The sequence below is a fragment of the Achromobacter sp. SD115 genome, assembly GCF_017355315.1.
In the GTDB taxonomy this organism is placed as follows: domain Bacteria; phylum Pseudomonadota; class Gammaproteobacteria; order Burkholderiales; family Burkholderiaceae_B; genus Achromobacter; species Achromobacter xylosoxidans_B.
The window spans coordinates 1-53,692 of sequence record NZ_JADIJM010000034.1 but is presented as its reverse complement, the minus strand read 5'-3'; the positions used below and the strand labels follow the sequence as shown (position 1 = coordinate 53,692).

The window sequence follows — 53,692 nt, the reverse complement described above, 5'->3', positions numbered from 1 at the left end:
CCCAAGGCCGACGACGCCGCGCCCGCCGCCAAGCCCGTCGCGCCCTCCGGAACACCGACGTGACCCAGGACGCCACCCAAGAAGAAGGCCAGCAGGAGACTTTCATCTCCCACCTGGTCGAATTGCGCACTCGCCTGCTGCGCGCCGTTGGCGCCGTGGTCGTCGTGTTCATCGTGCTGTTCATCTACCCCGGCGCGTCGGCCATCTATGACGTGCTGGCCCAGCCCATGCTAGCTTCGCTGCCGGAAGGCACCCGCATGATCGCCACCGGCGTCATCACGCCGTTCATGGTGCCGGTCAAGGTCACGATGATGGCCGCGTTCATCGTGGCGCTGCCCGTGGTGCTGTACCAGGCCTGGGCCTTCGTGGCGCCCGGCCTGTATCGGCACGAAAAGCGCCTGGCGCTGCCGCTCATCATTTCCAGCACCTTCCTGTTCATCGCGGGCATGGCATTCTGCTATTTCGTGGTGTTCCGCACGGTCTTCCACTTCATCGCCACCTTCGCGCCGCAGTCCATCACGCCGGCGCCGGACATCGAGGCCTACCTGAGCTTCGTCATGACGATGTTCATGGCCTTCGGCATCACCTTCGAAGTACCCGTGGCCGTGGTGCTGCTGGTGAAGATGGGCGTGGTCGAACTGTCCAAGCTGAAGGCCGCCCGCGGCTACGTGGTGGTGGGGGCCTTCATCATCGCCGCCGTGGTCACGCCGCCCGACGTGGTGAGCCAGTTCATGCTGGCCGTGCCGCTCTGCCTGCTGTACGAGGTCGGACTGATCTGCGCCCGCATGGTCACGCCAAAACCAGGAACGGAGAGCGAAGCCAGCTCGGATTCGCTGACCGAACGCCACTGATCTTCCTCTGGACGGTCCTGCCCACAAAGCAGGACCGTTTCACCTTGTGGGCGACACGCGGCAACTCTACATTGCCCTCATGTCACTCGCCCAAAGACTGCACACCCTGATGCGATGGCGCGGCATCAAAAGCCAGAACCAGCTGGCGCGCATTTCCGGCGTGCCGCAATCCTGCATCCATCGCATCCTCATGCGCGAAGACTGCTATTCGCCGTCTCGCGCCACCCTGCTGCGGCTGGCGCGCGCACTGGACACCAGCGTACCCTGGCTGACCGATGGCGTGGGGCCGGGCGGGGATGCGCCGCCAGGCAGCGTCGGCCCGCCGGACGGCGCCCCGGATGGCTATTGCACGGAAATCTGGGCGCTGCTGCGCAATCAATCCGAAAGCACCAAGAAGGCCATCGTATCGGCGGTGCGCCTGATGGCCAAAGACCCCGCCGCGACCTGACTTCCAGCCGCGCCCCGTGCCGAGTCCCAGCCCGTTCCTAGCGCGGCTTGCCCGGGCGCGTACCCACCACCACCGCCAGCTCGGCCGGCTTGCCGCCGCGCAGTATGCCCAGCTTGGCGCTCTGGCCCGGCGGCAGCTGCGCAATCTCCGACAGCAGGCTGGTAGTGTCCGCCATGCGCTTGCCGTTGACCGACTGCACGATATCGCCCACCTTCAAGCCACCACGCGCGGCAGGTCCATCGCGCATCACCCCGGCGATGATCACGCCGCGGGTGTCACGGTCCAGCCCGAACGCCCGCGCCAGTTCCGGCGTCACGTCCTGCGGCTCCACGCCCAGCCAGCCGCGCTTGACCCCGCCGGTCCTGACGATCTCGTCCATGACCTTGCGCGCGATCTCGATCGGGGTGGCAAAGCCTATGCCCATGGACCCGCCCGATTCGGAATAGATGGCGGTATTGATACCGACCAGATTGCCTGCGGCGTCGATCAGCGCGCCGCCCGAATTGCCGGGGTTGATCGCGGCGTCGGTCTGGATGAAATTCTCGTAGGTGTTCAGGCCCAGCCCGTTGCGGCCCAGCGCCGACACGATGCCCAGCGTCGTGGTCTGCCCCACGCCGAACGGATTGCCGATCGCCAGCACTACGTCGCCCACCCGCAAGCCCCGGTCCGGCGCCAGGGTGGCCGCGGGCAGGGCGCGCAAGGTGGCCAGCTTCAGCACGGCCAGATCGGTGTCCGGATCCGCGCCCACCACCTTGGCGGCATCGCGGCGGCCATCCGCCAGCGCGACCTCGATCGCGTCCGCGGCCTGCACCACGTGGTAGTTGGTCAGCACATAGCCGTCCTGGTTCACGATCACGCCGGACCCCAGGCTGGTCGAGGCCTGGCGCCGTGTCACGCCCGGCACCTGGCCGAAGAACTGGCGCAGCACCGGATCGTCGGGCAGCGGAATCAGCGGCACGTTCACGTGCTTGGTGGTGTAGACGTTGACCACGGATGGCGCGGCGCGGGCCACGCCATCCGCATAGGACACCGTGGCCGCAGCACGCTCGGTCGGCGGTCTGGCCGCCGCTGCGGCGGGTTGAGGCCCCGCCGCCGGCCCGGCCAGCCGCAGCAGGTCAGGCCGCAAAGTCGTCACCACGAATAGAATACCCAGGCAGACCGTGACGGCCTGAGCAAAGATCAGCCAATATCGGCGCATGATTCTGATAGGACTAGCTATGAGTAAAGTGGACTCCCACGTCCTGGCCAACTGGCTGGACGACACCCTGCAGGCGGCGCGCTTCAAGGACTATTGCCCCAACGGGCTGCAGGTGGAAGGCCGATCCGAAATCGCACACATTATCGCCGGAGTCACGGCCAGCGAAGCCCTGCTGCGCGTGGCGGTCGAACGCGGCGCCGATGGGGTGCTGGTACACCACGGCTGGATGTGGCGCAACGAAGACCGCCGCGTGATCGGCACGCGCCGCGCGCGCATGGCCCTGGCCCTGAAAAACGACCTGAACCTGTACGCCTACCACCTGCCGCTGGACGCGCATCCCACGCTGGGCAACAACGCGCAGCTGGCGCGCGTGCTGGGCCTGACGCCCGCGCTGCGCGATGACGGCGCGCCGCAAACCTGTGGCCCCGACAATCTGGTCTGGCTGGGCGCCGCCGAAGGCGTGGCGACGCTGGGCCAGTTGGGCGCGCGCGTGGCCGAGCGCCTGGGCCGCCAGCCGCTGGTAGTGGGCGATCCGGACCTGCCGCTGGCGCGCGTGGCCTGGTGCACGGGCGGCGCCCAAGGCATGCTGGGCGACGCCGTGGACGCCGGCGCCAGCGCCTACATCACCGGCGAAGTCTCCGAATCCACGGTGCACCTGGCGCGCGAGACCGGCGTGGGCTTCATCGCCGCCGGCCACCACGCCACCGAACGCTACGGCGCGCAGGCGCTGGGGCAGGCGGTCGCGGATCGCTTCGGCATCAAGGTCGAATTCGTCGACATCGACAACCCGGCATAGCAGGCGCCGCGCCCCACCCAACGCCCCCGCAAAGGGGCGTTTTCATTTCATGGCGCGGCAACGGCAGCCGCGCACGCCGCCAGCGTCCGAATCGGCCGGACTTGCCTAGGGGAAAACCAGAGGGCGCGATCAAGGCGGCGCCTGTGCGTCGCATCTGGTCAATCGCGGTTCTCTCCCTGTCAATTCCGGGCGCAGTCCACAGCCCTAGCATTCCATCCAATCGCCCGCGGCCGGGCCTTTTCCGGCTGGGCCTCCTACACACGGAGCCATGGAATGCTGACCCTCTACGACCACCCGCGCTCCGGCAACTGCTACAAGGTCCGCCTCTTTCTTGCGCTCATCGGCCGGGACTACCAAAGCGCATTCATCGACGTACTGGCCCGCAAGAACCAGACCGCGGAGTTCGAGCAAATCAGCGCCTTCCAGCAGATCCCCGCGCTGACCGATGGCGACACCGCCATCTGGGACAGCCACGCCATCCTGCTGCACCTCGCGCACCACTATGCCCCCGAATGGCTGGCGCCACTGGCGCGCATCGGCGCCATGCACGCCTGGATATCGGTATCCGCCAATGAGATCGCCAACAGCCTGCAGCCGCTGCGCTTGACGCGTGTCGTGAGCAACGCCGAAGCCGCGCACCACCTGGGCGTGAGCGAGGCGCTGCTCGACGTGCCCGGCATGCAAGCCCGCACGGACCGCGTGCTGCAACGCCTGGACAAGCGCCTTGCGGAAAACACATGGCTGGCAGGCGGCGATGCGCCGAGCGTGGCCGACATTGCCTGCTACGGCTACCTGGCGCTGGCCGAGGAAGCCGCCATCGACATCACCGCCTATCCCGCCATCGCGGCTTGGCGCAAGCGCATACAACAGTTGCCGGGATACGTGCCGCCGGGCCCCTGAGCCCGCGCGCGACCACAAACACAAAAACTATTACTACAAGACAAGAGGGAACCACATGGACGCCATACAGGCCGCGCAGCCTATTACCCAATCACACAAGAAACCGAACCTGTTCCGGGTCGCCGTCGCGACCGTCATCGGCACCGCCGTGGAAGCCTTCGACTTCCTCGCCTACGGCACCGCCGCGGCGTTGGTATTCAACAAGATATTCTTCCCGCAATTCGATCCGGTAACCGGCACGCTGGCGGCCTTCGGCGCGTTCGCCAGCGGCATGCTGGCGCGGCCCATCGGCGGCATCCTGTTCGGTCATTTCGGCGACCGCATCGGCCGCAAGTCCATGCTGACGCTGAGCCTGCTGCTGATGGGCATATGCACCGTGCTCATCGGACTGCTGCCGACCTATGAACAGATCGGCATCTCGGCGGCGGTGCTGCTGGTGGTGCTGCGCATCGGCCAGGGGCTGTCGTTCGGCGGCGAGATGGGCGGCGCCATGCTGATGGCGGTCGAGCACGCGCCACCGAAGTGGAAGGCGTTCTTCGGCAGCCTGCCGCTGGTGGGCGCACCCCTGGGCATCCTGCTGTCGGTGGGCTCCTTCGCGCTGGTGACACGGCTGCCGGAAGCGGATTTCCTGTCCTGGGGCTGGCGCCTGCCGTTCCTGGCCAGCGCCGTGCTCATCGTCGTCGGCCTGTTCATCCGCCACGGTATCGACGAGTCGCCGGAGTTCGAACAGGTCAAGCGCGAAAAAGCGCTGGCCAGACAGCCCCTGGAAGACAAGATGCCCCTGGGCGAGCTGCTGCGCAAGCACGGCAAGTCGCTGCTGCTCTGCATAGGCTGCAAGATCGCCGAGGTCACCCTGATCTATACCTTCCTGGTGTTCTCGGTGTCCTATGCCGTATCGAAGCTGGGCTTCAGCCGGGCCGACGCGTTGCACGCCTTGCTCTACGGCGCAGGCCTGCTGATGTTCACCATCCCGCTGTTCGGCATGCTGGCCGACCGCATCGGCGCGCGCCGCGTCTGTGGCTGGGGCGGCATGTTCCTGGGACTCATGGCCATCCCGATCTTTCTCGCGGTGGGCAGCGGCTCGCTGATGGCATACAGCCTCGCCGTCTTCGTCGCCATGGCCTTCAACTACGCGATCATGATCGCGCCCCAATCCAGCCTCTACAGCGCCCAGTTCCCTGCGGAGCTGCGCTATTCCGGGCTGTCCATCGGGGTCCAGTTTTCGGCGGCCATCGGCGGCGGCCTGGCGCCGCTGATCTCGGCCACGCTGGTACAGAAGTTCGACAGCATTCTTCCGGTCGGCGTCTACCTGGCCTTCCTCGGCATCGTCGCGGGCACCTCGGCGTTTCTCATGAAGCCCACGCCGCAGGACTTGCGGCGCGGCTGACACGCCGAAACCAGCCACGAGCAGGCGGCACGCACCTATGCGCCGTCGCCGCTTCTGGCCGTCTTGCGGTACAGGGCCGGCGACATGCCGAAGCGTTCATGGAAGCGGCGGATGAAATGGCTGGCATGCTGAAAACCGCAAGACGCCGCAATCTCCTTGACCTCGACGTGCGCGCGCCGCGGATCCTCCAGCGCCTCCCTGGCCAATTGCAAACGGCGTTCGCGCACATAACTGGTGTATTGCAGCGAGCGCATCTTGAACAGCCGGTGCACCCAGCGCGTCGTCACGCGCAGCACGTCCGCCACCGCCTGCACCGACAACTCCGGATCGGTGATGTGGGCATCGATGTAGCTCGCCAGCACCTGCCAGTTGTCGGCGGGCGCCCGCGCATCGCCCGGTATCTTCTCCAAGGCCTGGCTGGTGTAGATCGAGGCCAGCAGCGCAAGCAGCGCCTGCTCCGCAAAAAGCGACGACGTGGGATTGGATTCCGCCTTGTCGAAGAACACGTGATGCAGGCAGCGATGCGCGGTCTGCACCATCGGCAAGGCGGCCACGCCGCGCTGCGCCGTGAACTGCGACATCGCCAGGCTGTGCGCGCCCAGCAGCCGCGACAGCGGCCCCTTGACCACCACGATGCGCGAATCCGTGTACATCCGGATCTCGGAAGGCAGCGCGGTGGTGCGGAAGATGATGTCGCCGGGTTCCAGCGGCAGCGTGGCCTCGTTCTGCACGATGACGCCGTGTCCCGCGATCACGAAGCTCGCCAGGAACTCCGCATGTTCCAGGTCGGCCGCGTGCTCCGCGCGATGGTGGACGCTGATCGGCGTGGATTCCAGGCTCACCACCAGTCCGCCTGCCCGCAACCTACAGGCCTGCAATTGCAGCCTGGGCTGTTCGGTCAAGGCCCGGAACTCCCCTGGCAGGACCAACTTGTCCAGCTCTCGCTCGTAGCCCGCGATCTCCTGCGCATAAAACGGGCGGAACTGCGGCGCGAAGTTGAGATCCGCCTCGGAACAGGCGGGCCGGGCGGATGGATTCACTGTCTGGCTGGCGCGTGGCATGCTGGGAACACTCTGTCGGGCCGGCCAACACTGGCCGAAAAGCGCCTGCCTTCCTGTCGCATTGAGTCAACCCTCGTTCGTGATCGGTCAATCGCTGGCGGCAGAGGCGGGCGTGTAATTGAGCCATTATCCCAAGGAGACCCCATGCTGGAAAAACAAGCCCATGCCGACGCCTTCTTTGCGCGCTCCGCGAACAAGCTCGACTTCGGGAACTGGGGCGAGAAGGAAAAGGTGGCCCTGAGCTGCCGCATTCTCGCCAGCGAAGGCCATTCGGAAACCCTGGCGGGCCAGATCACCGTGCGCCAGGAAGACGGCACGTTCCTGACCACGCCCATGGCCCAGGCCTTCGACGAAATCGTCCCGGCCTCGGTCATCCGCATCAACGACAACATGGAGGTGCTCGACGGCCCGGGCACGCCCAACCCGGCCGTGCGCTTCCACTTCTGGGTCTATCGCCAGCGTCCTGACGTGCAATGCATCATCCACACGCACCCGCCCCACGTCTCGACGCTGTCCATGACGGGCCAGCCGCTGGTCGTCGCGCACATGGACGCAACGCCGTTCCACAACGACTGCGCCCACCTGAAGGAATGGCCTGGCCTGCCCATCGCCGACCAGGAAGGCGAGATCATTTCAGCGGCGCTGGGCGACAAGCGCTGCATCCTGCTGGCCAATCACGGTTTTCTGGCCGCGGGCTCGTGCGTCGAAGAAGCGCTGTACCTGTCGGTACTGATCGAACGCGCGGCCCGCAATCAGCTGCAGGCCGCGGCCGCATACGGCGAAGTGACACCGGTGAATGACGCGCTGGCGGCCGAATCGCACGACTTTCTGTTGAAGCCCAGCATCGTGCGCGCGAGTTTCGCCATGTTTGCGCGGCGGGTCGAACGGCAAATGGCTGCGGAATAGGGCTATCGGGGGAGAGAACAAGCAGCGGATCGTTCAGCGGAGGCCGGCATGCGCCGGCGGGAACTTCCGCCAGCCGCGGCCCGCGATCCGCCGGTGCGCGGATCCCGGACCTGCGGCAGTATCGGATCAGGGCTTCTTGAGCAGATCGCGGATTTCGCGCAGCAGCGCCACGTCTTCGGGCGTCGCGGCGGGTGCGGCCGGCGCTTCCTCGGCCTTGGCGCGGGCCTTGTAGATGGCCTTGACCATCCAGAAGATCACGAAGGCCAGCAACACGAAGTTGATGATGATCGTGACGAAGTTGCCCCACGCAAAAACGTTGGCGCCAGCCTTGGTCAGGTCGGCGTAGGTCATGGGGCCGTTGTAGCCGGCCGGCATCGACAAAACCAGGAACTTGTTCGAAAAATCGACCGAGCCGCCGAGTATGAAGTTGACCAGCGGCATGACGATGTCCTTGACCAGCGAATCGACGATCTTGCCGAACGCCGCGCCGATGATGACACCGACTGCCAGGTCCACTGCGTTGCCTTTGACAGCGAAATCTCGGAATTCTTTGACGAAACCAGTCGCTTTGCTCATAAAAGCACTCCCTTCGTGATACGCCCGTGAGTGGGCTGGCGCTATAATACGCGGTTGCTATGTTGTTACAAATTCCCGCGAAGCCGATGCCGCAGAAGTGATGCTACTCGTAGAGCGGGCGCATCAACAAGGATAGGAAGATGAGTCAGGATACGCTGGTGCACGATGATGACGGTGCGGTTGATCCCAACCTGCCACCTGATCCTTCGCGACGTTTCTGGGTTACCACCGCCTGTGCTGTGGGTGGCGTAGCAGGTGTCGCAACGGCAGTGCCGCTTGTGAGCACGTTTTCTCCCTCCGAAAAAGCCCGCGCGGCCGGAGCTCCCGTAGAAGTGGACGTCGGCGACATTCCCGTCGGCACCATGAAGACGGTTGAATGGCGCGGAAAGCCGGTCTGGATCATCCACCGGTCTCCTGAACAACTCGCCGGTCTGAAGACCCAGGACGCCTTGCTGGCCGATCCTGACTCCAAACGCCCCGGCTTCACGCCCAAATACGCCGAAAACGAAGGCCGCTCGCGCAAGCCCGAGCTCTTCGTCTGCGTCGGCATCTGTACCCATCTGGGCTGCTCGCCTACCTCGCACTTCGAAACAGGCGGCGGCGGTGGCTTGGGCGCCGACTGGCAAGGCGGTTTCCTCTGTCCTTGCCACGGCTCCACGTTCGATCTGGCTGGCCGTGTCTACAAGAACAAGCCCGCGCCCGACAACCTCGAAGTCCCGCCGTACCAATATCTCACCGACACCCGCATCATCGTGGGCGTCGATGAAGACAACAAGGCCTGACGCTCGCGTCGCGCTTTTTTCCCGAATTACGTAAGTAAAACAAATACGCCACGTATTAGAGAAGGAGCCGTTACATGGCTGGCGAGAAAACCGTCGAGACGACAGGCCTGTTGGGCTGGCTGGACCGGCGCTTCCCGGTGACCTCCACCTGGAAAGCCCATCTGTCCGAGTACTACGCACCGAAGAACTTCAACTTCTGGTACTTCTTTGGCTCACTGGCCCTGCTGGTGCTGGTGCTGCAGATCGTGACCGGCATCTTCCTGGTCATGCACTACAAGCCGGACGCCGAACGCGCGTTCCAGTCCGTCGAATACATCATGCGCGAAGTCCCATGGGGCTGGCTGGTGCGCTACATGCACTCCACCGGCGCGTCGATGTTCTTCGTCGTCGTGTACCTGCACATGCTGCGCGGGCTGCTTTACGGTTCCTACCGCAAGCCGCGCGAACTGGTATGGATCTTCGGCGTCGCGATCTTCCTCTGTCTGATGGCGGAAGCCTTCTTCGGCTACCTGCTGCCCTGGGGCCAGATGTCCTACTGGGGTGCGCAGGTGATCGTGAACCTGTTCGCGGCCATTCCCTTCATCGGTCCTGAGTTGTCCATCTGGATCCGCGGCGACTACGTCGTGTCGGACGCCACGCTGAACCGCTTCTTCGCCTTCCATGTCATCGCCATCCCGCTGGTGCTGGTGGGCCTGGTCGCGGCCCACCTGGTGGCGCTGCACGAAGTCGGCTCGAACAACCCGGACGGCATCGAGATCAAGCAAGGCCCGAAGGACAAGTACGGCCGCCCGAAGGACGGCATCCCGTTCCACCCGTTCTACTCCGTGCATGACCTGATGGGCGTGGCCGGCTTCCTGCTGGTGTTCGCGTTCATCGTGTTCTTCGCGCCGGAAATGGGCGGCTACTTCCTCGAGTTCAACAACTTCATCCCTGCTGACTCGTTGAAGACGCCTCCGCACATCGCCCCGGTCTGGTACTTCACGCCGTTCTACTCGATGTTGCGCGCCACCACCGACGAATTCACCTGGGTGCTGGCGGGCGCTTCCGTGCTGGGCGCCATCGCGCTGCTCGTCAAGAGCAACCTGAAGGGCTTCATGCGCATCGCCGTCCCCGGCATCCTGATCGTCGTGGCCGTGCTGCTGCGCGTGATCGACGCCAAGTTCTGGGGCGTGGTCGCCATGGGCGGCACGGTCGTCATCCTGTTCTTCCTGCCGTGGCTGGACCATTCCCCGGTCAAGTCGATCCGCTACCGCCCGACCTGGCACAAGTGGATCTACGGCATCTTCATGGTCAACTTCCTGGTGCTCGGCTACATCGGTACGCAGCCGCCCAGTCCGCCGTTGAACATCACGTCGCAAATCGGCACGCTGCTGTACCTGGCATTCTTCTTCCTGATGCCGGTCTGGAGCCGCCTTGGCACTTTCAAGCAAGTGCCCGAGCGCGTTACGTTCCACGCCCACTGAGCCCACCAGATAACGGATTAACCATGATCAAGAAGCTGATTGGTGCCGTGGCCTTGATGCTCACGTGTACCGTTACCCTCGCCGCCGGAGGCGGCTATCCCCTGGACAAGGCCCCGTACCGCGTCAACGACATGTCGTCGCTGCAGAACGGAGCCAAGCTGTTCGTCAACTACTGCCTGAACTGCCATAGCGCGTCCTCGATGCGCTACAACAAGCTCAAGGACATCGGGCTGACCGACCAGCAGATCAAGGAAAGCCTGCTGTTCACCGGCGAAAAGGTCGGCGACATGATGAACGTCGCCATGACCCCGAAGGATGCCAAGCAGTGGTTCGGCACGACGCCCCCGGACTTGTCCGTGATCGCGCGCGCCAAATCCGTGAACGCCGGCCCCTCGGGCGCCGACTACATCTACACCTACCTGCGCACCTTCTACCGCGACACGTCGCGCGCCACGGGCTGGAACAACCTGGTCTTCCCGGCCGTGGGCATGCCCCACGCCCTCTGGGAAGTGCAGGGTCCGCGCGAGCTCACGACCGTCGCCATGCACGAGGTCGAAAGCAAGGGCGACGCCCCCAAAACCTGGGAACGCGTCACCACGGTGTACGATGCACAGGGTTTTTCCACGGTCAAGGCCGAACCGGTAGCCAACTACCACGGCCATGCCACCTTCGATGCCAAATTTAAGGCCGCCAACCCGGCCCAAGTCGCAACATACGACAACGACGTCGCCGACCTGACTGCGTTCATGTCCTGGATGGCCGAACCCGTCCAGACATTCCGCGTCCGTCTCGGCGTCGGTGTCATGTTGTTCCTGCTGCTGTTCTTCCTGGTTACCTGGCGCCTCAATGCCTCGTACTGGAAACACGTGCGCTAACCGCAACGCCCCGCCAGGTTTTTATCCGTCCCTGATTGCAAATGGGGACGGAATCGGCGGATAGGGCTGTACGCCTATCCCGCCTGGCAATTGGGGCCAGCGCCTGCTAGATTAAGGCGCTGGCCTTTCGTTTTTCAATAAAGGACTTACCGCCATGATGGTGCTCTATTCCGGAACCACGTGTCCGTTTTCGCAACGCTGCCGCTTCGTGTTGTTCGAGAAAGGCATGGATTTCGAGATCCGCGACATCGACCTGTACAACAAGCCCGAAGACATCTCGGTGATGAACCCGTACGGTCAAGTGCCCATTCTGGTCGAACGCGACCTGGTCCTGTACGAGTCGAACATCATCAACGAGTACATCGACGAACGCTTCCCGCATCCGCAGCTGATGCCCGCCGACCCGGTCATGCGCGCCCGCACCCGCCTGTTCCTCTACAACTTCGAGAAGGAACTGTTCGTCCACGTCTCGACGCTGGAAGACCGCAGCGCCAAGCCCGACGAAAAGAAGCTGGCCAACGCCCGCCAGAACATCCGCGACCGCCTGGCCCAGCTGGCCCCCATGCTGCTGAAGAACAAGTACATGCTGGGCGAGGAATTCTCCATGCTCGACGTGGCCGTGGCTCCGCTGCTGTGGCGCCTGGACCACTACGGCATCGAACTGCCCAAGAACGCGGCGCCGCTGCAAAAGTACGCCGAACGCATCTTCTCGCGTCCGGCCTACATCGAAGCGCTGACGCCTTCGGAAAAAGTGATGCGTCGCTAAGGTTGGTTGCGTGATGGGTGAAACTTCGACCAAACCGTATCTGATCCGCGCGCTGCACGAATGGTGCACCGATAACGGCTACACGCCCTACATCACCGTGCAGGTCGACGAGCACACCATGGTGCCCGTCGCCCATGTGCGCGACGGTCAGATCACGCTGAACGTAGGCACGCTGGCCACCAACCGTCTGACGCTGGGCAACGAATTCATCGAATTCCAGGCCCGCTTCAGCGGCGTGACCGAAAACGTCTACGTTCCGGTAGGTGCCGTCAGCGCCATCTACGCGCGCGAAACCGGCGCCGGCATGGGCTTCGAAGTGCAGCCCTACGAACCGCCGGAAGCAGGCGCCCAGGGCGCGACGGCCGCCGCCGCGCCCGAAGGCTCCGACGCCGATGCTGCCCCCGGCGACGACGGCGGAGACGACGACGAACCCAAGCGTCCGCGCCTGACCATCGTCAAATAAGGCATCCACGCAAGGCCTGCATTTTTTTCATTACAATGCAGCCCTTCGCGTGCGCCTGGCACGCAGCGCCGGTGTAGCTCAGTTGGTAGAGCAGCTCACTTGTAATGAGAAGGTCGAGGGTTCGATTCCTTTCACCGGCACCAGATTCCAGATGCAGATCCGTCTAGAGACGATCTGAAAAACCCGCACCGGCTATGACGGCGCGGGTTTTTTATTGCCCGAATCCGGCCCTGAACGCCCGGCTCTGAACCCGCTCATGGCACTTGGTCCTATTAACGCGCCGCCGGACTCTGCAACCAGGCCTTTACGCGAAATCGCTGACTACAATCGCGCCAAGTTCCGCCCAGAAGGCACGGTTCCATGCATATCAATCATCTCCCCGGCGTGCGGCAAAAGCGCCTCTGGCAAAAGCGGTGGCCCAGGGAAGTCCTGTTCAACGGACCGCCCATCCTCGTTGCCGGAACCGCCGCAGTGAAGAGCTGGCGCGAACCGCTCTTGGAATCATGGATGTTCGGCCTGACGGCGGCTACTGGCGTCTGGCTGATTCTGGCTGCGCTGGTTCGCGTGGCTGTGGCACGCGCCGAAGACGACATGGACGGGCCGGACGTCGTCCACGAAGGTCTGGGTGCAGCGGTTTCCACAATGCACACCATGCTTGCCGAATGGTGCAACAAGCGCAAGTGCGGAGCCGACCTGCGCACCACCTTCCACCGTGTCGTTCCTCCCGTCCATGAACCGCGGGAAATCGAGCAGATCATCAACTACGCGGGCGCAGGCGGTGAGGGCGCAGGGCGGACCTTTCCCGTGCACACCGGCATCGCGGGCAGGGCCGTCCGCAGCAAAACACCGCTGGTCATGTCCAGCCAGCACCGAACGGAAGATCAACTCCGTGCGGAGCTGGTGCTTGAATGGGGTTATACGGCGACCCAAGCCCGCCGGCTTGGGCCGGGGCGCTATTCGGCAATGGCGGTGCCTGTCCTGGACCGTTCAGGCCAGCATCCCGTAGGCGTGATTTATATGGACTCGAGCGACCGTGCGCTTTTCGAACGCAACGATGTCGCGGAGATCGTAGGCGCCGGCGCCAAAGCCATCAGCGACTTCGTCACCAAAAGGTATTGATATGACCACTGCCGCCAGCAAGAAACCTGAAGCCTTCTTCAAGGGATCCCGACTCATTTCCAGGCCGGGCGCGGTAATCCAGGTTCGGGAACTGATACTCACGGACTACGGGTTGCGCGCCATTACAAGTGGCAGCACGGGTATCCGGCAAGGAGCCATTGAAGACGCTGGCCCGCCGTCGGCGCTGAAGGGAATGGTTCCCGCCTGACCTCGTTGGTACTGCCCCACCCGGACTGCGTTTTGGTACGGCAAATGCCCGCTGCATGCGCCCGCGTCTTGGTAAGACAGGCAAATATTCGCCGCGTCGACCTCCCGTGCCCACCCCGTTTTGCATTCTTCCGTTTTTTTGTGCATAATTCGCCCCCTCTACCTGTTCCCCGATAGCTCAGTCGGTAGAGCGACGGACTGTTAATCCGCAGGTCGCTGGTTCGAGCCCAGCTCGGGGAGCCAAAGAATGCAGTACTGAAGGGCCCGCAACTTGTTGCGGGCCTTTTGCATTTGAAAGCGGCTATCCAGCCCATTTGCTGGACGGCGCGCGGCGTACGATGATGCGCATTCGATCATCACGGTTTTCCACGTCTCCATGCGTTCCGCGCGATCCCTGCCCGCCCTGGTTTCCCTGCGCGCTTTCGAAGCCGCCGCGCGGCGCATGAGCTTTTCGCTGGCCGCGCAGGAGCTCTTCGTGACGCAAAGCGCCGTCAGCCACCATATCCAGCGCCTGGAAGCCGAGTTGGGAGTGGCGTTGTTCGAACGGCGTACGCGCGCCGTGGCGTTGACTGCGGCAGGACAGGCCTACTACGAACGCGTGCACGCGGCTTTCGAACTGCTGCGCCAGGGCACCGACGAGCTCCGCGCGCCCGCAACGCCGCGCCAGACGCTGCGCGTCGGATTGCTGGCGTCTTTCGCCACGCGCTGGCTGGCGCCGCGCCTGGCGGCGTTTGGCGCGGCCCATCCGGACGTCGATCTGCAATTGCAGCCCGACATCGGTTTGGCTGACGTGGCGGGCGGAGAGGTCGACGTCGCCATCCGCTACGGCCGCGGCGTGTGGCCCGGCGTGCGCTCCCGGCTGATCATGGCGGAGCGGCTGTCGGTCGTCTGCGCGCCCGCGCTGATCACGGGCAGGAAGCGCCCGCGCATGCCGCAAGACCTGCTGCGCTTTCCGCTGCTGGCCTCGCATGCGCGCCATCCCTTCGAATGGGACGCGTGGGCGCGGCATCATGGCGTGGACCTGGGCGGCGTGCAACCCGTGCGCCTGCATGACTACAACATCGTCGTGGAAGCTGCGCTGTCCGGCCAAGGCATGGCGATGGGCCGCCACCGCCTGATCAGCGCCCAGCTCGCCAGCGGGGCGCTGGTGCATGCTCTGCCGGGTACTACGCTGGAGGCGCCGCGCATCGGCTGGTGGTTCGTGACGCCGCGCGGCGCGCTGGGCGAAACCGCGCAACGCTTCCTTGATTGGCTGTTGCAGGAAGCGCAAGCGCAGGACGATACGCATTAGTTTTGCTCATGCGTACTGCGCAAAAATTGATTGGTCAGGGTCGGCGGCGGCCGATAGCATGAGGCTTGCCCTTCTTTTCCCTTTCAGGAGTCCCTCATGACCCGTTCTATCTCCGGCCGCGTGGCCGAACTTGGCCTGACCCTCGAAGCCGCCTCCGCGCCCGCCGCCAACTACGTGCCTTTCGTGCAGGAAGGCAACCTGCTGTATATCTCCGGCCAGATTTCCCGCAAGGACGGCAAGGCAGCCTATCTGGGACGCCTGGGCGACCAGATTTCGGATGCCGACGGCGTAGAGGCGGCGCGCTTGTCCGCGTTGGGCCTGCTGTCGCAGATCGCGGCCGCCACCGGCGACAAGCTGGACCGCGTGGCCCGCGTCGTGCGCCTGGGCGTGTTCGTGGCCAGCACGCCCGACTTCAACCGCCAAAGCGCCATCGCCAACGGCGCCTCGGACCTGATGGTCGAGGTCTTCGGCGATGCCGGCCGTCACGCGCGCAGCGCCGTCGGCGTGGCGTCCCTGCCGCAGGGCGTGGCAGTCGAAGTCGAAGCCGTCATCGCGCTCACGCAAGCCTGATCCCTGCCGGAGCCGCCATGTCCGCCCCCTTGACCCCCAGCGTCGTGGAAGCGTTGCGCGCCCAGACCCCCGGCGCCCACACCACGGTCCATTTCAATCACGCCGGCGCGTCGCTGCCCTCGGCGGCGACGCTGCAGGCCATCCACGCGCACCTGCAACGCGAAGCCACCCAAGGGCCGATGGAAGCCGGCGTGAGGTCCCGCGAGCTGATTGAGAACGCCCGCACGCTGGCGGCCCGGCTGTTTAACGCGGACCCGAGCGAAATCGCACTGACAGGCGGCAACTCGCCCGGCTGGGGCGCCGCTTTTGCGGCGCTGGAGCCGTGGCGCCCCGGCGATCGCATTCTGGTGGGCCGTCACGAATGGGGCGGCAATCTGGCCGCCATGCGGCTCCAGGCGCAGCGCGCCGGCGCCACGCTGGAAGTCATCCCCTCGGACGATAGCGGCTGCACCAACGCGCAAGCGCTGGAGGCCATGCTGGACGAACGAGTGCGCCTGATCGCGCTGACCTGGCTGCCGGCCAACGGCGGCCTGATCAATCCCGCCGCCGCCATCGGCAACGTGGCGCGCCGCCATCGCATCCCGTACTTCGTGGATGCGGCGCAGGCGGTCGGCCAGTTGCCCGTGGACGTGGCGCAGATCGGCTGCGACGTGCTGAGCGGGGCAGGGCGCAAGGCGCTGCGCGGCCCGCGCGGCACCGGCCTGCTGTACGTGCGGCGCGGCTTCCTGGACCGGCTCACGCCGGCCTTCGTCGACACCCATTCCGCTCCCCTGGGCGCGGACGGCGAGCCCGTGCTGCGCCAGGACGCCGCTCGCCTGGAATCGGCAGAGGCTTCACTGGCGCTGCGCTGCGGTCTGGCCAATGCCTTGCAGGAGGCGCTGGACATCGGCCTGCCGGCCATCCGCGCGCGCATTGACGCCACAGCCCGGGCCCTGCGGACGGAACTGGCGGCCATCCCTGGCATCACCGTGCTGGACCAAGGCCGCGAACGCTCCGGCCTGGTGTCCTTCAACCTGGCCGGCCAGGACGCGGTATCGGTGCAGCGCGCCATGGCGGCGCAGGGCATCACCATCGGCAGCAACGGCGTGCCCTATACCCCGCTGGACATGGAGGCTCGCGGCCTGGCGCAGATTGCGCGGGCATCGGTCAGCTATCTGACCAACGACGCGGAAATCGACCGCCTGCTGGAAGGGCTGCGCGCCCTGGCCCGCTAGGGCCTGTTCACCCCAAGCAGCCTTGCACAGGGCTCCAGGCGGCGCTCAAGCCGCCGCGCGCCGCGCGAAGGGCGTCCACTTCGTGAAGACCAGCAAGTTGCCCAACATCACCAGCGCCAGGCCCAGCAGGGCCGGCGCTGTCCACTGATAGCCTTCGGCAAACGTGGACACGCTCAGGGCCACGACCGGGAACAGCACCGTGCAGTAGGCGGCGCGAGCCGGCCCCATGCGTCCCACCAGCGTCAGATAGGCCGTGAAGCCGACCACGGATCCGAGAATGGCCAGGTAGAGCAGAGCGCCCACGTACGAGGCCGAACGATCGAACTCGAATGGCAGGCCCGCCGCCACGCAACCCGCCAGCAGGATGGCCGCGCCATAGAGCATGCTGTAGGCATTGCCGGTCAAGGGCCGGATGCCGGCGCGCTGCTGCAACGACGACAGCATGTTGCCGGTGGAAAAGCAGAACGTGCCCAGCAAGGCGAAGCCCAGGCCCAGCAAGGTTTCGTGGCTGGCCTGCTGCCCGGCCAATTCCGGCCAGAACAGCAGCACCAGACCCGAAAAGCCCAAGGCGCCGGCCGCCATCACGCGCGGCGCAACGCGGGTGCCGAACCACAGGCGGGCATTCAGCGCGTTCCACAGCGTGGCCGCCGAAAACACCACCGACACCAGGCCGCTGGGGATCCATTGGGTCGCCGTATAGAAGCACAGGAAGTTCAGGCAGAACAGGCACAGGCCCTGGCCCACGCACAGCCAGTGGCCGCGCCGGTCCATTTTTTGCAGCTTGCGGGTCAGCGCCAGGGCCGCGAACAGGATCAAGCCCGCCAGCGCAAAACGGTAGAAGATGGATACGGGGATGGCCACCACGCCCAACTGCAGCTTGATGGCGATCCAGGTGGTGCCCCAGATGACGACAGTGAGGAAATACAGGAAAAGATTCACGATGCGGTGCTGAAACAGGAAACGGCGGTCCGGAAAGCCGCCCGGGAATCCAGTTTGCGCCCACCCCGCCGGCGAGGATTGCCGGTTCTTGCGGTTTTCTTCTTCGCGCGCACACGGCGCGCGCGGGATCGCAGTAGCATTCCACTCATATGCCTACCGTCGCTTCGGCTCCGGCCGACTTTTCCGTCTTTCGCACCCTGGCGAGCTCCACCGCGACGCTGGGGCGGGCCGCTGCGCTGGGCGAGGGCATCGCCATCTCGCAATGGTCGCGCAGCGCGCACGAGACCATGGGCTACGACAACCCCGGCCATCACACCCTGTCGCTCTATCTGCACGGCGGCGACAAGTCGTTCCGCCTGGGCCAGGACCGGCTGCACGGCGGCGCCGGCAAATTCTGCGTGCTGCCCTCGGAGCACTACTCGCGCTGGAGCATGAACGACTCCGTGCACTTCCTGCACTTGTACATCGCGCCGGAACGCCTGGCCCGCGAAGCCGTCATGCGGCTGGACTGCGAGCCCCGCACGCTGGAGCTGCGCGACCGCACCTACATCCACGACGACTCGCTGATCGACGTGTGCGGGCAACTGCTGGGCACCGACTGGCACCAGCCCGCCGACCGGCTGGCGGCCAGCAGCGCGGCCGAGACCGTGCTGCACCATCTGCTGAACCAGGGCGTGGCGCGCAAGCCTGCGGCAACGCTGCGTGGCGGCCTGGCGCCCGTCGTGCGCCGGCGCATGATGGACTACATCGACGCGCACCTGGCCGAACCGCTGACGCTGGACGAACTGGCAGGCGTGGCGGCGCTCTCCACCTACCACTTCGCCCGCATGTTCCACACCTCCTTCGGCGAACCGCCGCACGCCTGGGTACGGACGCAGCGGCTGGCGCATGCGCGCAAGCTGCTGGCGGCCGGCAAGGGCGACCTGGCCGGCATTGCCCAAGCCAGCGGCTTCGGCAACGCCAGCCATCTGGCGCGGGTCTTCCGCGACGCCGTCGGCGTCACGCCGGGACAATACCGCAGCGCGCGCGCCAGGCACTGAGCAGCGCTGCGGCCCCGTTTCGCGGCCCGCCCGGTCTACAATGGCCCACCGCCCCCAGGGCCTGACCGTACCGCCGCCCGACGCGATGCCGTCTACGACCTCTCGCGATTCCTCCCCCACGGCTGAACCCCTCGGCGCCGGCCCCGTGCGCGCGCACTGGCTGGCGGAGTTGATCCGCCTGCGCGAAGCCCATTGGGGGCCGCTGGAAGACGCAGACACGGTGCGCCGCGTGCGCCAGCAGGACGGCGATCTGCCTTCACGCATCCTGGCCCGCGCCGAGTTGCTGGCACGACGCGAGAACCTCGTCTCCCTGGTCGAAACATGGCGCCGCAGCGCGCTCGCCATCCTGGCCTTGCTATTTCTGCTGGCCGCGCTTTCCGGCGCAGGCGCCGCGCTGGGCGCGCTGGGCGACGGCTCCCGCGCGGTCAACGTGCTCTGGGCCCTGGGCGCCTTGCTGGGCCTGCATGCGCTCACCTTCCTGCTATGGCTGGCCAGCTTCCTGCTGCGGGCCTCCTCCGTCACGGGACTGGGACGGGTCTGGCTGTGGGCCACCCGCAAGTTGGCCCGCGGCCCCGACAGCGCGCTGGTGCCGCAGGCCTTCCTCAACCTGCTGGCCCGCGCGGGCGCCTTGCGCTGGCTGTTCGGCAGCATCAGCCATCTGCTGTGGCTCACGGCCCTGTGCGCGGCGTTGGCGGTGCTGCTGGCCGTGCTGTCCACCGCCAGCTACCGCTTCATCTGGGCCACCACCTTGCTGGCGCCGGACACCTTCGTGCGCCTGACGCAAGCCATGGGCTGGCTGCCGGCCCAGCTGGGCTTTCCGATGCCAGACGCCGCCATGATCCGCGCCAGCGACGGCGCCCAGGCCCTGCCCGCCGAAGCGCAGGTGCAGTGGTCGCTCTGGCTGATCGGCGTGCTGGTGGTCTACGGCATCCTGCCCCGTCTGCTGGCCGGCGCGCTGTGCGTGGCGGGTTCGCTGCGCGCCTTGCGCGGCCTGCGCATCGATCCCGCGCTGCCCGGCTTCTCCGCTCTGCGCGACCGTCTGGAACCGCCCGCCCTGTCCACCGGCATAGACCGTCCGGTTGATCCCCTGCACGAACCCCGGGTCGGCGCGCCGCCGCTCGCGGGCCTGGGCGGCCAGCCCGTGCTGCTGGGACTGGAACTGCCGGCGGACCTGGCCTGGCCGCCCGCGGACATGCCCGCGGGCATCCAGCAGGCCGGCAATCTGGACAGCCGCGAAGAACGCAACCGCGTACTGGACGCGCTGGCCGGCAAGGCCGCCACGCGCCTGCTGATCGCCTGCGACGCTCGCCAGACTCCCGACCGCGGCACGCTGTCGCTGATCGCCGAACTGGCCGCGCACGCGGAACAGACCCGCGTCTGGCTGATCACGCCGCATATGGACGCCGTTGCCCCCGCCACCCGCGCACCGCTATGGCGCGAACGCCTGCTTGCCCTCGGCCTGCCTGCCGACGCGGTGCTGCAAGCGCCCATTGCCCCGCTATCGTGGCTGGAGTCGGGCCATGGCTGAAGACATCATCAAGATCGCGCTGGTCGGCCACACCAACACCGGCAAGACCTCGCTGTTGCGCACGCTGACACGCGACACCCGCTTCGGCGAAGTCGCCGACAGCCCCGGCACCACGCGCCACGTCGAAGGCGCGCGCCTGCGGCTGGAAGGACGGGCCGTGCTGGAATGGTTCGACACGCCAGGCATGGAAGACAGCATCTCGCTGCTGGAGTACCTGGAAAAGCTGGACAGCCCGCAAGAGCGTCTGGACGGCCCCGCGCGCATCCGCCGCTTCCTCGACACGCCTGCCGCGCACGGCCGCTATGAACAGGAGGCCCGCGTCCTGGCGAAGATGCTGGACTGCGACGCCGCGCTGTACGTCATCGACGCGCGCGATCCGGTGCTGGGCAAGCACCGCGACGAACTCGCCATCCTGGCCGCTTGCGGCCGGCCCCTGCTGCCGGTGCTGAACTTCGTCAACGCGCCCGCGCACCGCGCCGATGAATGGCGCGCCGCCATGGCGCGGCTGGGGCTGCATGCCGTGGTGGAGTTCGACACCGTCGCCCCGCCGCTGGATGGCGAACAGCAGCTCTACGCCAAACTTGGCGTGCTGCTGGACCGCCACGCCGCCGCGCTGGCCCGGCTGTCCGCCAGCCTGGCCGAGCAGCGTCGGACGCGTCGCGGCTCGGCCTACGAACTGCTGGCCGACCTGTTGGTGGACGTAGCCGCCTTGCACGTAGCCAGCGCCAGCGACGAAGCGGCGCTCGCGGCCGCCTCAAGCAAACTGCGCGACCAGGTGCGCCAACGCGAACAGACCTGCGTCAACGCCTTGCTGGCGCTCTACAACTTCCGCGCAGCCGATTTCACCGACGATGCGCTGCCCTTGCAGGGCGAGCGCTGGGGCATGGACCTGTTCCATCCCCAGGCGCTGAAGGACATGGGCGTGCAGGTAGGCATGGGCGCCGCCGCGGGCGCCATGGCCGGCGCGGCGGTGGACCTGTTCAGCGCGGGCTTGAGCCTGGGCACCGGCATGCTGATCGGCGCCGCCGCGGGCGGCCTGTGGCAAGGCGTGGAAAAGCTGGGCAAGCGCGTGGCCGGCAAGCTGCGCGGCTGGCGCGAAATCAGCGTCGACGACGCGGTGCTGCGCCTCTTGGCCTTGCGCCAGCGGCAACTGATCGAAGCGCTGGAGCGCCGCGGCCACGCCGCGCGCGAGCCATTGAGACTAGATCATCCGGAGGATGAAGCCTGGCGCAAGGGACCCTTGCCCGAGGCGCTGAAGGAAGCCCGCAGCCGGCCCGAATGGTCGGCCCTGGGCGAGCCCTACGAAGACAGCGACCGCCGCAAGCGCGTGGTCCGCGAATTGGCGAAAACCCTTGCCGACACGCCGCCGCCCGGCGCCTGAAGGCGGAACCGCCCGCCTGCGCCGCACGCACCATTCCACGCTGCCGGCAAGCAAGTACTAACCCCAATCCAAACCGATTGACGCTTAAACGAATGGATCTATAACATTCGTTCTGCATCGGCGCGGGTCCGTCCCCGTCATGATAATCACAAGGGGTTGGGTCTATCGTGAAGTCGAAGTCCTGCGCAGTGATTCCCGGCAGCGCCATCACAGGCGGCCCGCGCGCGGCTCGCGCTGCGTATCGCCAGACCCCAATCCGTCTTTCGTCGTAAGCAGCAACGCCATGCCCCGGTTCCCCATGGGGCCGGGGCCCTGTCACTTCTGTCGCGCTATCCGCGCACCACACGGAGCATGAGGGCTATGCGTACTTTTCCCCACCTGAAGCAAGCTGCGCTCGCGGCTGCCGTCGCCGCCTCTCTGGCATTCAGCGCCGGCGCGGCCGCCAAGACCTTACACTGGTCCTACCAAGGCGATGCGACGTCCATGGATCCGATGGCCCTGAACGAAACGTTCACGCTGGGCTTCCAGGGCAACATCTACGAAACGCTGGCCGGCTACGACGGCAACCTGAAGCTGACGCCGCTGCTGGCGGAAAGCTGGGAAAACCCCGAACCCAACAAATGGGTGTTCAAACTGCGCAAGGGCGTGAAGTTCCATGACGGCTCGCCGTTCACGGCCGACGACGTCATCTTCTCCTGGAAGCGCAGCCTGACCCCGGGCTCCGATATGAAGGGCTATGGCGCCAAGGCGTCCGACATCAAGAAGGTGGACGACTACACCATCGAAGTCATCACCCCCACGCCCAACCCCATCCTGCCGCGCGAATGGGTGTTCCTGTACATCATGAGCAAGTCGTGGTCGGAAAAGAACAAGACCACCGAAGCCACCAACGTCAAGGGCGACAATCAGGGCAACTACGCCAACCTGAACGCCAACGGCACCGGCCCCTTCATGCTGACCTCGCGCCAGCCCGACGTGAAGACCGTGCTCAAGCGCTACGACGGCTACTGGAACAAGAACATCAAGACCAATGTCGACGAGGTCATCTTCCAGCCGATCACGCAGGAAGCGACACGCGTGGCCGCGCTGATCTCCGGCGAAATGGACCTGGTGCAGCCGGTGCCGGTGCAGGACTGGAAGCGGCTCGAAGACGCCAAGGGCGTCAAGCCGCTGACCGCGCCCGAAGCGCGCGCCATCTTCATCGGCATGGACCAGGACCGCGACGAACTGCTCTTCTCGGACGTAAAGGGCAAGAACCCCTTCAAGGATCCCAAGGTGCGCGAAGCCGTGGTGCTGGCCGTGGACACCAAGGCCATCAACGAGAAGATCATGCGCGGCGCGGCCAAGCCGCTGGGCTCGCTCATCGCCACCGCCATCAACGGCTATGACGAATCCTTCGGCGCGCCGTACAAGCCGGATCCCGAACGCGCCAAGAAGCTGCTGGCCGAAGCCGGCTATCCCAAGGGCTTCACGGTCACCATGGACTGCCCGAACGACCGCTACGTCAACGACGAAAAGGTCTGCCAGGCCGTGGCCGGCATGCTGGCGCGGGTAGGTATCAAGATCAACCTGCTGGCGCAGACCAAGTCCAAGTACTTCGGCAAGATCCTGCTGCAGGCCGGCAACCAGACCAGCATGTACATGCTGGGCTGGACGCCCAGCTCCACCGACGCGCACAACACGCTGCTGAACCTGACCTCCTGCCGCAATGCCAAGACGGCCGCGGGCCAGTTCAACCTGGGCGGCTACTGCAACAAGAAGGTCGACGAGCTCACCGACAAGATCGGCGTCGAAACCGACCAGGCCAAGCGCAATGCCATGATCAAGGAAGCCTTCGAGATCGTGCGCAACGACTATGGCTATCTGCCGCTGCACCAGCAGCCCATGTCCTGGGGCGTGAAGGACAACATCAAGGTCATCCAGCGCGCCGACGACGTGCTCGACCTGCGCGACGTCGTCCTGCCGTAAGCGGCCAGCGACGCGAGCCCCGGGCGGCGCATGCCGCCCGGGCGCGCCCGGCCCAGCCCCGGTTCCCGCCATCCGCGGGAAACGCGGCCCGGCGTTATCTGAAACCGAGGGCTCCCGATAATGCTTTCCTTTATTGCGCAACGGCTTATCCAGTCGGTGCTGGTGATGTTGACGGTGGCGCTGATCGCGTTCGCCATGTTCCGCTATGTGGGCGACCCGATAGCCAGCATGGTGGGTCAGGACACCACCCCTGAACAACGCGTGCAACTGCGCGAACAGCTGGGCCTGGACGACCCGTTCGTGGTGCAGTACGCGCACTTCGTCGCCAACGCCGTGCGCGGCGATTTCGGCATGTCGTACCGCCATCGCCGGCCGGTCAGCGAGCTGCTCGAAGAGCGCATGCCAGCCACGCTGGAACTGTCCTTCGTGTCCGCCGTGATGGCGCTGGCCCTGGGCATACCCATGGGCATCTATACCGCCCTCAAGCGCCACGGCGTGCTGTCCAAGGCCTTCATGGCGATCTCTCTGGCCGGCATCTCGCTACCCACCTTCCTGATCGGCATCCTGCTCATCCTGTTCTTCGGCGTGCAGCTGCGATGGCTGCCCAGCTTCGGACGCGGCGACGTGGTCAGCCTGGGATGGTGGACCACGGGCTTCCTGACCAAATCAGGCTGGCTGGCGCTGATCATGCCCGCCATCACGCTGGCGCTGTTCCAGATGACGCTGATCATGCGGCTGGTGCGCGCCGAAATGCTGGAAGTGCTGCGCGCCGACTTCATCAAGTTCGCGCGCGCCCGCGGCCTGCCGGAACGGCTGATCAATTTCCGCCACGCGCTGAAGAACACCATGGTGCCCGTCATCACGATCACCGGGCTGCAACTGGGCTCCATCATCGCCTTCGCCATCATCACGGAAACCGTGTTCCAGTGGCCCGGCATGGGTCTGCTGTTCATCCAGGCCATCAGCATGGTGGACATCCCCGTCATGGCGGCCTACCTGGTGCTGATCGCCTTCATGTTCGTGGTCATCAACCTGGTCGTGGACCTGCTGTACTTCGCCGTGGACCCGCGTCTACGCGTGCAGAGCAAGTAAAGGACTCATCATGATTGCTCGCATCGCTCCCTTCTTCGCCCGCGCGGCCGACAGCGACCTCTGGCACAGCTTCAAGCGTTCGCCCGGCGCCATCATCGCCGCGATCGTCACGCTGGTCATCCTGCTGGGCGCGCTGTTCGCGCCCGTGGTCGCGCCGCACAACCCCTTCGACCTGGCGTCCTTGAGCATCATGGACGCCAACACGCCGCCGTCCTGGGAAGAGGGCGGCAGTCCCGACTTCCTGCTGGGCACCGACGACCAGGGCCGCGACATCCTATCGGCCGTGCTGTATGGCTCGCGCGTGTCGCTGCTGGTGGGCTTCGCTTCCGTGCTGTTCTCGATGGTGCTGGGCGTGACGCTCGGCCTCATCAGCGGCTATGCCGGCGGCCGCGTGGACAGCTTCATCATGCGCATCGCCGACGTGCAGCTGTCGTTTCCGGCCATCCTGGTGGCGCTGCTGATCGACGGCGTGGCGCGCGGCCTGCTGCCGCGCGACATGCACGACCAGCTTGCGCTGTATGTGTTGATCTTCGCCATCGGTATCTCCGGCTGGGTGCAATACGCGCGTACCGTGCGCGGCTCCACGCTGGTGGAGCGCAACAAGGAATACGTGCAGGCAGCGCGCCTCATCGGCATCGGCCCGTTCACCATCCTGCGCCGGCACATCCTGCCCAACGTGATGGGACCGGTGCTGGTCATCGCCACCATCCATCTGGCCATCGCCATCATCACCGAAGCCACGCTCTCGTTCCTGGGCGTGGGCGTGCCGCCCACGGCGCCGTCGCTGGGCACGCTGATCCGCATTGGCAACAGCTATCTTTTCTCGGGCATGTGGTGGATCTCCATCTTCCCCGGCATCGCGCTGGTGGCGCTGGTGCTGTCGGTCAACCTGCTGGGCGACTGGCTGCGCGACGCGCTCAACCCCAAGCTGCGCTGAGGATGCCATGGCCCTGTTGAACATCGAAGACATCCGCATCGAATTCCCCAGCCGCCGCGGCACGCTGGTGGCCGTGGACGGCGTCTCGCTATCCCTGGAAAAAGGCGAGATCCTGGGCGTGGTCGGCGAGTCCGGCGCCGGCAAGTCCACCATAGGCAATGCCGTGATCGGCCTGCTGGAAGCGCCCGGCCGGCTCGCCGGCGGCGCCGTGCTGCTCAACGGCGAACGCATCGACACGCTGAACCCGGCGCAGAAGCGCAAGGTGCGCGGCCGCCGCATCGGCATGATCTTCCAGGATCCGCTGACCTCGCTGGACCCGCTGCAGACGGTGGAAAGCCAGCTGGTGGAAACCATGCAGGTACACCTGGACCTGTCCCATGCCGAGGCGCAGAAGCGCGCCGTGCAATTGCTGGCGCAGGTCGGCATCGACCAGCCGGAACTGCGCGTCAAGCAGTACCCGCACCAGTTCTCGGGTGGCATGCGGCAACGCGTGGTGATCGCGCTGGCGCTGTGCTGCGAACCCGAAGTCATCATCGCCGACGAGCCCACCACCGCGCTCGACGTGTCGATCCAGGCGCAGATCCTGGAACTGCTCAAGAAACTGTGCCGCGAAGAGCAGGTAGGCATGATCATCATCACGCACGACATGGGCGTGATCGCCGACGTGACGGACCGCGTGGCGGTGCTGTACCACGGCAAGCTGGTTGAACAGGGCCCCACCTCCAAGATCCTGGGCGACCCGGACCATCCGTACACACGCAGCCTGATCTCGGCGGTGCCGCGTCCCGACATCAAGCTGCGGCGCTTTCCGCTGGTGACCTACATCGAGGACGTGAAGAAGCCAACGCAGCCGCTGGATCTGGCCACGCACTGGCTGGGACAACGCCGCGACTTCGGCGCACGTAGCGGCGGCCCGCTGGTGCAGGTCAACGACCTGAGCATGCGCTTCGTGCTGAAGAGCGCGCTGCTCAAGCGCAACCAACGCACGCTGGACGCGGTCAAGCGCGTCAATTTCTCCATCGGCGAAGGCGAAGTCTTCGGCTTGGTGGGCGAGTCCGGTTCCGGCAAGTCGACGGTGGCGCGGCTGATCTCCGGCCTCTATACGCCCAGCGAAGGCTCGGTCAATTTCGGCGGCACCGACCTGACCGCGCTCAAGGGCGAAAAGCAGCTGAACCCGTTCCGCCGGCAGATCCAGATGATCTTCCAGGATCCGTTCTCTTCGCTCAATCCGCGCATGCGGGTGCTGGACATCGTGGCCGAGCCGATCCGCTTCCACAAGCTGGCGGCCAGCGAAGCGGAAGCGCGCCGCATCGTCGCCGACCTGCTGGACGTGGTCGGCCTGGGCGACCGCGCCGCCGAGCGCTTTCCGCACGAGTTCTCGGGCGGACAGCGCCAGCGCATCTGCATCGCGCGCGCCCTGGCCACGCGCCCCCGCTTCCTGATCTGCGACGAGCCGACCTCGGCGCTGGACGTGTCCATCCAGGCGCAGATCCTGAACCTGCTGAAGGACCTGCAAGAGGAACTGGGGCTGACCATGCTGTTCATCAGCCATGACCTGCCGGTGATCCGCCAGATGTGCGACCGCGTGGGCGTGATGCGCTACGGCGAACTGCTGGAAGTGGCCAACACCGAAGACCTCTTCGAACGTCCACAGCATCCCTACAGCCAACACCTGCTTGGCCTGATGCCCCGCCTGCAATCCATGTCCCGCGAGGGACTGGACGTGGCGGGGTAGCGCCAGGCGCAACCCGGAGCGAGACATGACGGCGACACGACAGACCCTGTTCATAGGCGGCCAGGTTTTCGACGGCAAGGGCAAGCTGCTGCCCAATCACGGCGTGCTGGTCGAAGGCCGGCACGTGGCGCGCGTGGCGCCGGCCGGCGAATTCTCCGGCTACGCCGGCGCGACCGTGCGCACCGACGGCATGACCCTGATGCCCAGCCTGGCCGACTGTCACGTCCACCTGGTCTACACCGGCGGCGCCGACCCCAACGCGCAGCTGAGCAAGCAGGGCCCGGCGCAGATCACGCTGACGGCGCTGGAGAACGCCCAGGCCAGCCTGCGCGGCGGCGTCACCGCGCTGCGCGATTGCGGCGGCAAGGATTACCTGGAATTCGGCGTGCGCGACGCCATCGCGCGCGGCGTGTTCCCGGGTCCCACGATCAAGGCCTCGGGCCGCATCATCTGCATGACGGGCGGCCACGGCAACCGCATCGGCCGCGTCGCCGACGGCTGCGAGGATGTCGTCAAGGCCGTGCGCGAACAGGTTCATGCCGGCTGCGACCTGGTGAAGATCATGGCCACCGGCGGCGTCATGACGCCGGGCGTCAGCCCCATGGACGCGCACTACAGCTTCGACGAAATGAAGGCCGGCGTGCACGAGGCCAAGCGCTTCCGCAAGAGCACCGCCAGCCATGCGCAAGGCACGCTGGGCATCCTGAATGCCGTGCGCGCCGGCATCGATTCAATCGAGCACGGCATCTTCATGGACGACGAGTGCCTGCGCGAGATGCTGGACGCCCAGACCTATCTGGTGCCGACCATTGCCGCAGTCCGCAACATCGTCGCCAACGCCGACAACGGCATCCCCGCCTACGCGGTCGAGAAGGCACGCGCGGTGGAACAGCGCCACCGCGAGTCGTTCCAGATGTACTACAAGGCGGGCGGACGCATCGCGTTGGGCACGGATGCCGGCACCCCGTTCAACCTGCACGGCGAAAACGCCATGGAGCTCGCCTACATGGTGGAGTTCGGCATGACGCCCATGGACGCGTTGATCGCAGGCACTTCGCGCGGCCATGACCTGATGGGCATGGACCAGCACGGCGCCATCGCCGACGGCAACGTGGCCGATCTGCTGCTGGTGCAGGGCGACCCCACCGCAGACATCATGAAGGCGGCCGACAAACGCTTCCATGTGGCGGTGCTGCGCAACGGCGAGGTGGCGGCGGGCGCCTTGCCGCTCTGAACCGCGACAGGCCTGCCGCGCGAGCCCGAAGCCGGCAAAGAAAAGGCCGCCGCGCCCTGGGCGCGGCGGCCTTCGATACCAGCCGGTGAGCGTGATGCGTCCGGCTTAGCGGGCGCCGCCCATCGCGCCGCTCATGACCATCATCAGGAACTGCTCGACCGGCATCTTCTTGCCGTTGAAGTCGACTTGGCCGTCAGCGTAGTTCAGGTAGGTCACGATGTTGTTGTTTTCGACCTTGGCCATGCCCATGGCGGTAGCCATGGTGCCGACCATTTCAGCCTGGCCCTTGGCGGTCTGCTGAGCCTGCTCGGCCGGCACGCCGCGCACCTGGGGCTCGATCGCCATCAGGTCGCTCAGGTTGCCCTTGGACAGCACCAGCTTGGCGTTGAGCTTGCGGATCGCCTGCTTCAGCGTGTCGGCGAACTCACCGTCCAGCGATGCCGGCTTGGCCATGTCCAGATCCAGGTTGAAGGTCGACGTGCCGTTGGCGGTACGCACTTCCAGCGGCGACACGGCCAGCGTCGGGTTGCCGGCCAGCAGCAAGTCGACGTTGGTCTTGACGACCTGCATTTCTTCGTCCGTGAACTGGGGCGACTGCTCTTCGCCCTTGCTCTGCATCATGCGGCGCGAAGCGGCTTCATAAACGTCGTTCAGCGCCTTGAAGGCCTTCGAATCCAGCTTCTGCGCGTCCAGCACCAGCTTCACGCCGGCCATGTCCTTTTCCTGCACGTTGATCATGCCGAAATCCATGGCCATCTTCACGCCCATGAGCGAGTTGGCTTCGGTCATGTCGACGGTGATGGCGGTGTCCTTGAGCTGGACCGGCGGCTTTTCCTTGGACGTGATGGTCCAGTTCTTGAGCGCGACCTTCTGGCTGCCCACGTACATGTCGTTCGAGGCCGGCGTCATGTCGCTGGTCAGGGTCAGGCCGGTCATGGCCATGCTGACGATGTCGCTTTCTTCGGACTCGCCCGCCAGCGTCAGGCTGTCGGCCTTCAGCGCGATCGTGCCGTGCTTGCTGCCGGTGGCGTAGGTCACGTCGCCCTTCATGCCCGAGAACTTCAGGCTGTTGGCGTCCTTGGCGAACTCGACGGGAGCCATGTCGAAGTTGCCGGTGATGTTCTTGGCATAGCTGACGCTATAGGCGCCGGACAGCGGCACCGCGCCCTTGGCGGCGGCGAACCATTCCTTGACCAGGGGCGTCTCTTCCAGCTGGAAGCGGCTGGCGACCATGGCCGGCGCGAACGAGCCGGACTTCAGGTTCGACAGCGGGAAAGGACCGTGATCCAGGTGCTCGACGAACACGATTTCGTGTTCGATGGCCGGCTTGCCATCGGCGGCGGGCTCGGTGACCTTCACGCGATAGCGCTCGGTGGACGTGAACACGCCACGCTCGAACGAAACCAGCTCAACGACGGGGGTCACACCCCATTTGTCGCCAACCTTCTTCAGTTCAAGGTTGGCCTGCTCGATCGATTGCTTGACGAAAGCCTCGGCCTTCTGGCCCGTATACCAAGCCGTACCGGTCCAGACTGCGCCCAGCGCGACGACTACGCCCACTATTGCCGATTTTTTCATTGCGATCCTTTATTCTTCAAATGGATGAAAGCGGACGGATTATAGGGACTGCAGCCTAGGGAAAACACTTATTTCGTGCAAAGGCGCTGCGATATGTTGCTTATTGATACAGAGCCAGCCATCCCGGACGGTGCTGCAACGCCACATCGGCTACAATCCACCCGTGCGTTTTGCCAATCTGCGCACGTCCGCTAGGCCCTTCGCTGCCAAGCTTCGCCCGTCAGGGCGCTTCCCTTTTCTCCTTTATTCGTCCGCCTGGATTGGAGTCTCTCAACTTGAGCGACGGGCTGCCGCTGGAGTTGTTTTGACTACCTCTACCCCTTTTGCCGACCTCGGGCTGGCTGATTCCCTGTTGCGCGCCATTGCCGAAACCGGCTACACCGCGCCCACGCCTATTCAAGCCCAGGCCATTCCCCAGGTCCTCAAGGGTGGCGACCTGCTCGCCGCCGCCCAGACCGGTACCGGCAAGACCGCCGGCTTCACGCTGCCCATCCTGCACCTGCTGATGCAGAAAAAGCCCGAGCTGCGCAAGCCCGGCCGCCCGCGCTGCCTGATCCTGACCCCGACGCGTGAATTGACCGCGCAGGTCGAGGAATCGGTGCAGACCTATGGCAAGTACACCCCGCTGAGCTCCATGGTGATGTTCGGCGGCGTCAATATCAACCCCCAGATCTCCGCGCTGCGCAAGCCGCTGGACATCCTGGTGGCCACGCCCGGCCGCCTGCTGGACCACTGCGGGCAGAAGACCGTGGACCTGTCCGGCGTCGAAATCCTGGTGCTGGACGAAGCCGACCGCATGCTGGACATGGGCTTCATCCGCGACATCCGCAAGATCCTGGCGCTGCTGCCCAAGCAGCGCCAGAACCTGCTGTTCTCGGCCACGTTCTCCGACGAGATCCGCACCCTGGCGCGCGGCGTGCTGAACAACCCGGGCGAAGTCTCGGTCACCCCGCGCAACACCGCCACCGAGCTGGTCACCCAGACGGTGCACATGGTGGAACAGCACCACAAGCGCGACCTCATCAGCCACATCATCCGCGAAAGCGGCTGGCATCAGGTGCTGGTGTTCACCCGCACCAAGCACGGCGCCAACCGCCTGGCCGAAAAGCTGGTCAAGGACGGCCTGACCGCCGCCGCCATCCACGGCAACAAGAGCCAATCGGCCCGCACCCGCGCGCTGGCCGGCTTCAAGGACAGCACCGTGACCGTGCTGGTGGCGACCGACATCGCCGCCCGCGGCCTGGACATCGACCAGTTGCCCCAGGTGGTCAACTTCGAACTGCCCAACGTGCCTGAAGACTACGTGCACCGCATCGGCCGCACCGGCCGCGCCGGCGCCACCGGCGCCGCGGTCTCGCTGGTCGACAACAGCGAAATCAAGCTGCTGAAGGACATCGAACGCCTGATCAAGAAGACCATCGAGCGCAAGCCCGTGGAAGGCTGGACCCCGCCCGCCACCAGCGCCGCGGCTTTCGACCGCCAGGAACGCGATGAAGACAACCGCAGCCCGCGCGGCGGCGGCGGCCGTAATGGCGGTCGTGGCGGCAATGGCAATGGCGGCCGCTCGCGTCCCGCACAAGGCCAGGGCCAGCCCCGCGCCGCGGCAGGCGGCCGCGCTCCCGCGCCGGCCCGCGCTGGCGGTGAAGGCCGCGCCAGCCACGGCTCGCGCGACGGCAAGCCCGCCGACCGTCCGGCCCACGCCGGCCGCAACGAGGGCCGCCCGCAGCAGAACCATCGCCGTCCGGAGGGCTCCGGCCGCCCGGCGGGCAACGGTGGCTCCGGGCGCCCGTCGGGCGCGCCGCGCGCCGCGCTGCTGAGCAAGTAATATCACCGCAACCGCCCCCCACGGACCCGCGCCATGCCCTTATCTACCTGGTTGACGTTCTTCCTGGCCTCCTGGGCCATTTCGTTCTCGCCCGGCGCGGGCGCGATCTCGGCGATGTCCTCCGGCCTGAAATACGGCTTTGCGCGCGGCTACTGGAACACGGCCGGCCTGATCATGGGCATCCTGTTCCAGTTCGTGGTGGTGGCGGTAGGCCTGGGCGCGGTGCTGGCGACGTCCGAAATGGCCTTCAACGTGGTCAAGTACCTGGGCGTGGCCTATCTGATCTACCTGGGCGTGCGCCAGATCCGCACGGATGCCGCGCCGGTCGCGGTGGACTCCGGCGACCCCAAGGCCGCCACGATCCGTGAACTGGTGCTGCGCGGCTTCCTGATCAACACCATGAACCCCAAGGGCACGGTGTTCCTGCTGGCCGTGGTGCCGCAGTTCGTGGATACCGCGCTGCCGCTGACGCAGCAATATGCGGCGATCGCCGCCACGCTGGCGTTCACCGACCTGGTGGCCATGGGCGTGTACACGCTGCTGGCGGCGCGCGTGCTGCGCCTGCTGCGCAGCGCCAAGCACATCCGCTGGATGAACCGGACCTTCGGCTCGCTGTTCATCCTGGCTGGCGTATTCCTGGCGTCGTTCCGCCGCCATTCCTGAATCCCATGCGCGGGGCATGCGCCGGCGATGGCGCATGCCCCGCGCGTTTTCATGCCCGATACCGGACCGCGCCGGGCCCAAAAGCGGCGCCAAGTAAAATCCTTCCGATCATGAACATCCCTCACGAAGTAGCGCGGCGTCGTACGTTCGCCATCATTTCCCACCCCGACGCGGGCAAGACGACACTGACCGAAAAGCTGTTGCTGTTCGCAGGCGCGATCCAGATCGCCGGCAGCGTCAAGGCGCGCAAGGCTTCGCGCCATGCCTCGTCCGACTGGATGGAAATCGAAAAGCAGCGCGGCATTTCCGTGGCGTCCTCGGTGATGCAGATGGAATACCGCGATTGCGTCATCAACCTGCTCGACACCCCGGGCCACGCGGACTTCTCCGAAGACACGTACCGGGTGCTGACGGCGGTGGACGCGGCGCTGATGGTGATCGACGCCGCCAACGGCGTCGAACCGCAGACCATCCGCCTGCTGCAAGTCTGCCGCGCGCGCAACACGCCCATCATCACGTTCATCAACAAGATGGACCGCGAAGTGCGCGAGCCGCTCGAACTTCTGTCCGAGATCGAAGGCCACCTGGGCATGGACGCCGTGCCGTTCTCGTGGCCGGTCGGCATGGGCAAGGCCTTCGGCGGGGTGTTCGACATCCGCCAGGACCGCATGCGCGTGTTCCGCCCCGGCCAGGAACGCCGCTCGGACAAGGACGACTTCATCGAAGGCTTGAGCAATCCCGAAATCGCCCGCCGTTTCGGCTCGGCGTTCGAGCAGGCCAGCGGCGAGATCGAACTCATCAACGAAGCCGCGCCCGCCTTCGACCGCGAGCAGTTCCTGGCCGGCAAGCAGACGCCTGTGTTCTTCGGCTCCGCCATCAACAACTTCGGCGTGCAGGAAGTGCTGGACGCGCTGGTCGAACAGGCGCCGCCTCCGGGTCCGCGCGTCTCCATGCAGCGCCTGGTGCAGCCCGTGGAACCCAAGTTCACCGGCGTGGTGTTCAAGGTGCAGGCCAACATGGATCCGGCGCACCGCGACCGCGTCGCGTTTGTGCGCGTCAGCTCCGGCCGCTTCGAGCGCGGCATGCGCCTGAAAGTCGCGCGCACCAACAAGGAAATGCGCCCCAACAACGTGGTGTCGTTCCTGTCGCAGCGGCGCGAGTTGCTGGACGAGGCCTATGCCGGCGACGTCATCGGCATTCCCAACCACGGCGTGCTGCAACTGGGCGACGTGCTGACCGAAGGCGAGACGCTGCAGTTCACCGGCCTGCCATTCTTCGCCCCCGAGCTGTTCCAGGCCGTGGAAGTGAAGGATCCGCTGCGCACCAAGCAGCTGCGCACCGGCCTCACCCAATTGGGCGAGGAAGGCGCCATTCAGGTGTTCCGTCCCGAGGCTGCCGGCGGCTCCCTGCTGCTGGGCGCGGTCGGCCAGCTGCAGTTCGAAGTGGTGGCCCATCGACTGAAGACGGAGTACGGCGTGGACGCCCGGATGCTGCCGTCCCGCTACACAATGGCACGTTGGATTACGTCTGAAAACCCCAAGGCGCTGCGCAAGTTCATGGATGCCAATGCCGCCCATATCGCCTATGATGTTGTGGATGCGGCGGCGTTTTTGATCGGTTCTCCCGCGCAGTTGCGCGTGGCCGAGGAACTGTATCCCGATGTGAAATTCCATGCCATGCGGGAGCACGGCGGCAAGGTTTTCGGAGACAAAGCGTAGACCCGTTCGGGTTCCGCACGGCAGATGAGGGTAGCAATGTCTTGGCGTTTCTTATTCGCAACGCTCCTGATCGCGCTTGGCGCGTCGGCCTGGGGCGGAATTCAACTGGGTGATTGGCTGGTGGCGCATGCGCCGGTGGCCGCGCCTGCTCCTGGCCAGGATGCCGCGGCATCCCAGCAGCCCGTACTGGACGCCAATGGCCGTCCCTATGTGGCCCAACCTCCGCAGCCGCGCATCGACGGCACCTTGGGCGTGCCCGACAAGCCGTCCGACCGCGAATGGCAGGTCAACACCGTCTCGCTGTTCGATAGCGTCAGCGATCCCGCGGTGAAGATCTCGCGCGACCGCATCAGCCCGGACCAGGCCCGCGAAATCGCAGCAGCCTCGCACGTGCCGCTGCCTTCGGGCGCCTCGGACGTCAGCACGCTGGACCTGCAGGCACCAGGCACGTCCACGGCCATCAACGGCGGCCAGGTCCAGGCCGGCGGCTACGGTACCCCGCAGATGGTGCAGGCGCCTCCGCCGCCCCCGAACACCGCGCAAGCGCCCGGTGCCCTGGGCTGGCAGGACGCGCTCAAGCGCGAGCTCGCGCAATGCGCCACGCAAGGCTTCTTCGAGCGCCCCTCGTGCTCCTGGGCCGCGCGCAACAAGTATTGCGGTCCCAACCGCGCCTGGGGCACCATGGCCGAGTGTCCGGCCCGTCCGCAGTAAGCCGCTGGGCCTGCGATACGGGCCCGGCAGTACCAAAAAAAATGGCGCCCCACAGGGCGCCATTTTTCATGACCGGAACATTACTCCGGCACGGACATCTGGCTTTGCAGGTAGTTCTGGATGCCGACCTTGTCGATCAGGTCGATCTGCGTTTCCAGGTAGTCGATGTGCTCTTCGGTGTCGTCCAGGATGTCCTGGAACAGATCGCGCGAAACATAGTCGCGGACCGATTCGCAATGCGCGATCGCTTCCTTCACGGTCGCCTGGGCGCCTTGCTCCAGCTTCAAATCACAGGCCAGCAATTCCGGCACGTCTTCGCCGATCAGCAGCTTGTGCAGGTCTTGCAGGTTGGGCAGGCCGTCCAGCATGAAGATGCGCGCGATCAGACGATCCGCGTGCTTCATTTCGCCGATGGACTCTTCGTACTCGTGCTTGCCCAGCTTATCGAAGCCCCAATGGTTCAGCATGCGGGCATGCAGGAAATACTGGTTGATGGCCGTCAGTTCATTGGTCAGTTGCTTGTTCAGAAACTGGATGACGGTTTTGTCGCCTTTCATGATGGACTCCTTGCAGTCAGGCGCGACGCAGATGCATCGCGACAAAGGAGCGCACGATGCCGCGCGTACGCAACCCCGGCAGACTACCACCAGGCGCGGGGCCGCGCCTAGCCTTGCGCTGCATTTGGTAAACCGCTTTAGGAGCGCTACAAGAAAGCGACAAGCTAATGAGAATGAGTATGCGTGCGTGATGCCTTGCATGCCTGCACCAGCACCTGCGCGGCCTGACGACGCGCCACACACAGGAATTCGTCGACGACACCACGCAATCGCATGCGACTATGCGCTCCCTCGCTGCATGAAACGCGCCGCCAAGCGGCCAGCGTCGATTCGTTGCGGATCGGCAACCCCAGCCGCAGCGATACGCTAATCGGCGCGCCGCGTGGCCAGCCAGATGCCGAATGCGATGGGAACGATGCCCAGCAGATCCAGCCACGACACGTGCTCGCCCAGCGCCAGCCATCCGAACAACAGCCCCAGCGGCGGCATCAGGAAGTGCAGCGCGCTGGCCGCCGTGGCGCTGGCGCGCCCCAGGATCATGAACCACAGGTAGTAGCCGCCCATCGACACCGCGACGATCATGTAGGCCATGCTCCAGAACAGGCTCGCCGTCATGCGCGCATCGCCGATGCTCTCGTGCATCAACGCGAAAGGCAGCAAGACCACCGCGCCGGCCAGCGACTGTATGCCCGTGGATGTCCATAAGCCCGAGGACGGCTTCAGGCGCTTGTAGAGCAGCGTGCCCGCCACCAGCGCCAGCAGCCCTCCCGTGACCAGCAGCGTGCCATGCAGATCCTCCTGCATGCCCGACAGCCGCGAACGCAGCACCAGCGCCACGCCCGCCAGTCCCAGGCACAGGCCGAGCAGCTTGCGCCAGCCCAGGCGTTCGCCCAGCACCGGACCGGCCAGCACGCCGATGAGCAGCGGGTTGGTGCTGATCAACACGGCGGTAAATGCGGACGACACGGTCGTCATGCCCGACCAGCTCAGGCCCAGGTACAAGGCGTTGTTCAATGCCCCCAGCAGAATCAACGAGAGCAAATCCCGCCGCGCGGGCATTTTCCAGCCGCCGCTGGCCGCCGCCAGGCCCAGCATCAAAGCCCCCGCAATCAGGAAGCGGATGGTCAGCAAGGTCAGCGGCGGACAGTCCCGCACCGCGATCTTGGCCGCCGCGAACGCCGAGCTCCACAGAAAGCAGAAGGCCGCGATGGGCGCCCAACTGATGCCAGGCGAGGCTTGGGCTGGCAGGGCGGCGGCGGACAGAGTCGAGGTGGCCTTCATGACGAATCCGAAAGTGGGGCGGATAAGCCGCGGATGCGGCGGATGTAGGGATTCTGCGCGGCCCCCTATCCATTGACAAACTCTTTATTCGGATAGAAAGTATTTGAAAAATGAATGCTTGGAGCTGCCGATGCCAGATCTCGACCTTTTGCACAGCTTCGTCTCAGTCGTGGATGCCGGCGGCTTCACGGCCGCGGGCGAACGCGTGCATCGCAGCCAGTCCACCGTCAGCCAGCAAATCCGCAAGCTGGAAGAAACCTTGGAATGCGCGCTGTTCATCCGCGAGGGCCGTCAGGTCTCACTAACCGAGGACGGCGAACGCCTGCTGGGCTATGCGCGACGGATGCTGGCCCTGTCGACCGAAGTCCGCGAAGCCGTCAGCGGGCGCAAACGCGTGGACGTGATCCGGCTGGGCATCCCGGACGATTTCGCGGCCGACACGCTGACCATCCTGGTATCGGAGTTTGCTCGAACCCGCCCAGGCGTACGGCTGTCGGTCCGCTGCGACCTGACCTCCGCGCTCACGCGCGCGCTGGAACGGGGCGACCTGGACGTGGCGCTGCTCAAGCGCGAGCCCGGCGCGGGCCCCGCGTTGGCCGCTTGGCCCGAGCAACTGCATTGGATCGGCGCCCCGGGGGTGGAGGTCTCGCTGGCTGAGCCCGTGCCGCTGGTCGCATTTCCGCAGGGGTGCATCTACCGCAACCGCGCCATCCATGCCCTGGAAGCGGCCGGCCGCCACTGGCGCATCGCCTACGAAAGCCCGAACCTGATGGGCTTGCAGGCGGCATTGACGGGAGGATTGGGCGTGGCGCTGCTGGAGCGCCGCTGCCTCTTGCCGGACCATCAGATTATCGACGCGGAACTGCCCCCGGTGCCACCGACCGAACTGGCGCTATGCCTGGCCGACACGGTACGCGAGCCCGCGCGCCAACTGGCGATGGCTATCCGGGAATTTTGCGGGAAAGAAACAACGCGGCCCGCTGCATGACGGCAGCGAGCCGGGAAGAGACCGCTATCCACAGGCGATGGCGACCAGGGGGATCGGGAAGCTGCTGTTGGCAGCAGGCGCGCCCGACTCGACCAGGGCGGCCGGAGGATTGACCGGAACGGCGATGGAGCGCACGTCGCACACGCTGGAGCAGCGGCCGCCCGGCAGGTATTCGGCGGCGGTGGCCGCGCAGCAGCCGCAGCACGTAGCCACGCCCAGCTCGAATTGCAGGTCGGAAAGCGTCGTCGCACCCCCGTCCACGCTGGCGCGGACTTGGCGTTCGGTGATGGCATTACATACGCAAATGTACATGAGAATAATTATCGAAAATTATTCCGCTACTGGCAAGTCCCGCGCGCAAATAAATTTGCAACCAAAGTGTCACGCAAGTCTTTGAAATCAGGGACGAATTTCCGCAAATCCGTCCCTGATTACTCAAGCACGGTCAGCGGGCGGCCGCCTGGGCCTTGCGCAACGCTGCCGGGGCTATCCGCAGCGCTTCTCGGTACTTTGCCACCGTCCTTCGGGCGATGACTATCCCCTGATCGGCCAGCTTTTGCATGATCTGGCTGTCGGACAAAGGCTTGGCCCGGTTCTCATCAGCCACCATCTGGCGGATGAAGGTCTGCACCGCCGTGGCCGAGGTGGCATCCCCGCCGTCCGTCGACACGCCCGTGCCGAAGAAGCGCTTGAGCTCCAGCGTGCCGAACGGAGTGAGCATGTACTTCTGTGTTGTAGCCCGTGAAATGGTGGATTCGTGCAAACCCAGTTCGCCGGCGATGTCCTTCAGGATGAGCGGCCGCATGGCGGCAGGCCCTTGGCTGAAGAAGGCCGTCTGGTGTTGCACGATGGCTTGGGCTACCCGCAGGATGGTGTCAAAGCGCTGCTCCACGTTGCGGATCATCCAGCGGGCCTGCTGCAGCTGCGAGTGCAGCCCCGCATGCGCGGACTCCTTCTGGTTGCCCAACATCTGGGCGTACAGCCCATTGATATGCAACTTGGGCACGGCGGCGCTGTTGAGCGTGACCTGCCAGCCGCCACGGGTCTTGCGCACGATAACGTCCGGCACTGCGTAGTCGGCCGCAGGCACGGTCCAGGCGCGCCCGGGACGCGGCTCCAGCCGCAGGATCAGGGAATGCGCCGAGCGGAACATGGCATCGTCGCAGCCCACCGCGGTGCACAGGCGCGCGGCATTGCCCGTCGCCAACAGGGCCAGATGCTGCGCGCAGATCTGCCGCGCACAGGCCAGCACCGCAGCATCCGCCGCTTCCGGCAATAGGCCCAGATCGGGGTTGCGCAGCTGCAACAGCAGGCATTCGGCCATGTCGCGGGCGCCAATGCCGGGCGGGTCGAACGATTGCAACAGCGACAGGGCCGCCTTCAGTTCGTCGATGTCCGGCTCCAGTTCGGCCGGCAGCCAGCCCAGGATTTCTTCCAGCGGCGATCCCAGGTAGCCGTTCTCGTCCAGCTCGTCGATCAGGAGGCCCGCCAGCGCGGCGTCGCGCGGCGCGGCGCGCGTCAGCATCAGTTGGCCCAGCAGGTGCTCGCGCAGCGTGTCCGGCCGCGCGGCCTCCGGGCGACTGGAATCATCGTCGGGGTAGACCCCGCCCGAGCCCGGCATTTCGTCCACCGGCGTCTCGCGTTCGGCAGCGGGTTCGTCGTCCTGCACGGAGGACTCGCGGTCAGATTCGGCCGGCGTCTCGGCCGACGGCGCTTCGTCCTGCCGCTCCAGCAGCGGATTCTCCGCCAGCACTTGTGAGATCTCGGCTTCGAGATCGAGCGTGGACAATTGCAACAATCGGATCGATTGCTGCAGTTGTGGCGTCAGCGTCAAATGCTGACCAGGTCGCAGTTCTAAAATTGGACGGGTCATAGGTACAATATTTTGCATGATGAATCTGACTTCGCCCGCAAGCGTCCGCCAGGACTGCCGCCTCATTGGCCAGACCCTGCTCAAACTGGCGCTTCCCCGACTCATAGTGCGCGCGATCGTCATCGCCGTCGCCGTGGTTATCTGGTATCTGGCCGCCAGCTGGATACTGAATTTCGGCCGCACCGTGAACTACGAGTTCCTGCACTCCCTGGGGCAGCCGACCATGGACATGGTGCAGAAGGTCAATCCCTACATCTGGTGGGTGGTGGCCGGCATCTGGACCCTGATCGTGTTCTTCACGCTACGCGCCTGGCTGTCCGCCAGCTTGGCCTCCGGCAGCGCCACGCCGGTCGAAACCAGCGTGCTGGCCGACCTGGCGCCCAATCTGTCCGAGGAATCCCTGGGCGTGCTGCGCTGGACCTGGGGCGACCGCCAGGAACCCTTCACGGTGGGCGATTTGCGCCGCGCCCTGTCTGAAATCCGCCACAACCGCGCCGGCAAGATCGCGATGGTCGCAGAACAGGCCCGCGTCCTGGAATCGTCCGACCGCACGCCGCGCGACCCGCGCGACGAAGTCCGCCGCGACGCGCGCAGTGAAGGGCGCAGCGAGCGCTACGTGGAACCGCGCATCGGCCCGGCCCGGTAAGCCCCTCTCGCCATTGCCATAGCAGGCCGCCGACAGGCGGCCTGTTTGTTTCAGTCCCTCGCCGGCCAAGCAACGCTGTACCACGACCCGGCCCTTTCCTATCCACCCCCGTTTTTTCTGAATTTTCTTCAGCGAAATGCGCTGTCGCAAGCCCGCAACCCGCCTCGACACAAAAGAGCATTCAGTTGCGCTCGCGAAGAAAATATGTTTGACTAGCAACCTATGGCCGCTCACCGCACCCCCTTCGCGATTGCCACCGGACGCTACGACGCTCCGGTTGCCGGCCTGCGCGCTCGTTCCTCCTCCTACGCGCTATCGCTATACCTACCGATCGGTTGCCGGGCCTAGTGTCCCCGTGGTAGCTCGGCAACCACGCTTGCCACACGCGATTTCCCCCTTTTATCTCTGAATCCTGCCGGTCAATCACGGCAAATCCTGGCACAAGACCGCCATCCGGTCGCGCAGCCGCCTAGGGAAGCACTCCCGGGATTCAAAAGAAACCGATCGAGGTGTAGTAATGATGCTTGCCAACCCCGCCACCAAATACGTCCCCTTCGCGCCCTTTACCCGCGACTTTTCCGAACGCACCTGGCCCAGCCGCCGCATCACCAAGGCGCCGATCTGGATGAGCACGGACTTGCGCGACGGCAACCAGGCCCTGATCGAGCCGATGAGCGTGGAGCGCAAGGTCCGCTTCTTCGAACAGCTGGTGAAGATCGGCTTCAAGGAAATCGAAGTGGGCTTCCCGTCCGCCTCGCAGACCGACTTCGACTTCGTGCGCAAGCTCATCGAGGAAAAGCGCATTCCGGACGACGTCACCATCATCGTGCTGACCCAGTCGCGCGAAGACCTGATCAGCCGCACGGTGGAATCCGCCGCGGGCGCCAAGCAAGCCATCGTCCACCTGTACAACGCTTGCGCGCCGGCGTTCCGCAAGGTCGTGTTCAACATGAGCAAGGACGAGATCAAGAACATCGCCACCACCGGCACGCGCCTGGTGAAGCAGTACATGGCGCAGCACCCGGAAACGCAGTGGCGCTACCAGTACTCGCCCGAAGTCTTCAGCACCACCGAGCCCGAATTCGCGCTGGAAGTGTCCAACGCCGTGGCCGACGTATGGCAACCCACGCCCGAGTGCAAGATGGTGCTGAACCTGCCCGCCACCATCGAGGCCACCAGCCCCAATCTGTACGCCGACCAGATCGAATGGATGCACAAGAACCTGGCGCGCCGCGACAGCATCGTGCTCAGCGTGCACCCGCACAATGACCGCGGCACCGCCGTGGCCGCCGCCGAATTCGCCGTGATGGCCGGCGCCGACCGCATCGAAGGCTGCCTCTTCGGCAGCGGCGAGCGCACCGGCAACGTCGACCTCGTCACCTTGGCCTTGAACCTCTACACGCAAGGCGTGCACCCGGGCCTGGACTTCTCGGACATCGACGAAGTGCGCCGCTGCGCCGAATACTGCAACCAATTGCCGGTCCACCCGCGCCATCCGTACGCGGGCGACCTGGTCTTCACCGCGTTCTCGGGCTCGCACCAGGACGCCATCAAGAAGGGCTTCGCACAGCAGCAAGCCGACGCCGTCTGGGAAGTGCCGTACCTGCCCATCGACCCGGCCGACCTCGGCCGCAGCTACGACGCCGTCATCCGTGTGAACAGCCAATCGGGCAAGGGCGGCGTGTCCTACCTGCTCGAACAGGAACACGGCCTGGTGTTGCCGCGCCGCCTGCAGATCGAATTCAGCCGCGCCATCCAGCGCGTCACCGACGAAACCGGCCGCGAAGTCACGGCCGACGACGTGCACACGATCTTCAACCGCGAATACCTCGAGCAGAAGTCGCCCTGGAAGCTGGTGCGTCACCGCATCGACGGCAATCCGTCGGCCGGCGAGGGCCAGCATTTCAGCATCGAAGCCGAACTCGAATACAACGGCGAGCGCCGCATCGTTACGGGCAAGGGCGATGGCGCCATCTCGGCCTTCGTGGCCGCGCTGGACGTGCCGGTGCGCATCATGGACTACCACGAGCACGCCATCGGCACCGGCACCGACACGCGCGCCGCTTCCTATGTGGAATTGCGCGTCGGCGAATCGAGCACCGGCTTCGGCGTGGGCATCGACCGCGACATCGTGACCGCCTCGTTCCAGGCCGTACTGAGCGCCGTCAACCGCCATATCAATGCGGGCGCCGTGACGGCGACCGAGCAAGAAACCGCCGAGACCGCGTGATCCGCAACCCGGCGTAAAAAAGCCAGCCTTATCGGGCTGGCTTTTTCTTTGGGCCTACGCCGCGCAAGCGCAGCCTCAGCCTGCGCGCGAACGATTGACGCTCAGCCGCGCGGCCACATGTCGGACGCGCCGATATCCGGCGCGGTGGCGGCCAGCAGCCGCTGGTGGACCCACGCTGCCATCGCCAGCGTCCGGTGGTCGCTGTAGCGCGCGCCGACCAGTTGCAGGCCAACGGGCAGGCCTTGCGGGCCAGTGGCGAACGGCAGACTCAGACTGGGATGGCCGAACACCGTCCAAGCGCGCGAGAACTGCGGATCGCCCGTGCCCAGGTCGGCGAACGGCGCCTCGCCGCTCGCGCTGGGCGCCAGCAACACATCGTACTTGTCGAACCAGGCATCCACGCGCGCGCGGGATTCGGCAACGCGCATCAGGTTCTTCTGGTGCTCTTCAGCGGTGATCCGCGAGCCCGCTTCCAGGATGGCCTGGATCTTGGGACTGAGCTGCGCCGCATGCTCCAGGCGCTCGTAGGCCAGCGCCTGCGACGCTTCAAACGCCATGATGTCCGCATGCAACTGCGCCAGGACGCAATGCTCCGGCGGCAGCGGCACTTCCTCGACCACGGCGCCGGCGCGCGACAGTATGGCCGCGGCCTGCGCGTAGGCTTCCTTGGTTTCGGGCAGGGCGTGCCGCCATTGCAGGCTGCGGTACATGCCGATGCGCGGCTTGCCGTCGTATGCAAGTTCCAGCATGCGGGGATCGCGCATCAGCACCGAAGCGAACAACGCCACGTCCGGCACCGAACGGGCAAAGCCGCCGATGGTGTCCAGCGACTCCGCCAGGCTTTTGACGCCGGCGCGGGAAATGCTGCCGAAGGTAGGCTTGAAACCCACGATGCCGCAATAGGACGCGGGGCGGATGATGGATGCCGCGGTCTGCGTGCCCAACGCGAAGGGCACCATGTCGTCGGCCACCGCCGCGGCCGAGCCGCTGGATGAGCCGCCAGGCGAGTAGGCCTCGTTGCGCGGGTTGCGCGTGGGGCCTGCCTGATAGGTAGCGAATTCGGTCGTCACGGTCTTGCCGACGACGATTGCGCCCGCGCCCCGGCATAACGCCACCGAGGCCGCATCCAGGCCCGGATGGTGACGTTCATAGATGGGCGAGCCGTAGCGCGTGGGCAGGTCGACGGTGTCGAACAGGTCCTTTACGCCCATGGGCAAGCCATGCAACACGCCCTGCAGCGCGCCGCGGTCCAACGCCTGCGCGCGGTCGAGCGCGGCCTGTTTTTGCAGCGCGGTCCATGCATGGATGGTGCTTTCGCGTTGTTCGATGCGCGCAAAGCAGGCGCGCACCAGTTGCTCTGCGGTCAATTCACGCCGTTGCAGCTTGCGCGCGGCTTCCAGCGCGCCAAGTCTGTTCAAGGCAGTAGACATGGTCCTTTCCTCTTTACCGGTACCGCGCGTCTCGCGCGGCAGCAAAATACGCACCCGGTCCCCTTTGACCGAGGATCCGCCTTATGCACGGCGTCTTGCCGCACAGTCCGGATGGACCGACTCTTGCCATTGTGCGCGCTGCGTCAATTGGGATAAACACCAAAAAAAGCCGTTTTTCCCCGGGAAAATCGCATGCCGCGCCATGACGATTTGTTGTTGCGTCGGCATCAGCATAGCGCAAACCCGTGCAATACAAGGGTCATATTTGTCGAGTAAGATGAAATCGTTTTCAGAAAACCCGGCAGCAATCCCGCCATGGCATCGCGCTCGTCGCCCCGCTTTTCCATCATTGAAGTGGCCCGCAAGGCCGGGGTCTCCCCGGCGACGGTTTCGCGCGCGTTCAACCAGCCCGAGATCGTGCATCCCGACACGCTCGCGCACATCCGCAACGTCGCCAAACGCGCGGGCTTCCGACCCAATCGCGTAGGCCGCAGCCTGCGCTCTGGCAGCACGCGCACCATCGGCCTGATACTGCCCACGCTATCCAATCCCGTGTTCGCCGAGTGCTTCGAAGGCGCGGAACGGCGCGCGCGGGAATCGGGCTACAGCGTCATGCTGACCGCCACCGGCTACGATCCGGCGGTGGAATCCGCGGCGGTCCAGGGCCTGATGGACCACCAGGTCGATGGCCTGATCCTGACGGTCGCGGACGCCGCCAAGAGCGCCACGCTGGACGACCTGGACCACGCCGGCATTCCCTACGTGCTGGTCTATAACGAGTCCGGCGCCCATCCTTTCGCGTCGGTCGACAATCGCGCGGCCGCCAGCGACATGGTGGCCCACCTGGCCGCACTGGGCCATCGCCGCATCGCCCTGGTGACGGGCCCGCTGACCGCGTCGGACCGCGCCCGCCGCCGGCTGACGGGCGCGCGCGCCTGCGCCAAGCGCCTGGGCCTGGACGCCATCCAGCACATCGCCATGAGCTCGCACACGGGCAGCGACCTGGACGCACTGAAGGCCGCGCTGCGCGGCAAGCAGGCGCCCACCGCCTTGTTCTGTTCCAACGACCTGCTGGCCACCGCCGTCATTGCAGATCTGGTGGGCCTGGGCCTGTCCGTGCCTGCCGACATCTCGGTTTGCGGATTCGACGGCATGCGCTTCGGCGCCTTGCTGACGCCGCCCCTGACCACCGTGGCCCAGCCCAGCGACGGCATAGGCGAAACCGCCTGCTCGAACCTACTGGCGCAGATCCAGGGCCAGCCGCCGCATTCGGACCGCCTGCCGCATTGCATCGTGGTCGGCGGCACCGCCGCGCCGGTGCGCCGCTAAGGCCCTTCCCTACAACAATCCTTCCTCAGTACACGCGTCATGCTCATCGCACAAATCACCGACCTGCACATGCGCACCCCGGGCGACAAGGCCTACGGCATCATCGATCCGGCGGCCTTCCTGGCGCCCGCGGTGCGCGCGCTCAACGCGCTGACCCCGCGCCCCGACTGCGTGCTGATCACGGGCGACCTGACGGACCTGGGCCGCCCGCACGAATACCAGGTGCTGCGCGAACATCTGCAGGCGCTGGAGATTCCCTACTTCCTGCTACCCGGCAACCATGACGACCGCGCGCAGCTGCGTGCAGCCTTCCCGGACCATGGCTATCTGCAAGGCGGGGGCCCGTTCATCCAATACGCCATCGAAACCTATCCGCTGCGCATGCTGGCGCTGGACACGGTGGTGCCCATGAAAAGCCATGGCGAACTCTGCCAGGACCGCCTGGACTGGCTGGCCGCGCGCCTGGCCGAACAGCCCGAGCGGCCCACGCTGGTGCTGATGCACCATCCGCCGTTCCTGACCGGCATCGAACACATGGACGCCATCGGTCTGCTGGCCGGCGCGCCGGAACTCGAACGCATCGTGGCGCGCTTTCCCAACGTGGAGCGCGTGCTTTGCGGCCATCTGCACCGCACGATCTTCCAGCGCTTCGGCGGCACCATCGCTTCCACCTGCCCGGGCACCGCGCACCAGCTAGCCCTGGAGCTGGGGCCCCGGCCGACGCTGCAGTACATCATGGAACCGCCGGGCTACCAGCTGCATTGGTGGCAAGGCCGCAACCTGGTCACGCATCATGCGGTCATCGGGGATTACCCCGGTCCGTACCCCTTCGCCTGAGGCCGACGCTAGACTACGAAAGTTTGTTCTGCCATACGTCCGTCATGTTTGCGCTGCACAATGAAAAGGTTTTCATAACAGGCAACAATGCGGATCTAACTATTAGATCTTCGAGACAGCATGTCATCCATCGTCCTGGATAACCTCACCAAACAGTACGGCAATGCCGCCGCGATCCATGGCGTGAGCTTCACGGTTCCCGCCGGCAGCTTCACGGTCCTGCTGGGTCCGTCCGGCTGCGGCAAGTCCACCACCCTGCGCATGATCGCCGGACTGGACACGCCTACCTCGGGCACTATCCACATCGGCGACCGCGACGTCACCCAGTTGCCGCCCGCCAAACGCCGCATCTCGATGGTGTTCCAGTCGTACGCCCTGTTTCCACACCTGTCGGTGCGCGAGAACATCCTGTTCGGCCTCAAGGTGCGCAAGGAGCCGGCCCGCGACTACGATCGCCGCCTGCAACGCGTGGCCAACCTGCTGGGCCTGAGCCATCTGCTCGACCGCAAGCCCTCGCAATTGTCCGGCGGACAGCAGCAGCGCGTGGCGCTGGGCCGCGCCGTGATTTCCGAAGCGCCGGTCTGCCTGATGGACGAACCGCTGTCCAACCTGGACGCGCAGCTGCGCCATGAAATGCGCCGCGAGATCCGCGCCCTGCAACAGGACCTGGGCATCACCATGGTCTACGTGACGCACGATCAGACCGAGGCCATGAGCATGGCCGACCAGGTGGTGCTGCTACGCGGCGGCAAGATCGAACAGCACGACACGCCGGACGCCCTGTATGCGCGGCCCGCCACGGAATTCGCGGCACGCTTCATCGGCACGCCGCCCATGAACCTGATCGGCCTGACGTCTCAGCAGGGCACCACGGTCATCGCCGGCACGCATGGCCCCGCCATCGCCGGCGCCCCCGCAGGCGCCGTGAAACTGGGCGTGCGTCCTGAGCACATCCGCATCGATCCCAACGGCATTGCGGCCAAGGTGGAAAGCGTGGAGTACTTCGGCGCGGACTCCATCGTGGTTTGCCGCGTGGGCGACACCAGCGGCGTAGCCGTGCGCGTGGGCGGCCATCTGCGCGCCAGCGCGGGCGAAACACTGGGCCTGTCCTGGCAGGACGGCCAGCAGCATTTCTTTGCCGCCGATTCGGCGGTCATCAACTCCGCCGGCCGCTAGGGCCTGTACACAGGAAAGGAAAACAACATGCGTCGCATCGTACTGAAAACCCTGGCCGCCAGCCTGGCCGCTGCCTGCCTGTCGCTGCCTGCGCAGGCTCAGAACAAGCCCGTCGAGGTAGAGTTCTATTACCCCGTCGCGGTCGGCGGCCCGATCACCAAGATCGTCGACGACATGGTGGCGGATTTCCAGAAGGAAAATCCCGACATCAAGATCAAGCCGATCTACGCCGGCTCGTACCAGGACTCGATCGCCAAGGCGCTGACCGCGCTCAAGGGCGGCACGCCGCCGCAACTGGCAGTGCTGCTGTCCACCGATATGTTCACGCTGATCGACGAGGACGCCATCGTGCCGATCGACAGCCTGGCCAAGAGCGACGCGGACAAGAAGTGGCTGGGCGGCTTCTATGACGCCTTCATGCAAAACAGCCGCAGCGGCGGCCATACCTGGGGCGTGCCGTTCCAGCGTTCGACCATCGTCATGTATTACAACAAGGACCTGTTCAAGGCCGCCGGGCTGGACCCCGAGCGCGCGCCTGCGACCTGGGCCGAACTGGTCGAATACGGCAAGAAGCTGACCAAGCAAGACGCTTCCGGCAACACCACGCAGTGGGGCATCGAGATCCCGTCGGGCGGCGCCTTCGCCTACTGGCTGTTCCAGGCCCTGACCACGCCCAACGGCGCGATCCTGATGAACGAGGCCGGCAACGAGGTCTACCTGGACAAGCCGGCCGTGGTGGAAGCCGCTCAGTTCTGGCGCGACCTGTCGGCCAAGCACAAGATCATGCCGACCGGCACCATCGACTGGGGCACCACGCCCAAGGACTTCCTGGAAAAGAAGGCCGCCATGGTCTGGACCACGACGGGCAACCTGACCAACATCCGCAAGAACGCCGACTTCCCGTTCGGCGTGGCCATGATGCCGCAGCAAAAACGCGGCGGTAGCCCCACCGGCGGCGGCAACTTCTATATCTTCAAGAGCGGCACGCCGGCGCAGCAGCAGGCCGCGCTGAAGTTCGCGCAATGGGTCACCACGCCCGAACGCGCCGCGGACTGGAGCATCGCCACGGGCTACGTGGCCGTGACCCCGGCCGCCTGGCAAACCGAAAAGATGAAGAAGTACGCGCAGGAAGTGCCGGCCGCCGCGGTCGCGCGCGACCAGCTGGAAGTCAGCGTGGCGGAGTTTTCCACGCATGAGAACCAGCGCGTCACCAAGACCCTGAACGACGCCCTGCAAGCCGCCCTGACCGGTTCCAAGACGCCGCAGCAGGCCCTGACCGACGCGCAACGCGAGGCCGACCGCATACTGCGTCCCTACAAGTAAGCCGACAAGCACGATGAGCCGCTCTTTAAACGCGCTGTACGGCTGGCTGCTGTTGCTGCCAGCCCTCGTGCTGCTCGCCGCCTTCACGCATTACCCGGCGGTAGCGACGCTATGGCACAGCTTTTTCTCCACCCCCAAGGGCGCGCGTCCCGCGCGCTTCGTGGGGCTGGACAACTACGCCGTCATGCGCGACGACCCGGTGTTCTGGCAGTCGCTCTGGAACAATCTGTGGTTCGCGCTGGGTACCATTCCCACGTCCATCGGCATCGCGCTGATCATGGCGCTATGGGTCAACCGCAACCTGAGCGGGCGCGGTTTCCTGCGCATGGCCTACTTCACGCCCACGGTGCTGCCCATGGTGGCGGTGGCCAACATCTGGCTGTTCTTCTACACGCCGCAGTACGGCCTGATCGCGCAGGTGATGCAGCTGTTCGGCTCGCCCGGCCCCAACTGGCTGGGCAACCGCGAGACCGCGCTGCCCGCGCTGATGCTGGTGACGGTCTGGAAGGAAGCCGGCTTCTTCATGATCTTCTACCTGGCCGCGCTGCAGACGGTATCGCCGTCGCTTCGTGAGGCCGCCATGCTGGAAGGCGCGTCGCGCTGGCAGTACTTCCGCCGCATCCTGTGGCCGCTGTTGATGCCCACCACGCTCTTCGTGCTGATCAATGCGTTGATCAACGCGTTCCGGCTGGTGGACCACGTGGTGGTCATGACGCGCGGCGGGCCGGATAACGCCAGCACGCTGCTGCTGTACTACATCTACCAGGTGGGTTTCAGTTTCTGGGACACGGCTTACGCCGCCACGCTGACCGTCGTGTTGCTGGTGGTGCTGGCGCTGACCGCGCTGATCAAGTTCCGCTGGCTGGACCGCAGGACGCACTATCAATGAAAGACAAGCTCGATACCCTGGGTGCCTGGGCGCTCGGCCTGCTGTGGATCCTGCCCCTGGCCTATGCCATGTGGGCGGCGTTCCACCCGCCCGCCTACGCGACCCGCTTCGACCTGTTCGCGCCGCTGACGCTGGACAACTTCGTGCGCGCCTGGAATGCCGCGCCGTTCCCGCGCTATTTCCTCAACACCTTCCTGCTGGTCACCATGGTGCTGGCGGCGCAGCTGGTGCTGTCGACGCTGGCCGGCTACGCCTTCGCGCGCTTCGAGTTCCGCGGCCGCGATTTCGTCTTCATGCTGGTGCTGCTGCAGCTGATGATCATGCCGGACGTGCTGCTGGTGGAAAACTACCGCTCCATGAGCCAGCTGGGCATCCGCGACACGGTATTCGCCATCGGCCTGCCTTACTTCGCGTCGGCCTTCGGCATTTTCCTGCTGCGCCAGACCTTCAAGACGGTGCCGCGCGAACTGGAAGAGGCCGCCCGCATGGAGGGCGCCAACGCGCTACAGGTGCTGTGGAAGGTGTATGTGCCGCTGGCCAAGCCGATCTACGTGGCCTACGGGCTGGTATCGGTCAGCCACCACTGGAACAACTTTCTCTGGCCGCTGATCATCACCAACTCGGTCGAATCGCGGCCGCTGACGGTGGGCCTGCAAGTGTTCTCGTCGACCGACCAGGGCATCGACTGGTCGGTCATCACCGCCGCCACGCTGATGTCGGCTGCGCCGCTGTTGATCGCCTTCTTGCTGTTCCAGCGCCAGTTCGTGCAGTCGTTCATGCGCGCGGGCATCCGCTAGGGGTTGGAACCGCGCAAAAGCAAAAACTGCCCCTAGGGGCAGTTTTTGCTTTTGGAGCGCGGGTCTATCAATAGCCGACCGTCAGCCCCGGCAGATCCACGGTGATGCGCGGGCGCTCCAAGGCCAGCGCCAGGTGCTCCGCGAACTCGCGCGCCTCCTTTTCGTCGGAGGACAGGGTGTCATAGCCGAGCGCATCGGCCACGCCCAGCACCTTGTCCAGCAGCAGGACCTTGCCGCTGGGGCGCAACGGCTCGCAGCCCAGCGTTTCCCAGGCGCTGTCGAACCAGTCGCGCGCGTCGCTCTGGCGCTGCGGCGAGGGTTCGACGTTGGCCGAGAGGTCCACCGAACGGCGGGAGTCGAAAACAACGGTGATATCGCTGCGCATGTTGTGGTTCCTTAAGGTGGCGTCAGGCGAGAAGGGTAGGCAAAAATCGCCGGGCAGATTGTCTGCCCGGCGACATTAGGCTCACCGGCTTACCAGCCGCGCGACACCTCCCAGGTGACTTCGGCGTTTGCCGCCAGGGATTGGCGCATCATGTCCAACAGCGGGAAGGCGCGTTCCTTCAGGCCCACCATGCGGGCCATGGGCGATGCAGGCGCCTTGTCGTCGTCTTCTTCGTCGCTTTTGTCATGGGAACTCTGATAGTCGTCGATGGCGCGCTCGATGCCGCTGATGGCGGGCCCCAGCTGTTCCACGGTGAAAACGCCACGCTCCGGGATCTTGTCTCCGAAGGACTTGCCGGCCGCCTGCAACAACGCGCCCGCATGGTCGGTCAGCATCAGAACCTCGGCCACGACCTTGGAATGAAAGGTGATCAGCATATTCCAGTCTCCCACATTGATTACTTACATACACTACCGCAACACCCGGGGGCTGCCAACTGGCCCGGGGCAGCAGGTCCGATGGCCGGGCGTCATCCGTCCCCCCGGACCCTCCGGCGCAAGGTTCCCGCCCCGGGCGCAGGCCGGTCCAATGGCCAAATCAAGCTATGATTCAGGAGATTCCCGTGACAGCGGGACCTGACGCGGCCATGAATGCGGCACGCGCGGTCCGCCCGGCTACGCCGCCTCCTGTCCGCTCCGCCCGACAGGCCCGGCCTGCGCGGGCGCGTCCGTCACTAACTCAGAACTTCTCCAGACGCCCATGCTCCTCGAGCAACAAAAACAGCTTATCTCCCTGATCCAGGCCGCCGTCGCGCAAAGCCTGCCCGACGCCCAGGCAAACGTGCTGCTGGAGCGCCCCAAGGTCGCCGCTCACGGCGACGTCGCCACCAACGTCGCCATGCAACTGGCCAAGCCGGCCCGCCGCAATCCGCGCGAGCTGGCCCAGGCCATCGTCGACGCCCTGATGGCGCAACCCGGCGCCGCCGGCCTGATCGAGTCCGCTGAAATCGCCGGCCCCGGCTTCATCAACCTGCGCATCACCGCCGCCGCGCGCCAGGCCGTCATCGCCGCCGTGGCCGAGCAGGGCGCCGCCTTTGGCCGCGCGCCCCGCAGCGGCGAGAAGATCCTGGTCGAGTTCGTGTCGGCCAACCCCACGGGTCCGCTACACGTGGGCCATGCCCGCCAGGCCGCGCTGGGCGACGCCCTCTGCCGCCTGTACGACGCCATCGGCTGGGACGTCACCCGCGAGTTCTATTACAACGACGCCGGCAACCAGATCCACAACCTGGCCATCAGCGTGCAGGCCCGCGCCCGCGGCCTGACGACCGAGTCGCCCGACTGGCCCGTCGACGGCTACAAGGGCGACTACATCGCCGACATCGCGCGCGATTTCCAGGCCGGCGCGACCGTCCACTCCGATGGCGTGGACGTCATCGCCACGGGCGACGTCGACAACCTGGACGACATCCGCGTCTTCGCCGTGGCCTACCTGCGCCGCGAGCAGGACCTGGACCTGCAGGCCTTCGGTCTGGCGTTCGACAACTACTACCTGGAAAGCTCGCTCTACACCTCCGGCAGGGTCGAGGCGACCGTCAAGGCGCTGGTCGCCGGCGGCCATACCTACGAGGAAGGCGGCGCGCTGTGGCTGCGCACCACCGAACTGGGCACGGGCGACGACAAAGACCGCGTCATGCGCAAAAGCGAAGGCGGCTACACCTACTTCGTGCCGGACGTGGCCTACCACAAGGCCAAATGGGAGCGGGGCTTCCATCGCGCCGTGAACATCCAGGGCAGCGACCACCACGGCACCGTGGCGCGCGTGCGCGCCGGCCTGCAGGCGCTGGAAGAGGGCATCCCCAAGGATTACCCGGCCTACGTGCTGCACAAGATGGTCAAGGTCATGCGCGGCGGCGAAGAGGTCAAGATCTCCAAGCGCGCCGGCAGCTACGTGACCATGCGCGACCTGATCGACTGGGTCGGCCGCGACGCCGTGCGCTACTTCCTGATCCAGCGCCGCGCCGACACCGAATTCGTGTTCGACGTGGACCTGGCGCTGTCCAAGAGCGACGAGAACCCGGTCTACTACATTCAGTACGCGCACGCCCGCATCTGCTCGGTCATCAACAATGCCGCCATGCCGGCCGCCGACGTGGCCCAGGCCGACGCCGCGCTGCTGACCGCCCCGACCGAATTCGCGCTGATGCAGCGCCTGGCCGAATTCCCCACCGTGGTGGCGTTGGCGGCGCAGGAACTGTCGCCGCACCATATCGCCTTCTGGCTGCGCGACTGCGCCTCGGACTTCCACGCCTGGTACGGCGCCGAGCGCGTGCTGATCGATGACACCGCCCTGAAGCTGGCCCGCCTGCGCCTGGCCTCGACCACGCGCCAGGTGCTGGCCAACGGCCTCGAGCTGATGGGCGTGTCGGCGCCCGAGCGGATGTAACATCGGTTCATGGCAACCAAGCGCAAAACCACCACCCGCCGTTCCTCCGGCGAAAGCGGCAGCACCCTGTACGGCGCGCTGGCCGGCTTGCTCCTCGGCCTGATCGTGGCCGCCGTCGTCGCCTTCTACGTCACCAAGGCGCCCGTACCCTTCGTCGACCGGGCCAGCCGCCAGGGCGACAACGGCAAGCTGCCGGATCCGCGCCAGGCGCCGGACCCCAACGCCGGCCTGTACGGCCGCGACGGCGCCGCCGGCGTCCCGTCCACCGGCCCGACCGCCACGGCGCC

General features: G+C 65.7%; 50 protein-coding genes, 2 tRNA genes and 1 pseudogene. 41 read left to right on the top strand and 12 right to left on the bottom strand.

The genetic code is table 11. The features are described from left to right. Positions 1-59 precede the first annotated feature (59 nt). Together tatC and IPU70_RS30705 are read left to right on the top strand one after the other, a co-directional pair. The gene (gene tatC, locus IPU70_RS30710) at positions 60-851 is read left to right on the top strand and encodes a twin-arginine translocase subunit TatC (RefSeq protein ID WP_207473148.1); all 792 of its coding nucleotides are present in this window, start codon (positions 60-62) and stop codon (positions 849-851) included. A gap of 79 nt (positions 852-930) precedes the next feature. Further along, the gene (locus IPU70_RS30705) at positions 931-1,299 is read left to right on the top strand and encodes a helix-turn-helix domain-containing protein (RefSeq protein WP_207473138.1); all 369 of its coding nucleotides are present in this window, start codon (positions 931-933) and stop codon (positions 1,297-1,299) included. A gap of 37 nt (positions 1,300-1,336) precedes the next feature. Here the strand turns inward: IPU70_RS30705 and IPU70_RS30700 are convergent, their stop codons facing one another. Next, a complete protein-coding gene (locus IPU70_RS30700) occupies positions 1,337-2,497 on the bottom strand; it encodes a trypsin-like peptidase domain-containing protein (RefSeq protein WP_207473136.1) in 1,161 nt (386 codons plus the stop codon). Between the two features lie 19 nt (positions 2,498-2,516). On the opposite strand from IPU70_RS30700, the gene IPU70_RS30695 reads away from it, so the two are divergent. The 3 genes from IPU70_RS30695 (at position 2,517) to IPU70_RS30685 (ending at position 5,580) form a co-directional block, all read left to right on the top strand. Further along, positions 2,517-3,293 carry a Nif3-like dinuclear metal center hexameric protein gene (locus IPU70_RS30695; RefSeq protein WP_207473133.1) on the top strand — a complete coding sequence of 259 codons (777 nt, stop codon included), beginning with the start codon at positions 2,517-2,519 and terminating at the stop codon, positions 3,291-3,293. Positions 3,294-3,566: 273 nt separating this feature from the next. Further along, positions 3,567-4,193, top strand: coding sequence for a glutathione S-transferase family protein (locus tag IPU70_RS30690; RefSeq protein WP_207473124.1), 627 nt, complete (start codon positions 3,567-3,569; stop codon positions 4,191-4,193). A 55-nt stretch (positions 4,194-4,248) separates the two neighbouring features. Beyond that, positions 4,249-5,580, top strand: a complete 1,332-nt coding sequence (locus IPU70_RS30685; protein ID WP_207473122.1) for an MFS transporter — start codon at positions 4,249-4,251, stop codon at positions 5,578-5,580. A gap of 35 nt (positions 5,581-5,615) precedes the next feature. Here the strand turns inward: IPU70_RS30685 and IPU70_RS30680 are convergent, their stop codons facing one another. Then, positions 5,616-6,641: an AraC family transcriptional regulator gene (locus tag IPU70_RS30680; RefSeq protein WP_207473121.1), complete on the bottom strand. Its 1,026-nt coding sequence runs from the start codon at positions 6,639-6,641 to the stop codon at positions 5,616-5,618. Between the two features lie 144 nt (positions 6,642-6,785). Here IPU70_RS30680 and IPU70_RS30675 point away from each other — a divergent pair, with 144 nt between their 5' ends. Then, positions 6,786-7,547, top strand: coding sequence for an aldolase (locus tag IPU70_RS30675; protein ID WP_207473113.1), 762 nt, complete (start codon positions 6,786-6,788; stop codon positions 7,545-7,547). Positions 7,548-7,673: 126 nt separating this feature from the next. Here IPU70_RS30675 and mscL read toward each other — a convergent pair whose 3' ends face one another. Then, complete coding sequence (gene mscL, locus IPU70_RS30670) at positions 7,674-8,123, bottom strand: large conductance mechanosensitive channel protein MscL (RefSeq protein ID WP_013390932.1); 450 nt, start codon at positions 8,121-8,123, stop codon at positions 7,674-7,676. A gap of 140 nt (positions 8,124-8,263) precedes the next feature. Here mscL and petA point away from each other — a divergent pair, with 140 nt between their 5' ends. From petA to IPU70_RS30610, 12 genes are all read left to right on the top strand, one after another. Next, on the top strand, positions 8,264-8,905 hold the full coding sequence (gene petA, locus IPU70_RS30665) for a ubiquinol-cytochrome c reductase iron-sulfur subunit (RefSeq protein ID WP_207473111.1): 642 nt from the start codon (positions 8,264-8,266) through the stop codon (positions 8,903-8,905). Positions 8,906-8,979: 74 nt separating this feature from the next. Then, complete coding sequence (locus tag IPU70_RS30660) at positions 8,980-10,368, top strand: cytochrome bc complex cytochrome b subunit (RefSeq protein WP_013390930.1); 1,389 nt, start codon at positions 8,980-8,982, stop codon at positions 10,366-10,368. A 23-nt stretch (positions 10,369-10,391) separates the two neighbouring features. Next, on the top strand, positions 10,392-11,243 hold the full coding sequence (locus IPU70_RS30655; RefSeq protein WP_013390929.1) for a cytochrome c1: 852 nt from the start codon (positions 10,392-10,394) through the stop codon (positions 11,241-11,243). Between the two features lie 154 nt (positions 11,244-11,397). Beyond that, the gene (locus tag IPU70_RS30650; protein WP_006388039.1) at positions 11,398-12,009 is read left to right on the top strand and encodes a glutathione S-transferase N-terminal domain-containing protein; all 612 of its coding nucleotides are present in this window, start codon (positions 11,398-11,400) and stop codon (positions 12,007-12,009) included. Between the two features lie 13 nt (positions 12,010-12,022). After that, positions 12,023-12,472, top strand: coding sequence for a ClpXP protease specificity-enhancing factor (locus IPU70_RS30645; protein WP_207473109.1), 450 nt, complete (start codon positions 12,023-12,025; stop codon positions 12,470-12,472). Between the two features lie 67 nt (positions 12,473-12,539). Continuing rightward, positions 12,540-12,615 (top strand) — tRNA-Thr (locus IPU70_RS30640). Between the two features lie 217 nt (positions 12,616-12,832). After that, on the top strand, positions 12,833-13,591 hold the full coding sequence (locus IPU70_RS30635; protein WP_013390927.1) for a hypothetical protein: 759 nt from the start codon (positions 12,833-12,835) through the stop codon (positions 13,589-13,591). A 1-nt stretch (position 13,592) separates the two neighbouring features. Further along, entirely contained in the window at positions 13,593-13,799 is a 207-nt protein-coding gene (locus IPU70_RS30630) for a hypothetical protein (protein ID WP_013390926.1), read from the top strand. Between the two features lie 166 nt (positions 13,800-13,965). Then, positions 13,966-14,041: transfer RNA gene (locus IPU70_RS30625), tRNA-Asn, on the top strand. Between the two features lie 133 nt (positions 14,042-14,174). Further along, positions 14,175-15,089, top strand: a complete 915-nt coding sequence (gcvA, locus tag IPU70_RS30620) for a transcriptional regulator GcvA (RefSeq protein WP_207473107.1) — start codon at positions 14,175-14,177, stop codon at positions 15,087-15,089. 96 nt (positions 15,090-15,185) lie between these two features. Then, positions 15,186-15,659 (top strand): RidA family protein, encoded by a 474-nt coding sequence (locus tag IPU70_RS30615; protein ID WP_013390924.1) that lies wholly within the window; start codon positions 15,186-15,188, stop codon positions 15,657-15,659. 17 nt (positions 15,660-15,676) lie between these two features. Continuing rightward, positions 15,677-16,873, top strand: coding sequence for an aminotransferase class V-fold PLP-dependent enzyme (locus tag IPU70_RS30610; protein WP_207473105.1), 1,197 nt, complete (start codon positions 15,677-15,679; stop codon positions 16,871-16,873). A 45-nt stretch (positions 16,874-16,918) separates the two neighbouring features. Here the strand turns inward: IPU70_RS30610 and IPU70_RS30605 are convergent, their stop codons facing one another. Continuing rightward, the gene (locus IPU70_RS30605) at positions 16,919-17,812 is read right to left on the bottom strand and encodes an EamA family transporter (RefSeq protein WP_207473098.1); all 894 of its coding nucleotides are present in this window, start codon (positions 17,810-17,812) and stop codon (positions 16,919-16,921) included. Positions 17,813-17,961: 149 nt separating this feature from the next. Between IPU70_RS30605 and IPU70_RS30600 the strand changes: the two genes are divergently transcribed. The 8 genes from IPU70_RS30600 (at position 17,962) to IPU70_RS30565 (ending at position 28,727) form a co-directional block, all read left to right on the top strand. Next, on the top strand, positions 17,962-18,852 hold the full coding sequence (locus IPU70_RS30600) for an AraC family transcriptional regulator (protein ID WP_207473096.1): 891 nt from the start codon (positions 17,962-17,964) through the stop codon (positions 18,850-18,852). Between the two features lie 85 nt (positions 18,853-18,937). After that, on the top strand, positions 18,938-20,380 hold the full coding sequence (locus IPU70_RS30595; protein ID WP_242702769.1) for a DUF2868 domain-containing protein: 1,443 nt from the start codon (positions 18,938-18,940) through the stop codon (positions 20,378-20,380). Next, positions 20,373-21,761: a GTPase/DUF3482 domain-containing protein gene (locus IPU70_RS30590; RefSeq protein ID WP_207473094.1), complete on the top strand. Its 1,389-nt coding sequence runs from the start codon at positions 20,373-20,375 to the stop codon at positions 21,759-21,761. The genes IPU70_RS30595 and IPU70_RS30590 overlap by 8 nt, the downstream gene beginning before the upstream one ends. Positions 21,762-22,121: 360 nt before the next feature. After that, positions 22,122-23,729 (top strand): ABC transporter substrate-binding protein, encoded by a 1,608-nt coding sequence (locus IPU70_RS30585; RefSeq protein WP_013390918.1) that lies wholly within the window; start codon positions 22,122-22,124, stop codon positions 23,727-23,729. A gap of 120 nt (positions 23,730-23,849) precedes the next feature. Further along, positions 23,850-24,821 (top strand): ABC transporter permease, encoded by a 972-nt coding sequence (locus IPU70_RS30580; RefSeq protein WP_013390917.1) that lies wholly within the window; start codon positions 23,850-23,852, stop codon positions 24,819-24,821. A gap of 10 nt (positions 24,822-24,831) precedes the next feature. After that, positions 24,832-25,758 (top strand): ABC transporter permease, encoded by a 927-nt coding sequence (locus IPU70_RS30575; protein WP_207473091.1) that lies wholly within the window; start codon positions 24,832-24,834, stop codon positions 25,756-25,758. 7 nt (positions 25,759-25,765) lie between these two features. Then, positions 25,766-27,493 carry an ABC transporter ATP-binding protein gene (locus IPU70_RS30570; protein WP_013390915.1) on the top strand — a complete coding sequence of 576 codons (1,728 nt, stop codon included), beginning with the start codon at positions 25,766-25,768 and terminating at the stop codon, positions 27,491-27,493. 25 nt (positions 27,494-27,518) lie between these two features. Further along, positions 27,519-28,727 carry an amidohydrolase family protein gene (locus tag IPU70_RS30565; RefSeq protein ID WP_207473090.1) on the top strand — a complete coding sequence of 403 codons (1,209 nt, stop codon included), beginning with the start codon at positions 27,519-27,521 and terminating at the stop codon, positions 28,725-28,727. A gap of 105 nt (positions 28,728-28,832) precedes the next feature. Here IPU70_RS30565 and IPU70_RS30560 read toward each other — a convergent pair whose 3' ends face one another. Then, a complete protein-coding gene (locus IPU70_RS30560) occupies positions 28,833-30,305 on the bottom strand; it encodes a YdgA family protein (protein ID WP_207473088.1) in 1,473 nt (490 codons plus the stop codon). A 304-nt stretch (positions 30,306-30,609) separates the two neighbouring features. Here IPU70_RS30560 and IPU70_RS30555 point away from each other — a divergent pair, with 304 nt between their 5' ends. The 4 genes from IPU70_RS30555 to IPU70_RS30540 all read left to right on the top strand — a co-directional run bounded on the left by IPU70_RS30555 (position 30,610) and on the right by IPU70_RS30540 (position 35,222). Further along, a complete protein-coding gene (locus IPU70_RS30555) occupies positions 30,610-32,130 on the top strand; it encodes a DEAD/DEAH box helicase (RefSeq protein ID WP_207473086.1) in 1,521 nt (506 codons plus the stop codon). Positions 32,131-32,163: 33 nt separating this feature from the next. After that, positions 32,164-32,793, top strand: a complete 630-nt coding sequence (locus tag IPU70_RS30550; protein WP_207473077.1) for a LysE family translocator — start codon at positions 32,164-32,166, stop codon at positions 32,791-32,793. A 110-nt stretch (positions 32,794-32,903) separates the two neighbouring features. Then, a complete protein-coding gene (locus tag IPU70_RS30545; RefSeq protein WP_013390910.1) occupies positions 32,904-34,511 on the top strand; it encodes a peptide chain release factor 3 in 1,608 nt (535 codons plus the stop codon). Positions 34,512-34,535: 24 nt separating this feature from the next. Then, a complete protein-coding gene (locus IPU70_RS30540) occupies positions 34,536-35,222 on the top strand; it encodes a hypothetical protein (protein ID WP_207473070.1) in 687 nt (228 codons plus the stop codon). A gap of 80 nt (positions 35,223-35,302) precedes the next feature. Here the strand turns inward: IPU70_RS30540 and bfr are convergent, their stop codons facing one another. Together bfr and IPU70_RS30530 are read right to left on the bottom strand one after the other, a co-directional pair. After that, complete coding sequence (bfr, locus tag IPU70_RS30535; RefSeq protein ID WP_013390908.1) at positions 35,303-35,779, bottom strand: bacterioferritin; 477 nt, start codon at positions 35,777-35,779, stop codon at positions 35,303-35,305. Positions 35,780-36,145: 366 nt separating this feature from the next. Continuing rightward, positions 36,146-37,060 carry a DMT family transporter gene (locus tag IPU70_RS30530; protein WP_207473069.1) on the bottom strand — a complete coding sequence of 305 codons (915 nt, stop codon included), beginning with the start codon at positions 37,058-37,060 and terminating at the stop codon, positions 36,146-36,148. A 130-nt stretch (positions 37,061-37,190) separates the two neighbouring features. On the opposite strand from IPU70_RS30530, the gene IPU70_RS30525 reads away from it, so the two are divergent. Then, positions 37,191-38,048, top strand: a complete 858-nt coding sequence (locus IPU70_RS30525; RefSeq protein WP_207473068.1) for a LysR substrate-binding domain-containing protein — start codon at positions 37,191-37,193, stop codon at positions 38,046-38,048. A gap of 24 nt (positions 38,049-38,072) precedes the next feature. On the opposite strand, the gene IPU70_RS30520 is transcribed toward IPU70_RS30525, so the two are convergent. Both IPU70_RS30520 and rpoN read right to left on the bottom strand, forming a co-directional pair. Next, a complete protein-coding gene (locus IPU70_RS30520; RefSeq protein WP_207473065.1) occupies positions 38,073-38,360 on the bottom strand; it encodes a bacterioferritin-associated ferredoxin in 288 nt (95 codons plus the stop codon). Positions 38,361-38,493: 133 nt separating this feature from the next. After that, positions 38,494-39,939, bottom strand: a complete 1,446-nt coding sequence (rpoN, locus tag IPU70_RS30515) for an RNA polymerase factor sigma-54 (protein ID WP_207473061.1) — start codon at positions 39,937-39,939, stop codon at positions 38,494-38,496. Here rpoN and IPU70_RS30510 point away from each other — a divergent pair. Then, entirely contained in the window at positions 39,938-40,567 is a 630-nt protein-coding gene (locus IPU70_RS30510; protein WP_207473056.1) for a hypothetical protein, read from the top strand. The genes rpoN and IPU70_RS30510 overlap by 2 nt on opposite strands. 517 nt (positions 40,568-41,084) lie before the next feature. After that, complete coding sequence (leuA, locus tag IPU70_RS30505; RefSeq protein ID WP_207473048.1) at positions 41,085-42,797, top strand: 2-isopropylmalate synthase; 1,713 nt, start codon at positions 41,085-41,087, stop codon at positions 42,795-42,797. A gap of 101 nt (positions 42,798-42,898) precedes the next feature. Here leuA and IPU70_RS30500 read toward each other — a convergent pair whose 3' ends face one another. Beyond that, entirely contained in the window at positions 42,899-44,227 is a 1,329-nt protein-coding gene (locus tag IPU70_RS30500) for an amidase (RefSeq protein ID WP_207473046.1), read from the bottom strand. 315 nt (positions 44,228-44,542) lie between these two features. Between IPU70_RS30500 and IPU70_RS30495 the strand changes: the two genes are divergently transcribed. The 6 genes from IPU70_RS30495 (at position 44,543) to IPU70_RS30470 (ending at position 50,578) form a co-directional block, all read left to right on the top strand. Next, positions 44,543-45,556: a LacI family DNA-binding transcriptional regulator gene (locus IPU70_RS30495; RefSeq protein ID WP_207473044.1), complete on the top strand. Its 1,014-nt coding sequence runs from the start codon at positions 44,543-44,545 to the stop codon at positions 45,554-45,556. A 39-nt stretch (positions 45,557-45,595) separates the two neighbouring features. Continuing rightward, complete coding sequence (locus IPU70_RS30490) at positions 45,596-46,393, top strand: phosphodiesterase (protein ID WP_207473042.1); 798 nt, start codon at positions 45,596-45,598, stop codon at positions 46,391-46,393. 120 nt (positions 46,394-46,513) lie between these two features. After that, a complete protein-coding gene (locus IPU70_RS30485; protein WP_207473040.1) occupies positions 46,514-47,569 on the top strand; it encodes an ABC transporter ATP-binding protein in 1,056 nt (351 codons plus the stop codon). A gap of 27 nt (positions 47,570-47,596) precedes the next feature. Then, a complete protein-coding gene (locus IPU70_RS30480) occupies positions 47,597-48,892 on the top strand; it encodes an ABC transporter substrate-binding protein (RefSeq protein WP_207473039.1) in 1,296 nt (431 codons plus the stop codon). Between the two features lie 13 nt (positions 48,893-48,905). Continuing rightward, the gene (locus tag IPU70_RS30475; RefSeq protein WP_207473036.1) at positions 48,906-49,781 is read left to right on the top strand and encodes a carbohydrate ABC transporter permease; all 876 of its coding nucleotides are present in this window, start codon (positions 48,906-48,908) and stop codon (positions 49,779-49,781) included. Beyond that, positions 49,778-50,578, top strand: a complete 801-nt coding sequence (locus IPU70_RS30470) for a carbohydrate ABC transporter permease (protein ID WP_013390895.1) — start codon at positions 49,778-49,780, stop codon at positions 50,576-50,578. The genes IPU70_RS30475 and IPU70_RS30470 overlap by 4 nt, the downstream gene beginning before the upstream one ends. Positions 50,579-50,645: 67 nt before the next feature. Here the strand turns inward: IPU70_RS30470 and IPU70_RS30465 are convergent, their stop codons facing one another. Together IPU70_RS30465 and IPU70_RS30460 are read right to left on the bottom strand one after the other, a co-directional pair. Further along, the gene (locus IPU70_RS30465) at positions 50,646-50,963 is read right to left on the bottom strand and encodes a hypothetical protein (RefSeq protein ID WP_013390894.1); all 318 of its coding nucleotides are present in this window, start codon (positions 50,961-50,963) and stop codon (positions 50,646-50,648) included. An 89-nt stretch (positions 50,964-51,052) separates the two neighbouring features. Beyond that, complete coding sequence (locus IPU70_RS30460) at positions 51,053-51,400, bottom strand: DUF1840 domain-containing protein (RefSeq protein ID WP_013390893.1); 348 nt, start codon at positions 51,398-51,400, stop codon at positions 51,053-51,055. 322 nt (positions 51,401-51,722) lie between these two features. On the opposite strand from IPU70_RS30460, the gene argS reads away from it, so the two are divergent. Further along, positions 51,723-53,405 carry an arginine--tRNA ligase gene (gene argS / locus IPU70_RS30455; RefSeq protein WP_207473034.1) on the top strand — a complete coding sequence of 561 codons (1,683 nt, stop codon included), beginning with the start codon at positions 51,723-51,725 and terminating at the stop codon, positions 53,403-53,405. A gap of 9 nt (positions 53,406-53,414) precedes the next feature. Next, positions 53,415-53,692 (top strand): annotated as a pseudogene (locus IPU70_RS30450) (SPOR domain-containing protein); the annotation flags it as partial.

Excerpts from the sequence above, each read along its gene's own strand:
- IPU70_RS30705 (WP_207473138.1), top strand. The coding sequence starts at position 931 with ATGTCACTCGCCCAAAGACTGCACACCCTGATGCGATGGCGCGGCATC.
- IPU70_RS30700 (WP_207473136.1), bottom strand. The coding sequence starts at position 2,497 with ATGCGCCGATATTGGCTGATCTTTGCTCAGGCCGTCACGGTCTGCCTG.
- IPU70_RS30695 (WP_207473133.1), top strand. The coding sequence starts at position 2,517 with ATGAGTAAAGTGGACTCCCACGTCCTGGCCAACTGGCTGGACGACACC.
- IPU70_RS30690 (WP_207473124.1), top strand. The coding sequence starts at position 3,567 with ATGCTGACCCTCTACGACCACCCGCGCTCCGGCAACTGCTACAAGGTC.
- IPU70_RS30685 (WP_207473122.1), top strand. The coding sequence starts at position 4,249 with ATGGACGCCATACAGGCCGCGCAGCCTATTACCCAATCACACAAGAAA.
- IPU70_RS30680 (WP_207473121.1), bottom strand. The coding sequence starts at position 6,641 with ATGCCACGCGCCAGCCAGACAGTGAATCCATCCGCCCGGCCCGCCTGT.
- IPU70_RS30675 (WP_207473113.1), top strand. The coding sequence starts at position 6,786 with ATGCTGGAAAAACAAGCCCATGCCGACGCCTTCTTTGCGCGCTCCGCG.
- mscL (WP_013390932.1), bottom strand. The coding sequence starts at position 8,123 with ATGAGCAAAGCGACTGGTTTCGTCAAAGAATTCCGAGATTTCGCTGTC.
- petA (WP_207473111.1), top strand. The coding sequence starts at position 8,264 with ATGAGTCAGGATACGCTGGTGCACGATGATGACGGTGCGGTTGATCCC.
- IPU70_RS30660 (WP_013390930.1), top strand. The coding sequence starts at position 8,980 with ATGGCTGGCGAGAAAACCGTCGAGACGACAGGCCTGTTGGGCTGGCTG.
- IPU70_RS30655 (WP_013390929.1), top strand. The coding sequence starts at position 10,392 with ATGATCAAGAAGCTGATTGGTGCCGTGGCCTTGATGCTCACGTGTACC.
- IPU70_RS30650 (WP_006388039.1), top strand. The coding sequence starts at position 11,398 with ATGATGGTGCTCTATTCCGGAACCACGTGTCCGTTTTCGCAACGCTGC.
- IPU70_RS30645 (WP_207473109.1), top strand. The coding sequence starts at position 12,023 with ATGGGTGAAACTTCGACCAAACCGTATCTGATCCGCGCGCTGCACGAA.
- IPU70_RS30635 (WP_013390927.1), top strand. The coding sequence starts at position 12,833 with ATGCATATCAATCATCTCCCCGGCGTGCGGCAAAAGCGCCTCTGGCAA.
- IPU70_RS30630 (WP_013390926.1), top strand. The coding sequence starts at position 13,593 with ATGACCACTGCCGCCAGCAAGAAACCTGAAGCCTTCTTCAAGGGATCC.
- gcvA (WP_207473107.1), top strand. The coding sequence starts at position 14,175 with ATGCGTTCCGCGCGATCCCTGCCCGCCCTGGTTTCCCTGCGCGCTTTC.
- IPU70_RS30615 (WP_013390924.1), top strand. The coding sequence starts at position 15,186 with ATGACCCGTTCTATCTCCGGCCGCGTGGCCGAACTTGGCCTGACCCTC.
- IPU70_RS30610 (WP_207473105.1), top strand. The coding sequence starts at position 15,677 with ATGTCCGCCCCCTTGACCCCCAGCGTCGTGGAAGCGTTGCGCGCCCAG.
- IPU70_RS30600 (WP_207473096.1), top strand. The coding sequence starts at position 17,962 with ATGCCTACCGTCGCTTCGGCTCCGGCCGACTTTTCCGTCTTTCGCACC.
- IPU70_RS30595 (WP_242702769.1), top strand. The coding sequence starts at position 18,938 with ATGCCGTCTACGACCTCTCGCGATTCCTCCCCCACGGCTGAACCCCTC.
- IPU70_RS30590 (WP_207473094.1), top strand. The coding sequence starts at position 20,373 with ATGGCTGAAGACATCATCAAGATCGCGCTGGTCGGCCACACCAACACC.
- IPU70_RS30585 (WP_013390918.1), top strand. The coding sequence starts at position 22,122 with ATGCGTACTTTTCCCCACCTGAAGCAAGCTGCGCTCGCGGCTGCCGTC.
- IPU70_RS30580 (WP_013390917.1), top strand. The coding sequence starts at position 23,850 with ATGCTTTCCTTTATTGCGCAACGGCTTATCCAGTCGGTGCTGGTGATG.
- IPU70_RS30575 (WP_207473091.1), top strand. The coding sequence starts at position 24,832 with ATGATTGCTCGCATCGCTCCCTTCTTCGCCCGCGCGGCCGACAGCGAC.
- IPU70_RS30570 (WP_013390915.1), top strand. The coding sequence starts at position 25,766 with ATGGCCCTGTTGAACATCGAAGACATCCGCATCGAATTCCCCAGCCGC.
- IPU70_RS30565 (WP_207473090.1), top strand. The coding sequence starts at position 27,519 with ATGACGGCGACACGACAGACCCTGTTCATAGGCGGCCAGGTTTTCGAC.
- IPU70_RS30560 (WP_207473088.1), bottom strand. The coding sequence starts at position 30,305 with ATGAAAAAATCGGCAATAGTGGGCGTAGTCGTCGCGCTGGGCGCAGTC.
- IPU70_RS30550 (WP_207473077.1), top strand. The coding sequence starts at position 32,164 with ATGCCCTTATCTACCTGGTTGACGTTCTTCCTGGCCTCCTGGGCCATT.
- IPU70_RS30545 (WP_013390910.1), top strand. The coding sequence starts at position 32,904 with ATGAACATCCCTCACGAAGTAGCGCGGCGTCGTACGTTCGCCATCATT.
- IPU70_RS30540 (WP_207473070.1), top strand. The coding sequence starts at position 34,536 with ATGAGGGTAGCAATGTCTTGGCGTTTCTTATTCGCAACGCTCCTGATC.
- bfr (WP_013390908.1), bottom strand. The coding sequence starts at position 35,779 with ATGAAAGGCGACAAAACCGTCATCCAGTTTCTGAACAAGCAACTGACC.
- IPU70_RS30530 (WP_207473069.1), bottom strand. The coding sequence starts at position 37,060 with ATGAAGGCCACCTCGACTCTGTCCGCCGCCGCCCTGCCAGCCCAAGCC.
- IPU70_RS30525 (WP_207473068.1), top strand. The coding sequence starts at position 37,191 with ATGCCAGATCTCGACCTTTTGCACAGCTTCGTCTCAGTCGTGGATGCC.
- IPU70_RS30520 (WP_207473065.1), bottom strand. The coding sequence starts at position 38,360 with ATGTACATTTGCGTATGTAATGCCATCACCGAACGCCAAGTCCGCGCC.
- IPU70_RS30510 (WP_207473056.1), top strand. The coding sequence starts at position 39,938 with ATGATGAATCTGACTTCGCCCGCAAGCGTCCGCCAGGACTGCCGCCTC.
- rpoN (WP_207473061.1), bottom strand. The coding sequence starts at position 39,939 with ATGCAAAATATTGTACCTATGACCCGTCCAATTTTAGAACTGCGACCT.
- leuA (WP_207473048.1), top strand. The coding sequence starts at position 41,085 with ATGATGCTTGCCAACCCCGCCACCAAATACGTCCCCTTCGCGCCCTTT.
- IPU70_RS30500 (WP_207473046.1), bottom strand. The coding sequence starts at position 44,227 with ATGTCTACTGCCTTGAACAGACTTGGCGCGCTGGAAGCCGCGCGCAAG.
- IPU70_RS30495 (WP_207473044.1), top strand. The coding sequence starts at position 44,543 with ATGGCATCGCGCTCGTCGCCCCGCTTTTCCATCATTGAAGTGGCCCGC.
- IPU70_RS30490 (WP_207473042.1), top strand. The coding sequence starts at position 45,596 with ATGCTCATCGCACAAATCACCGACCTGCACATGCGCACCCCGGGCGAC.
- IPU70_RS30485 (WP_207473040.1), top strand. The coding sequence starts at position 46,514 with ATGTCATCCATCGTCCTGGATAACCTCACCAAACAGTACGGCAATGCC.
- IPU70_RS30480 (WP_207473039.1), top strand. The coding sequence starts at position 47,597 with ATGCGTCGCATCGTACTGAAAACCCTGGCCGCCAGCCTGGCCGCTGCC.
- IPU70_RS30475 (WP_207473036.1), top strand. The coding sequence starts at position 48,906 with ATGAGCCGCTCTTTAAACGCGCTGTACGGCTGGCTGCTGTTGCTGCCA.
- IPU70_RS30470 (WP_013390895.1), top strand. The coding sequence starts at position 49,778 with ATGAAAGACAAGCTCGATACCCTGGGTGCCTGGGCGCTCGGCCTGCTG.
- IPU70_RS30465 (WP_013390894.1), bottom strand. The coding sequence starts at position 50,963 with ATGCGCAGCGATATCACCGTTGTTTTCGACTCCCGCCGTTCGGTGGAC.
- IPU70_RS30460 (WP_013390893.1), bottom strand. The coding sequence starts at position 51,400 with ATGCTGATCACCTTTCATTCCAAGGTCGTGGCCGAGGTTCTGATGCTG.
- argS (WP_207473034.1), top strand. The coding sequence starts at position 51,723 with ATGCTCCTCGAGCAACAAAAACAGCTTATCTCCCTGATCCAGGCCGCC.